The 57,671-nt window shown below is 54.1% G+C and carries 49 protein-coding genes and 4 tRNA genes (1 of these 53 running past the window's edge); 19 read left to right on the forward strand and 34 right to left on the reverse strand.

Translation table 11 applies throughout. The features are described 5' to 3' along the window. Positions 1-294 precede the first annotated feature (294 nt). The 4 genes from G364_RS0111650 to fabA all read left to right on the forward strand — a co-directional run bounded on the left by G364_RS0111650 (position 295) and on the right by fabA (position 4,101). Positions 295-597, forward strand: coding sequence for an MTH1187 family thiamine-binding protein (locus G364_RS0111650; RefSeq protein WP_019935326.1), 303 nt, complete (start codon positions 295-297; stop codon positions 595-597). Between the two features lie 164 nt (positions 598-761). Next, positions 762-1,499 (forward strand): PhnD/SsuA/transferrin family substrate-binding protein, encoded by a 738-nt coding sequence (locus G364_RS0111655; RefSeq protein WP_156816502.1) that lies wholly within the window; start codon positions 762-764, stop codon positions 1,497-1,499. A gap of 21 nt (positions 1,500-1,520) precedes the next feature. Further along, positions 1,521-3,476 (forward strand): AAA family ATPase, encoded by a 1,956-nt coding sequence (locus G364_RS0111660; protein WP_019935328.1) that lies wholly within the window; start codon positions 1,521-1,523, stop codon positions 3,474-3,476. A gap of 94 nt (positions 3,477-3,570) precedes the next feature. Beyond that, a complete protein-coding gene (gene fabA / locus G364_RS0111665; protein ID WP_211212448.1) occupies positions 3,571-4,101 on the forward strand; it encodes a 3-hydroxyacyl-[acyl-carrier-protein] dehydratase FabA in 531 nt (176 codons plus the stop codon). 67 nt (positions 4,102-4,168) lie between these two features. On the opposite strand, the gene rmf is transcribed toward fabA, so the two are convergent. From rmf to rlmKL, 4 genes are all read right to left on the reverse strand, one after another. Beyond that, complete coding sequence (gene rmf / locus G364_RS17060) at positions 4,169-4,345, reverse strand: ribosome modulation factor (RefSeq protein ID WP_014292547.1); 177 nt, start codon at positions 4,343-4,345, stop codon at positions 4,169-4,171. 234 nt (positions 4,346-4,579) lie between these two features. Continuing rightward, positions 4,580-6,481 (reverse strand): ATP-binding cassette ATPase Uup, encoded by a 1,902-nt coding sequence (gene uup, locus G364_RS0111670; protein ID WP_019935330.1) that lies wholly within the window; start codon positions 6,479-6,481, stop codon positions 4,580-4,582. Further along, entirely contained in the window at positions 6,478-6,711 is a 234-nt protein-coding gene (locus G364_RS0111675; RefSeq protein WP_019935331.1) for a glutaredoxin family protein, read from the reverse strand. Before G364_RS0111675 ends, uup begins: the two co-directional genes overlap by 4 nt. Next, positions 6,708-8,810: a bifunctional 23S rRNA (guanine(2069)-N(7))-methyltransferase RlmK/23S rRNA (guanine(2445)-N(2))-methyltransferase RlmL gene (gene rlmKL, locus G364_RS0111680; protein ID WP_019935332.1), complete on the reverse strand. Its 2,103-nt coding sequence runs from the start codon at positions 8,808-8,810 to the stop codon at positions 6,708-6,710. The genes G364_RS0111675 and rlmKL overlap by 4 nt, the downstream gene beginning before the upstream one ends. Positions 8,811-9,026: 216 nt before the next feature. On the opposite strand from rlmKL, the gene G364_RS0111690 reads away from it, so the two are divergent. From G364_RS0111690 to G364_RS0111705, 4 genes are all read left to right on the forward strand, one after another. Beyond that, positions 9,027-9,103 (forward strand) — tRNA-Met (locus G364_RS0111690). Between the two features lie 33 nt (positions 9,104-9,136). After that, positions 9,137-9,213, forward strand: a tRNA-Met gene (locus tag G364_RS0111695). Between the two features lie 40 nt (positions 9,214-9,253). Further along, positions 9,254-9,330, forward strand: a tRNA-Met gene (locus G364_RS0111700). Between the two features lie 29 nt (positions 9,331-9,359). Continuing rightward, positions 9,360-9,436, forward strand: a tRNA-Met gene (locus G364_RS0111705). Positions 9,437-9,500: 64 nt separating this feature from the next. Here the strand turns inward: G364_RS0111705 and G364_RS0111710 are convergent. The 8 genes from G364_RS0111710 to G364_RS0111745 all read right to left on the reverse strand — a co-directional run bounded on the left by G364_RS0111710 (position 9,501) and on the right by G364_RS0111745 (position 22,341). After that, positions 9,501-10,031, reverse strand: coding sequence for a cell division protein ZapC (locus G364_RS0111710; protein WP_019935333.1), 531 nt, complete (start codon positions 10,029-10,031; stop codon positions 9,501-9,503). Positions 10,032-10,120: 89 nt separating this feature from the next. Next, on the reverse strand, positions 10,121-11,128 hold the full coding sequence (gene pyrD, locus G364_RS0111715) for a quinone-dependent dihydroorotate dehydrogenase (RefSeq protein ID WP_026344873.1): 1,008 nt from the start codon (positions 11,126-11,128) through the stop codon (positions 10,121-10,123). 59 nt (positions 11,129-11,187) lie between these two features. After that, complete coding sequence (locus G364_RS0111720; RefSeq protein ID WP_019935335.1) at positions 11,188-16,020, reverse strand: NAD-glutamate dehydrogenase; 4,833 nt, start codon at positions 16,018-16,020, stop codon at positions 11,188-11,190. A gap of 297 nt (positions 16,021-16,317) precedes the next feature. Then, positions 16,318-16,536, reverse strand: a complete 219-nt coding sequence (locus G364_RS0111725) for a DUF2835 family protein (protein WP_019935336.1) — start codon at positions 16,534-16,536, stop codon at positions 16,318-16,320. Further along, the gene (pepN, locus tag G364_RS0111730) at positions 16,536-19,142 is read right to left on the reverse strand and encodes an aminopeptidase N (protein WP_019935337.1); all 2,607 of its coding nucleotides are present in this window, start codon (positions 19,140-19,142) and stop codon (positions 16,536-16,538) included. Before pepN ends, G364_RS0111725 begins: the two co-directional genes overlap by 1 nt. A gap of 83 nt (positions 19,143-19,225) precedes the next feature. Next, a complete protein-coding gene (prc, locus tag G364_RS0111735) occupies positions 19,226-21,232 on the reverse strand; it encodes a carboxy terminal-processing peptidase (protein ID WP_019935338.1) in 2,007 nt (668 codons plus the stop codon). 10 nt (positions 21,233-21,242) lie between these two features. Then, positions 21,243-21,788: an RNA chaperone ProQ gene (gene proQ, locus G364_RS0111740; protein ID WP_019935339.1), complete on the reverse strand. Its 546-nt coding sequence runs from the start codon at positions 21,786-21,788 to the stop codon at positions 21,243-21,245. A gap of 91 nt (positions 21,789-21,879) precedes the next feature. Continuing rightward, positions 21,880-22,341 (reverse strand): GAF domain-containing protein, encoded by a 462-nt coding sequence (locus G364_RS0111745; protein WP_019935340.1) that lies wholly within the window; start codon positions 22,339-22,341, stop codon positions 21,880-21,882. A gap of 73 nt (positions 22,342-22,414) precedes the next feature. On the opposite strand from G364_RS0111745, the gene G364_RS0111750 reads away from it, so the two are divergent. After that, entirely contained in the window at positions 22,415-24,202 is a 1,788-nt protein-coding gene (locus G364_RS0111750; RefSeq protein ID WP_019935341.1) for an ABC transporter ATP-binding protein, read from the forward strand. Here G364_RS0111750 and G364_RS0111755 read toward each other — a convergent pair whose 3' ends face one another. Further along, the gene (locus G364_RS0111755) at positions 24,203-24,499 is read right to left on the reverse strand and encodes a YebG family protein (protein ID WP_019935342.1); all 297 of its coding nucleotides are present in this window, start codon (positions 24,497-24,499) and stop codon (positions 24,203-24,205) included. It abuts the gene before it with no gap. Positions 24,500-24,762: 263 nt separating this feature from the next. Here G364_RS0111755 and G364_RS0111760 point away from each other — a divergent pair, with 263 nt between their 5' ends. The 3 genes from G364_RS0111760 (at position 24,763) to G364_RS0111770 (ending at position 28,212) form a co-directional block, all read left to right on the forward strand. Then, a complete protein-coding gene (locus G364_RS0111760; RefSeq protein WP_019935343.1) occupies positions 24,763-25,662 on the forward strand; it encodes a DNA replication terminus site-binding protein in 900 nt (299 codons plus the stop codon). A gap of 63 nt (positions 25,663-25,725) precedes the next feature. Beyond that, positions 25,726-26,916: a Bcr/CflA family multidrug efflux MFS transporter gene (locus G364_RS0111765; protein ID WP_019935344.1), complete on the forward strand. Its 1,191-nt coding sequence runs from the start codon at positions 25,726-25,728 to the stop codon at positions 26,914-26,916. A 105-nt stretch (positions 26,917-27,021) separates the two neighbouring features. Beyond that, entirely contained in the window at positions 27,022-28,212 is a 1,191-nt protein-coding gene (locus tag G364_RS0111770; RefSeq protein WP_019935345.1) for an amino acid aminotransferase, read from the forward strand. A gap of 67 nt (positions 28,213-28,279) precedes the next feature. Here G364_RS0111770 and G364_RS0111775 read toward each other — a convergent pair whose 3' ends face one another. Beyond that, on the reverse strand, positions 28,280-29,902 hold the full coding sequence (locus tag G364_RS0111775) for a methyl-accepting chemotaxis protein (protein WP_019935346.1): 1,623 nt from the start codon (positions 29,900-29,902) through the stop codon (positions 28,280-28,282). A 211-nt stretch (positions 29,903-30,113) separates the two neighbouring features. Here G364_RS0111775 and G364_RS16520 point away from each other — a divergent pair, with 211 nt between their 5' ends. The 4 genes from G364_RS16520 (at position 30,114) to G364_RS0111795 (ending at position 34,317) form a co-directional block, all read left to right on the forward strand. Next, a complete protein-coding gene (locus tag G364_RS16520; RefSeq protein WP_156816503.1) occupies positions 30,114-31,448 on the forward strand; it encodes a paraquat-inducible protein A in 1,335 nt (444 codons plus the stop codon). Next, positions 31,441-33,078: an intermembrane transport protein PqiB gene (pqiB, locus tag G364_RS0111785; RefSeq protein WP_019935348.1), complete on the forward strand. Its 1,638-nt coding sequence runs from the start codon at positions 31,441-31,443 to the stop codon at positions 33,076-33,078. Before G364_RS16520 ends, pqiB begins: the two co-directional genes overlap by 8 nt. Beyond that, a complete protein-coding gene (locus G364_RS0111790) occupies positions 33,078-33,671 on the forward strand; it encodes a PqiC family protein (RefSeq protein ID WP_019935349.1) in 594 nt (197 codons plus the stop codon). The genes pqiB and G364_RS0111790 overlap by 1 nt, the downstream gene beginning before the upstream one ends. A gap of 94 nt (positions 33,672-33,765) precedes the next feature. Beyond that, the gene (locus G364_RS0111795; protein WP_019935350.1) at positions 33,766-34,317 is read left to right on the forward strand and encodes a histidine phosphatase family protein; all 552 of its coding nucleotides are present in this window, start codon (positions 33,766-33,768) and stop codon (positions 34,315-34,317) included. 69 nt (positions 34,318-34,386) lie between these two features. Here G364_RS0111795 and G364_RS0111800 read toward each other — a convergent pair whose 3' ends face one another. Both G364_RS0111800 and G364_RS0111805 read right to left on the reverse strand, forming a co-directional pair. Beyond that, complete coding sequence (locus G364_RS0111800) at positions 34,387-34,899, reverse strand: lipocalin family protein (protein WP_019935351.1); 513 nt, start codon at positions 34,897-34,899, stop codon at positions 34,387-34,389. Between the two features lie 3 nt (positions 34,900-34,902). Then, positions 34,903-36,021 carry a mechanosensitive ion channel family protein gene (locus G364_RS0111805; RefSeq protein WP_019935352.1) on the reverse strand — a complete coding sequence of 373 codons (1,119 nt, stop codon included), beginning with the start codon at positions 36,019-36,021 and terminating at the stop codon, positions 34,903-34,905. A gap of 252 nt (positions 36,022-36,273) precedes the next feature. Here G364_RS0111805 and G364_RS0111810 point away from each other — a divergent pair, with 252 nt between their 5' ends. Beyond that, positions 36,274-36,822, forward strand: coding sequence for an OmpA family protein (locus G364_RS0111810; RefSeq protein ID WP_019935353.1), 549 nt, complete (start codon positions 36,274-36,276; stop codon positions 36,820-36,822). 51 nt (positions 36,823-36,873) lie between these two features. Here the strand turns inward: G364_RS0111810 and G364_RS16875 are convergent, their stop codons facing one another. The 3 genes from G364_RS16875 to G364_RS0111825 all read right to left on the reverse strand — a co-directional run bounded on the left by G364_RS16875 (position 36,874) and on the right by G364_RS0111825 (position 37,979). Continuing rightward, on the reverse strand, positions 36,874-37,338 hold the full coding sequence (locus G364_RS16875) for a hypothetical protein (RefSeq protein WP_019935354.1): 465 nt from the start codon (positions 37,336-37,338) through the stop codon (positions 36,874-36,876). Between the two features lie 108 nt (positions 37,339-37,446). Continuing rightward, complete coding sequence (locus tag G364_RS0111820; protein WP_019935355.1) at positions 37,447-37,623, reverse strand: DUF1289 domain-containing protein; 177 nt, start codon at positions 37,621-37,623, stop codon at positions 37,447-37,449. After that, positions 37,620-37,979: a hypothetical protein gene (locus G364_RS0111825; protein ID WP_026344876.1), complete on the reverse strand. Its 360-nt coding sequence runs from the start codon at positions 37,977-37,979 to the stop codon at positions 37,620-37,622. Before G364_RS0111825 ends, G364_RS0111820 begins: the two co-directional genes overlap by 4 nt. A gap of 140 nt (positions 37,980-38,119) precedes the next feature. On the opposite strand from G364_RS0111825, the gene G364_RS0111830 reads away from it, so the two are divergent. Next, positions 38,120-38,800, forward strand: a complete 681-nt coding sequence (locus G364_RS0111830; RefSeq protein WP_019935357.1) for a Dph6-related ATP pyrophosphatase — start codon at positions 38,120-38,122, stop codon at positions 38,798-38,800. Here the strand turns inward: G364_RS0111830 and G364_RS0111835 are convergent. After that, positions 38,785-40,719: a methyl-accepting chemotaxis protein gene (locus tag G364_RS0111835; protein ID WP_019935358.1), complete on the reverse strand. Its 1,935-nt coding sequence runs from the start codon at positions 40,717-40,719 to the stop codon at positions 38,785-38,787. The two genes, G364_RS0111830 and G364_RS0111835, sit on opposite strands and share 16 nt — an antisense overlap. Before the next feature lie 169 nt (positions 40,720-40,888). Beyond that, positions 40,889-41,947, reverse strand: a complete 1,059-nt coding sequence (locus G364_RS0111840) for a linear amide C-N hydrolase (RefSeq protein WP_019935359.1) — start codon at positions 41,945-41,947, stop codon at positions 40,889-40,891. Positions 41,948-42,029: 82 nt separating this feature from the next. On the opposite strand from G364_RS0111840, the gene G364_RS0111845 reads away from it, so the two are divergent. Continuing rightward, on the forward strand, positions 42,030-42,845 hold the full coding sequence (locus G364_RS0111845) for a hypothetical protein (RefSeq protein WP_019935360.1): 816 nt from the start codon (positions 42,030-42,032) through the stop codon (positions 42,843-42,845). A gap of 19 nt (positions 42,846-42,864) precedes the next feature. On the opposite strand, the gene G364_RS0111850 is transcribed toward G364_RS0111845, so the two are convergent. The 13 genes from G364_RS0111850 to mukB all read right to left on the reverse strand — a co-directional run. Further along, positions 42,865-43,323, reverse strand: a complete 459-nt coding sequence (locus tag G364_RS0111850) for a 2-thiouracil desulfurase family protein (RefSeq protein WP_026344877.1) — start codon at positions 43,321-43,323, stop codon at positions 42,865-42,867. A gap of 32 nt (positions 43,324-43,355) precedes the next feature. Further along, positions 43,356-43,694, reverse strand: coding sequence for a zinc ribbon domain-containing protein YjdM (locus G364_RS0111855; protein ID WP_019935362.1), 339 nt, complete (start codon positions 43,692-43,694; stop codon positions 43,356-43,358). A gap of 145 nt (positions 43,695-43,839) precedes the next feature. Then, positions 43,840-44,889 (reverse strand): lipoate-protein ligase LplAB, encoded by a 1,050-nt coding sequence (gene lplAB / locus G364_RS0111860; protein ID WP_019935363.1) that lies wholly within the window; start codon positions 44,887-44,889, stop codon positions 43,840-43,842. A gap of 47 nt (positions 44,890-44,936) precedes the next feature. Continuing rightward, positions 44,937-45,188, reverse strand: a complete 252-nt coding sequence (locus G364_RS0111865; RefSeq protein WP_019935364.1) for a TIGR03643 family protein — start codon at positions 45,186-45,188, stop codon at positions 44,937-44,939. A 52-nt stretch (positions 45,189-45,240) separates the two neighbouring features. Further along, positions 45,241-45,573, reverse strand: a complete 333-nt coding sequence (locus G364_RS0111870) for a hypothetical protein (RefSeq protein WP_019935365.1) — start codon at positions 45,571-45,573, stop codon at positions 45,241-45,243. Positions 45,574-45,725: 152 nt separating this feature from the next. After that, on the reverse strand, positions 45,726-46,202 hold the full coding sequence (locus tag G364_RS0111875; protein ID WP_245541425.1) for a TM2 domain-containing protein: 477 nt from the start codon (positions 46,200-46,202) through the stop codon (positions 45,726-45,728). 588 nt (positions 46,203-46,790) lie between these two features. Then, entirely contained in the window at positions 46,791-47,171 is a 381-nt protein-coding gene (locus G364_RS0111880) for a RidA family protein (protein ID WP_019935367.1), read from the reverse strand. A 101-nt stretch (positions 47,172-47,272) separates the two neighbouring features. Then, positions 47,273-47,680 carry a GFA family protein gene (locus G364_RS17065; protein WP_083928717.1) on the reverse strand — a complete coding sequence of 136 codons (408 nt, stop codon included), beginning with the start codon at positions 47,678-47,680 and terminating at the stop codon, positions 47,273-47,275. Positions 47,681-47,780: 100 nt separating this feature from the next. Next, complete coding sequence (locus G364_RS0111885; RefSeq protein ID WP_019935368.1) at positions 47,781-50,399, reverse strand: AAA family ATPase; 2,619 nt, start codon at positions 50,397-50,399, stop codon at positions 47,781-47,783. Positions 50,400-50,559: 160 nt separating this feature from the next. Continuing rightward, positions 50,560-51,360 carry a hypothetical protein gene (locus G364_RS0111890; RefSeq protein WP_019935369.1) on the reverse strand — a complete coding sequence of 267 codons (801 nt, stop codon included), beginning with the start codon at positions 51,358-51,360 and terminating at the stop codon, positions 50,560-50,562. Positions 51,361-51,754: 394 nt separating this feature from the next. Next, positions 51,755-52,171 carry a hypothetical protein gene (locus G364_RS17235; protein WP_156816504.1) on the reverse strand — a complete coding sequence of 139 codons (417 nt, stop codon included), beginning with the start codon at positions 52,169-52,171 and terminating at the stop codon, positions 51,755-51,757. Beyond that, on the reverse strand, positions 52,171-52,839 hold the full coding sequence (locus tag G364_RS0111900) for an HNH endonuclease signature motif containing protein (protein WP_026344878.1): 669 nt from the start codon (positions 52,837-52,839) through the stop codon (positions 52,171-52,173). The genes G364_RS17235 and G364_RS0111900 overlap by 1 nt, the downstream gene beginning before the upstream one ends. 663 nt (positions 52,840-53,502) lie before the next feature. Next, positions 53,503-57,671, reverse strand: the 3' portion of a protein-coding gene (mukB, locus tag G364_RS0111910; protein WP_019935373.1) for a chromosome partition protein MukB. Its footprint extends 247 nt past the window's final position; the window shows 4,169 of its 4,416 coding nt (coding positions 248-4,416); the start codon falls outside the window, past its right edge; it ends in the stop codon at positions 53,503-53,505.

Below are 57,671 nucleotides of genomic sequence, written 5' to 3' on the forward strand. Positions count from 1 at the left end.
TTGTGACCGTCATCACGCTTTTAAAACAAAGTTTTGCTGTTTCTTCGACTGTCAGCCCACATTCAAACCAACGAAAGATGTAATTTTTGTTATGTTTCGCATACTTCAACTTAAAAGCCTCGTTTTCTAGTGTTTTCAGGCGTTTAAGTCAATCTCTCAATTTAACAATCCCTTGCATTATGCGAAGTGTTATATCCGACACAATCTGGCCATATTGATACCGGCATCTGGTCCTTGTGACTGGTGCCGCTTCAGGCTCGAATAAGACTTCAGGCATTTACTCAAGGAGCAGTTATGTACGTACTGATGGATATCATGGTGTCACCCGGCGGTGTTGGCTTGTCGGTGTCGCCTTATGTGGCCCGCTGCCAGCAGATTTTTGAAGACGCCGGCCTCACTTACACCATGCACGGATTCGGCACCAATGTTGAAGGTGAATGGCAGCATGTAATGGCCGCCGTTCAGCGCTGTCATGAAGAACTGCATGCAGCCGGTGCCGTGCGCATTACCAGCCATATGAAGTTAAGCACCCGCAACGACCGGGATCAGACCATGGCCGACAAGGTAACCAGCGTGCAACAAAAGCTGAGCGACTGAACATCACTTTCAGCATGATATGCTGTGTAGTCTCAATATTTCCCGAGGCTGCATTCAGGCTTTCAGTGATTTATGCCGGCTAATACCATTTAGCCGGCATAAATATTTACTTGCCGGCACCGGCTGCATACACTGCAGCCTCACTGAATAGCCCGGAGATGTTTGTGCGCCTGATAGCCAGCTTACCCTGGTACGACTTGCCTGCGGCCAAGGCCGGTCTGGATGCCTTCTGGCTGCAGCTGCGCCATGAGCTTGCCTCGCACTGTGAGCAGGATTTGCCACTCAGGCTGGAACGCCAGCTACCACTACATGAACTTTGGGCCAGCCCCGGTTTGCTGATTAGCCAATGCTGCGGCCCGGATTTATTCACACCGGCGGCCCGTCACCTGGTGCCGGTGGCCAGGCCGGTGTTTGCTCATCTTAACTGTGAACCCGGCGAGTATTACAGCCATATTGTCAGCACCAAATCCCGGTTGCCTGCACGGCCGCGGCTGGTGATCAATGCCGCCAGTTCACGCTCTGGTTGTGGTGCTCTGTATCAATGGCTGCGTGCTCACCATATAGAGCCCGGCACGGTTGAGATCAGCGGTGGCCATGCTCAAAGTCTCGAATATCTGCGCTCTGGCCGTGCCGATGTGGCCGCCATTGATGCCCATAGCTGGACACTGCTCGATACTTGGCACCTGCATATTCTTGATAGCAGCGCGCCGGCCTTATCGCCGCCTTATGTAATGCACACAGGCTCGCCGGTCAGCCCGCAGATGTTGCAGGCGGCACTGAGCAACACTATCAGACATTGTGGTGAAGTTATCGGCATCAGTGCACTTTGTGCCGCAGAACGTCAGGATTATCAACGCTCAGGCTGTAACAAAAGCACGGCTGCAGTATACTGGCAGCCATAAACCAATAGAACGAGTGAACCAGTGCAACCACTGAGCCCGGCCGAGCTGGCCCCTGCATTTTCGTTACCCGAACTGACCACCCTGAAAGACGCGGATCCCCTTCCCTTTAGCGCGCTGCAGCAAAGGGCCGACTCGGCATTTGCCACCCTGTCGGGGCTGAACGCCGTCAATCCCATTTTGCTGATGAACGGCTTTTCCGGCCTGGATGTGGAAGAGCTGGTACAGGATCTGGTGAAACGTCATGCCAATCATGCCGACTTGTTTGATCTTTGCTATGCGGAAAACCTGCATCATCCGCAAAAGCCCATCTGGCTGCGGCTGAAAGCCGGCACCGGCATTGAATTTTGCGAACTGGTTGGCCAGCTGCTGGAGCTCAGCTCCCGCCATCTGGAAGCTGAGCATATTGTTGAGCGCATTCTGAAAAAACAGGGACAGGACGAAAAAGTCGCCGACTATCTCTCAGCTCTGGCACAGCATGTGGCTGCCGGCGGTGGCTTCAGCCATCCGGTGCTGATTAACCTGATGGTGCATCGCCACGACGAACGCATTCCCATTGTGCATGCCCGTCAGTTTACTCCCGAGCAGTTGTTTGGGGCTGTTCATTTTCAGACCGAGCAAGGCTCGGTATTCAGCCATCATCATCTGCTTGAGCCCGGCCTGATACATCAGGCTAACGGCGGCTATCTCATCGTGCCCATTGAAGAGCTGCTGATGCAGCCTTACCTGTGGTTCCGGCTGAAAAATGCCCTGGCCACACGGCAAATAGAATGGAGCCGGCCTCAGGAGATGGCTGCTTTTTACTTTCAGCCCGAGCCACCACCGCTGGATGTGCATCTGGTACTGGTGGGCGATCGCCTGGCGGTGGCCGAGCTGCATATGCTGGACAGAGAGCTGGATACCCTCGCCTTTTTGCGCGCCGATATTATTCCGGAATGGGATGCAGAAGCGGATTTGCCTTCTTATCTGGGTTATCTGGCGCATTTGCGGCAAAAGCATCAGTTGCGTGATATGGATGTGGCAGCAGTAACCCGGTTGTGCCGTTATGGCAGCCGCATTACCGAGCATCAGCAGCGGCTGTCGCTGGTAGAATCGCACCTGGTGGCCATGATGCAGCTGGCAGACGTGATTGCTGCCCGGGAAAACAGCGAACTTATCAACGAGCGTCATTTGATGCTGGCTCAGCAGGAGCAGGATCAGCGCCTTAACTTTCTGGTGGAGCAGTCTGATCTGGGCGTGCGCGACGGTCAGTTCCTGCTGCAGACTCATGGCCGTGAGATTGGCCAGATCAATGGCCTGTCGGTGATTCAGATTGCCGGTCATCCTTATGATTTTGGCGAGCCGGTACGGCTCACCGCCACTGTGCATCTGGGCGACGGTGATGTGGCCGACATTGAGCGCAAGGCCGATCTGGCCGGCCATATTCACGCCAAGGCCATGATGATTATTCATGGCTACCTGGCCAATCTGTTTGGTGCCGAGCACCCTTCGCCGCTGTCGGCCAATCTGGTGTTTGAACAGTCTTATCATGAAATTGACGGCGACAGTGCCGCCCTCGCCGGCCTGTGCGCCCTGCTCTCTGCTCTGGCCCGAGAGCCCATTTATCAGCACTTTGCCATTACCGGTGCGGTGGATCAGTTTGGTAATGTGCTGCCCGTGGGCGGCGTAAACGAAAAAATTGAAGGCTTTTACCGGCTATGCCGGCTGCAGGGACTGACCGGCGAGCAGGGCGTGTTAATTCCTGCCAGTAACCGGCTGCAGCTGAATTTGTCTGATGACGTCACTCAGGCCGTGACCGAGGGGCGTTTTCATATTTATCCGGTGGCCCGGGTAGAGGACGCCATTGCCCTGCTGATGGGCTGCGAAGCTGGCAAAGTCGATGATCCGCACACCTTGTTCGGGCGTATTCGCGAACGTCTTGATGAGTTAAACGGTCATACGGTAGAAAGCAGTTTCTGGCAAAGATTACTGCGCCGATAACAAATCGGACTTGTCGGGCGCACAGCTGTTCGCTAAAGTGACGCCAATTTTACACCCGGGCCATGAGTGCCCGATGAAAAAACGGAAGAGTGAAATGCCTTCACAAAAAGAACTGGGTAAACACAGCTTTACCAGAGAAGAACTGCTGGCCTGCAGCCAGGGTGAATTGTTCGGCCCCGGCAACAGTCAGCTGCCCGCCCCCAACATGCTGATGATGGATCGTATTCTGCACATCAGCGATGAAGGCGGTGAGCACGGCAAGGGCGAAATTATCGCCGAGCTGGATATCACCCCGGATCTGTGGTTCTTTGACTGCCACTTTCCCGGCGACCCCGTGATGCCGGGCTGCCTGGGTCTGGATGCCATGTGGCAGCTGGTGGGTTTTTTCCTGGGCTGGAAAGGCGGCCCCGGCAAGGGTCGTGCACTGGGCGTGGGTGAAGTGAAATTCACCGGTCAAATTCTGCCTACCGCTAAAAAGGTAACCTACAAAATTACCCTGAAGCGGGTGATCTGGCGCAAGCTGATCATGGGCATTGCCGATGGCGTGGTAGAAGTGGATGGTCGCCCCATCTATGAAGCCAAAGATCTGAAAGTGGGCCTGTTTACCGACACCTCTGCTTTCTGATCACCCTTTGCAAACGATAAGGCCCCGCAGTTGCGGGGCCTTTTTTGTTGATGAAGAAAATGTATGTTTACTTGATGAAGAGGCCGGAACCTTTGTCTTCCATGGCATCTCGCCACCCCCCCAGCCAATGGCCTTTGGCATCAAAATCATTGTAGGGGCACTGCTCTTTGGAACGTCCACTGACTCCAGCTTGGTAACCGCGGGTACGCGCTCTTTCCAAACGGTCACGTTTTTGTCTCTTCATAGGTATTACCCTCGTTTAATCAACAAAAAGTGTGCGGCGTTATCAAGCAGCCGCACTTAAAGTGATAGTTGAGTTTGTGGTTTTTAACAAGGGGTAATTTTTGAGCTTAGCCCAGTCCTGAGTTTTAGCGACTGATATTTATGACGTTTTTGTGAAAGGCAAAAGTGAAAAAGTGTGAGACAGATCACGGGTGGGAAATGCCGGCACCAGGGCCGGCATAAGGTCGTGTCCGGGTTAACCGGCGGCCAGCTCCTCAAGCTCTTCCCAGCGGGAAAACGCAGTGTCGAGTTCGTTTTCCACTGCGGCCAGTTGCTGCAGTTTGTCCTGAGTCACGGCTTCGGGCTGAGTAAAAAAGTCCGGCCCGTTAATTTCTGCCTGCAGGGCTTCAATCTGCTGCTCCAGCTGTTCAAGCCTGGCCGGCAGGCCGTTCAGCTCCTGCTGCTGTTTATAAGACAGCTTTTTGCCGGAAGACGGCTTGGGCTTTTGCGCCTTGACCGGTGCGGCTTTGTCTTCTTTTACCGCTGCCGGCGTGGACTGACGCACCCGCTGGGCCTGCATGTCCTGATATCCCCCCACATATTCATCAATGCGGCCATTGCCTTCAAAGGTCCAGCAATGAGTGGCGGTATTATCGATAAAGTCCCGGTCGTGACTGACCAGTAACAGGGTGCCCTGATAATCGGCGAGCAGCTCTTCCAGCAATTCCAGGGTTTCCACATCCAGATCGTTGGTGGGCTCATCGAGCACCAGCAGGTTGCTGGGTTTGAGGAACAGCCGTGCCAGTAGCAGACGGTTCTTCTCACCGCCCGACAGCGCTTTTACCGGAGTGCGGGCCCGTTTGGGCTCAAACAGAAAGTCCTGCAGATAGCCCAGCACATGGCGGCTTCGGCCCCCGACTTCCACTTCCTGTTTGCCGTCGGCCAGATTGTCCATCACGGAGCGTTCGGGGTCGAGTTGCTCCCGATACTGATCAAAGTAGGCCACATCCAGCTTGGTGCCGCATTTGAGGCTACCCTGCTGCGGCTCTATTTTGCCCAGCAGCAGCTTGATCAGGGTACTCTTGCCGCAGCCGTTAGGGCCCACCAGGGCAATTTTGTCGCCCCGCTGTACCATGGCAGAAAAGTTGCGAATAAGGGGCTTGCCTTCATATTCAAAGCCCAGGTTCTCGGCTTCAAACACAATTTTGCCCGAGCGGCGTACATCGTCCAGAGTAACCGACACCTTGCCCACACTTTCCCGGCGCTGGCTGCGCTCATTACGCAGGGCTTTCAGCGCCCTCACCCGGCCTTCATTACGGGTACGGCGGGCCTTGATGCCCTGACGGATCCAGGCTTCTTCCTGAGCCAGCCGCTTGTCGAACAGGGCGTTTTGCTCGGCTTCCACTCGCAGGGCTTCTTCTTTGTTAACCAGATAATCATCATAATTGCCTGGCCAGCTGGACAGCTTGCCCCGGTCAAGGTCGAGAATACGAGTGGCCATCTTGCGAATAAAGGCACGATCGTGGCTGATAAACACAATAGCACCCCGAAAGTCCATCAGGAAGGTTTCCAGCCAGGCAATGGCATCAATGTCCAGATGGTTGGTGGGCTCGTCCAGCAGCAGAATATCAGGGTCATTGGCCAGCGCCCGGGCCAGCGCCACCTTGCGCAGCCAGCCGCCGGACAGATCCTTCAGCCGGGTATCACCGTTCAGGCCCAGCAAGGTCAGGCTCTGGTTAATACGGGTATCAAACTGCCAGCCATTGGCATGCTCCACCTGCTCCTGCAGGCGCATCAGCTCATTCATGGCTTTTTCCGAGCTGTCGTGACTGACTTTTTCCAGCTGATGATGATAGCGGGCCAGCAGTTCGCCCAGCTCTGCCAGACCGGCAGACACATAATCAAATACGGTCTGATCGTCATCGGTCTTGGGCGGATCCTGCTCCAGCCGGGCAATCACCACGTCCTGCTGCACCTGACGGCGGCCGTCGTCCAGCTGAATATCACCGGCAATCACCTTCATCAGGGTGGATTTGCCGGCCCCGTTGCGGCCCACTATACAGAGCCGCTCACCAGCCTGAATATTCAGTTCAATGCCATCCAGCAAGGGCGCATCACCGTAGGCCAGCAGCGCATTTTGTAACGTTAACAGACTCATGAATGTTCCTGATTGAATGCAAGGAGTTCGTCGGCGGTAAAGGGCCAGTCCAGCTCGGCCCCATCGGTGCTGCGCACTACCGGAATGCGAATGCGATAAGCTTCAAGCCACTGTTCATCGTCAATAATGTCTTTTATTTCGGCCTGTGCCGCTAGCCCGGTCTGCTCCAGCAAGGCCCGGGCCTGTTCACACAAATGGCAGCCGTCGGTAGAAAACAGCGTCAGTGTCATTGGTCACTCCAGCGAATTTCCCAGCAGTTATGAATGTTGGGGTTGCGGGCAAAATCCTTGGGCAGAGTAGCGCGGGTAATGTCTTTGGCGGTCAGACCCATGGCAGCCAGACCATCGGTGTCCATTTTAAAATTGCGCTTGTTGTTGGAGAAAATCAGCAGGCCGCCCTTGCGCAGGTGTTTGCTCAGCAGGTGCAGCAGCTCCAGATGATCCCGCTGCACATCAAAGCTGTCTTCCATTCGCTTGGAGTTGGAAAAAGTGGGCGGATCGCAGAAGATCAGATCATAAACACCATCGGTATTGGCCAGCCAGCTCAGACAGTCAGCCTGCACATATTGGTGCCGGCGGCCGTTCATGCCATTCAGCTGCATATTGCGCTCGGCCCAGCCCAGATAGGTTCTGGACATATCCACCGTCGTGGTGGAACGGGCACCGCCCAGCGCCGCATGCACGGTGGCGGTACCGGTATAGGCAAACACGTTGAGCACATCTTTACCGTTGGCCAGCTCACCCAGGCGCTTGCGAATGGGTCTGTGATCCAGAAACAGGCCGGTATCCAGATAATCGTGCAGGTTTACCAGCAGCTGAGCATTATGCTCCTGTACCTGCATCCACTGGTCGCGCTTATCAAGCTTTTCATACTGCTCTTTGCCCTTCTGCCTGGCTCGTACCTTGAGCACCACCTTGCTGCCGGGCACACCGGTCACTGTCATGGTGGCCTGCACCAGATCAAAGAAACGGGCCTGAGCCTTATGCTCGGGCACACTCTTGGGGGCCGCATATTCCTGGATCACCAGATGATCCTGATAACGGTCAATGGCGGCATTGTATTCCGGCAGATCCGCATCATAAAGGCGATAGCAGTCTATGCCCTCGCCTTTTGCCCACTTGTCCAGCGCCTTGATGTTCTTGGCCAGCCGGTTGGCAAAGTCTTCCGCCAGCGGCCGGGCCGGTCTGGCATCAATGGCCACGGCATAGTTGCGCAGTTCACAGGCCAGGGCACCGTTAAACAGCTTGTAGGTTTTTTCCGGACGCAGCCGCAGGCAGCTGAGCAGCTCCGGCGAGCTGGAAATCAGACTGACCTGCCAGCCCTTGAACTGATCCCGCAAAATATCGCCCAGGCGCTGATGCAGGCCCAGCAGCGACGGAAACTCGCTCAGGCGTTCACCATAAGGCGGGTTGGAAATCAGCCAGCCGGGCTGCTCACTCGGGTTCTTCAGTTCACTCATGGCTCCCTGAGTGAAGTGGATCAGCCGCTCCACCCCAGCCGCCTCTGCGTTTTCCCGGGCAAAACCCAGCACTCGCTGATCCTGATCAAAGCCGTAAATAACGGCGTCTGTCTTGTTCAGGCCACGAGTCGCCCGCACCGTGGCTTCGGCGTGCAGGCTTTGCCACAGCTCCCGGTCGTGTCCGGACCAGGCCATAAAGCCAAAACGCGGACGCAGCAGACCCGGAGCCTGATCAGCCGCCATCAGCGCGGCTTCAATCAACAGAGTGCCGGAGCCGCACATGGGGTCGACCAGCGGACTTTTGGCGTCCCAGCCGCTGCGCAGCAAAATGGCGGCGGCCAGGTTTTCCTTCAGCGGTGCTTCACCGGCCTGCTGACGGTAACCGCGCTGATGCAGCGCCGGACCGGACAGGTCCAGGGTAATACTGACCCGTTCGCGTTTTAAGTGAGCCAGAATACGAATATCGGGAAACCGCTTGTCCACGCTGGGACGTTCGCCCCGGCGCTTGCTCAGGCGGTCGACAATGGCATCTTTTATTTTCAGGGCACCATATTGGGTGTTGGTAATGGCCCGGTTGCTGCCGGAAAAATCTACCGCAAAGGTCTGGCCTTCCTTTATATGGGTTTCCCAGTCGATGTTGCTGGCACCTAAATAGAGGTCCATGTCATCACGCATGGGAAATTCCGCCAGCTGCAACATAATGCGTGACGCCAGTCGTGACCATAAGCAGGCCCGGTACGCCACGTCCAGTTCACCTTTAAAGGCCACCCCGGCCACGGTTTCCTGTACCTGGCTGGCGCCCAGGGCTTGAAGTTCGTCAGAGAGTAAAGATTCCAGGCCCTTGGGGCAGGTAGCAAAAAACGGCAGCATAATCACGCATGGTCAGAAATAGGAAGACCCGCATTATACATGAGTGAGACAGTGATATCTGCGGATTAATGGAGGCCGGCCGGCACGAAGCGAATGAAAAGCCACCAAAGCGGGTGGCGAATGAACAGGTCGCTGCTTTGTTGAGCGAACAAAATAAAGTTTTAAACAAGGGCTTGCCTTTGGTGAGCCGGATCACTACTATGCACAGCCTGAGGACGCGGGATGGAGCAGTCTGGTAGCTCGTCGGGCTCATAACCCGAAGGTCGTCGGTTCAAATCCGGCTCCCGCAACCAGTTCTCAGAGTGTAAGTTGAAGTGTTTACCGGCCGCGGGATGGAGCAGCCTGGTAGCTCGTCGGGCTCATAACCCGAAGGTCGTCGGTTCAAATCCGGCTCCCGCAACCAACCGGTGCGCATCAACAAACACAGCATATTCAGTTATCGGCGCGGGATGGAGCAGTCTGGTAGCTCGTCGGGCTCATAACCCGAAGGTCGTCGGTTCAAATCCGGCTCCCGCAACCAACTGAATAAGCAAAACGTATCACACCGGCCGCGGGATGGAGCAGTCTGGTAGCTCGTCGGGCTCATAACCCGAAGGTCGTCGGTTCAAATCCGGCTCCCGCAACCAATCCGGTAATACAACTCCCCTCTTGTTGAAAATCCCCTTGTAAGTAATAAATAGCAGGCCGGCTTCAGCCGACCCGACGCATTTCTGCTTTGTTTTCTTCCAGACTGAACAGCCTGTCATTCATTACCTTGATGGCACCAAACACCGGCAAGGTTTTGGTCTCGTTCAATGCAACATCTGCCGACAGCGAAATACACAAAGATGTTGATGGTGACGTCTCCACTACCATCATGGTCAGGTGTCGCTCACCGCAATCCAGACCGATTAACTCACCCAGCTGGGGCTGATGGTAATCGGCTTGTGGCTCAAAAAACCAGCTCTGGGGCATCAGTGGCTTGTAGAAGCGGGCTACCGCCACGCCGTTCAGCGCCGCTTGCATCCGCCGCGACGGCGTTGCCACACAGCTGAGTTTGTCGAGAAAGGTATAATAGAGCCCGGTCTCTTCCACCGAAAAGCTCTGGCGCAGATCGTCAGCGCAAATCAGTCGTTTCTGCTGATAGGGAGTGGCAAACAGCATCTCCTCTCCCAGATCCAGCATCAGGTGCCGGTCTGCGCCGACAAACCAGCACCAATTATCGTTTGGTTGTAGCAGCATTCACACACCTTGTGAAAAATTACAAGTTCCCCCGATACTGTTAATATATAAGAAAATTTGGGACCGGGGGCAAATAATTATTCAGTTTATCAGAGATAACGCGCCAGATTTTGAACCAGCGCAGGCCCTTGATAAATAAATCCGGAATAAACCTGCACCAGACTGGCACCGGCATTCATTTTTTCCCGGGCGGCGGTCAGTGAGTCTATGCCCCCTACCCCGATAATGGGCAGCTTGCCGTCAAGGCGGCGTGACAGCTCGGCAATCACCTGCGTGCTTTTGCTTTGCACCGGCCGGCCGCTTAAACCACCGGCTTCCTGAGCATGGGGAAGCTCAAACACCAGTTCTCTGTCAAGAGTCGTGTTGGTGGCAATCACGCCGTCAATATTAAAGCGCACCAGGCTGTCAGCAATCTGCTCAATTTCACCCTCATCGAGATCCGGTGCAATTTTTACCACCAGCGGTACCTGCTTGTGGTATTTCTCAGCCAGCTCAGCCTGCTTTTGTTTTAATGAGCCCAGCAGATCGTCCAGGGCATCGCCATATTGCAGCGAACGCAGATCCGGCGTGTTGGGGGAAGAAATATTCACGGTAATGTAGCTGGCATGCTCATAAGATTTTTCCATGCAGATCAGGTAATCATCTTTACCATGCTCTATGGGAGTATCTTTGTTCTTGCCGATATTAATGCCAAGCATGCCGTTATAACGGGCATTTTTTACATTTTCGATAAGATAATCAATGCCGTTATTATTAAAACCCATGCGATTGATAATGCCCTCGGCAGGCTTGACCCGGAACAGCCGCGGCTTGGGGTTGCCGTCCTGCGGGCGCGGGGTCACTGTGCCCACCTCCACAAAACCAAAGCCCATGGCGGCAAAGGCATCGATGCATTCGCCGTTCTTATCCAGACCGGCAGCCAGCCCCACCGGATTGCTGAAGGTCAGGCCCATTACTTCAACAGGGTTGTTAATATGAGGGCGACGATACAGGGCTTCCAGCGGGGTGCGCTGAGTTTTGGCCAGCGCCTTGATGGTCAGTTCGTGAATATGTTCAGGATCACATTGAAAGAGAAAAGGTTTTACCAGGGAATACACGTGTTTGTTCCTTATAAAAAAGCCCCGGACCAGGCCGGGGCTTTTGTTGCGGCCGCTTATCAGACGGCGTTCACACAATTGAGATGCAGCAGGTTCAGCTCCCTTAATGCCACCGAGAACTGGGCGAATTCATGACTGCCGGAGGCTTTAAAGTCAGCCAGCAGATTTCGCCAACGGTTGAGCAGCTGCTCATGCTCATCAAGCCACTGGTCGAGCATGGTAGCGCATTCGCCGTTTTCTTTACAGGTTTTCAGTACCACAGAAGCAAGACTACGTTGCTGAAAATCCAGATCTTCCCGGAAAGATGCCCGGGCCAGTGCCTGCCAGTGGTTGCCCACCGCCTGCTGGTTGATCTGCTCCAGGAACCAGTGCAGCTCAAGCTCGGCCCCCAGATGGAAATACACCTTGGCGGCGACCTGAATGCCCTGCTGATGCTCGTTGCTGATCTGAGCCAGATCCAGCGCCGAGAACAGTGAGCTCATGTTCACGATGCGCGCCGCCAGCGACTCGGGCACACCCTGCTTGGTCAGCCCGGCTACTTCCGCTTTGTGCTCAGCCACTTCCTGCTCAACCATCACCTCATAGAGATGCTGACTCAGTGTATCAAAGGCCGGCTTGTACTGGCCGATGGTGTCTTCCAGGCTCAGATTGCGGTTGCGGTTACGCAGAAACCAGCGGGTGGCCCGGCGTACCATGCGCCGGCACTGGTAGAACATTTGCAACTGCAGCTGCGCCGGAATCTTGTTGTCCAGGGCCTCAATATCGCGCAGCAGCTGGTTCATACCAAAGACTTCCCGGGCAATCATAAAGCTGATGGCAATATCGCCGATGCCGGCACCGGTTTCATCCAGCATGCGGTTGGCAAAGTTGCAGCCCATATCGTTGACCATGATATTGGCCAGCCGGGTGGCAATAATTTCATGGCGCAGCGGGTGCTGCATCAGCGCCTCGCCAAAACGGGCCACCAGTTTTTCCGGCATGCTGGCGGGCAGCAAACGGGCAATATAGTCGTTGTTGGTGATCTCGGGAATATTGAGCATATCCTTGAGCACCATTTTGCCGTAGGCCACCAGCACCGCCAGCTCGGGCCGGGTCAGGCCACGGCTGGCGGCCATGCGCTCGGCCAGCTCTTCGTCATTGGGCAAATACTCCAGGCCCCGGTCCAGACTGCCTTCCCGCTCCAGCCAGTGCATAAAGCGCTGATGCTCTTTCAGTGCCTGAGCGCCTCTGTGTTGCGTGATGGAAATAGTCTGAGACTGACGATAAGCGTTAGTCAGTACTATGTCGGTGACCTTATCGGTCATGTCGAACAGCAGCTCGTCTCTGTGCTTTTTGGTCAGCTCGCCTTCCGCCACCAGTTTATTCAGCAGAATTTTGATATTAACTTCGTTATCGGAGCAGTCCACGCCGCCCACGTTGTCGGTAAAGTCGGTATTGATGCGTCCGCCCTTGCTGGCATATTCAATACGGCCCAGCTGAGTGCAGCCGAGGTTACCGCCCTCGCCCACAATACGGGCGCGCAAATCTTCCCCGTTTACCCGCACGGCGTCGTTGGCCCTGTCACCCACATCGGCGTCGGTTTCATTGCGAGACTTGATATAAGTGCCAATGCCGCCGTTCCAGATAAGATCCACCTGCGCCATCAGCAGATGGCGAATCACCTCATTGGGTGTCAGGCTGGCTTTTTGCGTGCCCAGCAGTTTTTTCATCTGCGGCGACAGTTTCACCGACTTGGCAGCCCGTGAAAAGATACCGCCGCCCTCAGAAATGAGCTCCTTGTTATAATCCTCCCAGCTGGTGCCCGGCGTGTTGAACAGGCGCTGGCGCTCGTCAAAGCTGGCCGCCGCATCGGGCTCGGGATCAATAAAAATATGCAGGTGGTTAAAGGCACCCACCAGCCGGGTGTGTCTGGAGCGCAGCATGCCGTTACCGAATACGTCGCCGCCCATGTCGCCAATACCCACACAGGTGAAGTCGGTATCCTGACAGTTAATGCCCAGCTCACGGAAATGGCGCTTCACCGACTCCCAGCCGCCCCTGGCGGTAATGCCCATTTTCTTGTGGTCGTAACCCACAGAGCCGCCGGAAGCAAAAGCATCTCCCAGCCAGTGGCCATATTCGGCACTGATGCCGTTGGCAATGTCCGAGAAGGTGGCTGTGCCCTTGTCAGCGGCGACCACCAGGTAATAGTCGTCTTCGTCGTGGCGCACCACGTTTTCCGGATGAGTGACTTCGCCGTTAACGATATTGTCGGTCACATCCAGCAGGCCGCGAATAAACAGCTTGTAGCAGTCTTTACCTTCCTGCAGAAAAGCGGCGCGATCCCCTTCCGGCAGTTGCTTGCAGACAAAACCGCCCTTGGCCCCCACGGGCACAATCACAGTGTTTTTCACCTGCTGGGCTTTTACCAGGCCCAGCACTTCGGTGCGGAAGTCTTCCCGGCGGTCCGACCAGCGCAGGCCGCCTCGGGCCACCTTGCCCCAGCGCAGGTGTACCCCTTCCACCCGGGGGGAATATACAAAGATTTCAAATTTCGGCAGCGGCAGCGGCATATCACTGATCGACTCCGGAGCCAGCTTGAAGGACACATATTCCTTGTCATTACCATTCGCCGCAGGCTGATAGAAGTTGGTGCGCAGGGTCGCTTCAATCATTTCCATATAACGGCGAATAATGCGGTCGTCATCCAGGTTGGCCACCTTGTCCAGCTCTTCCACCAGCTCCTGGTGCAGGGCCTGCAGTTTTTTCTCGCTGCGTTTGAATGACGGGCTGAAACGCTGCTCAAACAAAGTGAACAGCAAACAGGATAAATGCGGATAGCGATACAGGGTTTCTTCAATATAGGCCTGACTGAAGGTGACCCCGGTCTGGCGCATATAACGGGCATAGGCACGCAGCACGCTGACTTCCCGTCCGGTCAGACGGGTCGCCAGCACCAGGCGGTTAAAGCCGTCATTTTCCAGCCGGTTATTCCATACATCAGAGAAGGCATCCTGAAAGCGCTGCTGGCTGGCATCCAGATCCAGGGGGCCGCGCGGATGCAGCATGGAAAAATCCAGGATCCAGAAGGTTTCGTCACCGCAATCCACTTCATAGGGCGTTTCGCCAATCACTCTCAGCCCCAGATTTTCCAGCATGGGCAGCACATCGGACAGATGAATGGGCTCGGCCCTGTGATAGAGCTTTAGCCGCACCCGGTTGGAGTCTTTGGCCTGCTCCTGGGCACGATAGAACAACAGCCCCAGACGGTTATCATCACTCAGGGCTTCCAGTTGCTCAATATCAGCCACTGCCGTGCCCGGCATTACATCTTCGGTGTAAGCTCTGGGAAAGGCCTGCTGATACTTACTCTTGAGGCGATTGCCCTCAGCTTCGCCAAAGCTTGCCGACAGCGCCTGCTCCAGTTTGTCGTCCCAGCTGCGGGCAGCTTCTATCAGGTTGGACTGAATTTCGTTCACATTAATATCCATGGTGTTATTTTGCACGCGGATCAGATAGTGAGTGCGGGCCAGCACCCCTTCCGAGAAATAGGTAGTAAATTCCACTTCCTCTTCAGAGCCGAAGTAACGCTGAAAAATCCGCTGGGTTTTCTCCCGCAGGGCCGTGTTGTATCTGTCTTTGGTGACATACACCATGCAGGAAAAAAAGCGGCCGAACAGATCCCGGCGCACAAACAGCCGGGTCATGTCCCGCTCCTGCATGGCCAGCACCCCCATGCCAATGTCCAGCAGCTCGTCTTCATGGGCCTGAATAAGCTCGTCGCGAGGGTAGGTTTCCAGAATATTCAGCAGGGCTTTATAAGCATGGGATCCGGCTTCCAGGCCGGAGGCAGTGATGATGCGGGTCAGCTTTTCGCCAATCAACGGAATTTGCATGGCGCTGGTGTTATAAATGCTGGAGGCATACAGGCCAATAAAGCGATCTTCACCAATCACATTGCCCTTGTTATCAAACCGCTTCACGCCGATATAGTCGATATAAGCCGGTCTGTGTACGCGGGATTTATGATTGGTTTTGGTCAGCACCAGAATATTTTTGCTCAAGGCCTCTTTTTGCGCTGTGGGTGTCAGGCTGCTCAGGCGCAGGCCGTCACTGTGCTGCATATTACGCATCAGCCCCAGACTGGTATCGTGATCCGGCACCAGCTCATAATCTCCCTCAATGGCGGAAATATGATAGCGGCGATAACCCATGAGGGTGAAGTTGTGATTGGCCACCCAGCGCAGAAACGACAGGGTTTCTGTTACATCCTGCTGATCGTGCTGTTTCACCTGAGCCGGCAGGGCTTCAATCACCTCATTCAAGGTATTGACCATGGGCTGCCAGTCATCTACCGACAGCGCAACTTCTTCCACCACCGACAGCAGCTCGTCTCTTAACTGATCCCGCCTGGCTTTCTCGGGCTGGCGATCAATTTCAATCAAAAAGGCCGTTTCCGCCCTGTTTTGCTTACGCTTGTCTTTACTGGAAAGGATTTCGGTCAGACGGCCCTGCTTGTCGCGCACCAGGTGCATGGGCTGATGCAGCATCAGGTGAGCAGTAATGCCCAGCCGGCTCAGCGCCATGCGGATGGAGTCCACCTGAAAAGGTGCATCCCGCAGTACCAGCTCAACAATAGTGTGAGGTGATTGCCAGCCATGGCGGGTCAAGGTGGGGTTATATACCTGAACATGGGGTTTATCATCCGGGCGGGTTTCAAAATCGTTCCAGAGATTAATGGCGGCACCATAAAGATCACTGTCATTGCGATGGTTCAAATCATCATGGGTCATGCCACTGTAGAGCTTGCAGACAAATTGCTGTACCAGGGGAGCTATGTTCTCGGGAAACTTTTCACTAACCAGTTGTTCAACGTTTTCAAGTAATACAGAAGTGCTTGCATTAAGTGTCATGGTATTGGATTCCTCATGAGCAGGCTGACCATGGAGAAAAGAATGACCAATGAGTGTGACAACTCACCGGAATGACAATCAGTGTATGCCTGCTGAAACAGGAAAGCGAGGCATTCTCTGAGCAAGGATTTGAAAAATATCGCCACCGTCACTGATGCGCAGAATATATGCAAAGGCAAAGAGAAAATAAATGAATGAATATTCCGTGAGGTGGCATATTTAAATCATTTTTTACAATATACAAAATAAAACGGCGACACCGTCAGGGCATCGCCGTTAATTGTTATGAATAAATACTTAAATACGTTGCAAACGCTGCAGCGAATTGCGCTCACTCAGCTCCACTTCAAAGCGCCCGTGCAGTCCGCCATGGCCTACAAAAGCACGAAAGTGGTGCAGGGGCAGCTGCAACCTGAGCCCCTGCTCTGTCATGACCGTCAGCGCCGACACCCGGCCGGTATAATATCGCTGTAGTTCGGCCGCAGAAATTGCCAGCCGAAAGCGAAAACGCTGCATCAGTCCAGTGCCTTGCTGATCTTTTCATACAGATCACGAGACAGTGAGGGTAATGCCATCAGCTGCTGCAGCCGCTGCTTTATCAGGCTCTGACGGCCGTCATCGAGCCGGCGGAACTGAATAAAGGGCGTCAGCAAGCGGGAAGCTACCTGGGGGTTGCTGTCGTTCAGTGTGGTCAGTACTTCAGTAAGCAGATCATAGCCGGCACCGTCAATACGATGAAACTGCGCCGGATTACCCTGACAAAAAGCACCAATCAGCGCCCTCACCCGGTTGGGGTTGGTCAGGCTGAAGGTAGGGTGTGTCATCAGCTCACGCACTCGTGCCAGCGTATCGGCACCAGGTGCCGTGGCCTGCAGCCGGAACCAGTTGTCCAGCACCAGTCCGTCGTTGCGCCACTTTTGCTCGAACTGTGTCAGCATAGAGTGACGGCAATCCAGCTCACCACGCACCGCTGCGCGCAGGGCTCCCAGAGTGTCAGTCATGTTATCAGCGGCGGCAAACTGATCTGCCACTCTGGTCTGATCACCGGTTAACGCCAGATAACCCAGCGCGGTATTTTTCAGCGCCCGGCGAGCCATATCATCATGATCAATGCGATATTCCGGTGTCTGGTTCTCTTCATAAGCCTGCTGCCAGGCTGGCATCAGAGCCTCAGCCAGCTCTTTGGCCAGGTGCTGGCGCACTTCGCACAGCTGCTCGATATTCGCCTGTTCAAACAGCTCAAGCAGGCTGTTTACATCCGGCAAGGTCAGCATTTCTGCTTTTAGTGCTCTGTCTATGCCGCTGTCTTCCAGCGTACAGCGAAACACATCCAGCAGGCTGCGGGGCAATACCGGGGCCTGGCGGCGTTGCAGCAGTGCCATATTATGCCGCACCGTATTATTGATAAGCATCTGTACCGCATCCCAGCGTACAAACTCATCCAGACTGACCCGGGCCAGCAGGGTCAGCTGCTCATCGGTATAGGGATAATCCAGTTTTACCGGCGCCGAAAAACCCTGCAGCAGTGCCGGTACCGGACGGGATGGCACGCGCTCAAATACAAATTCCTGCTCGTTTTCCAGCACATCCAACACGGCATCGGCAGGCTGGCCGTTCAGGTACAGCGATATCGGTTCACCCTGTTCGCTGTAGAGCGCCACGCTCAGGGGAATGTGCAGCGGCAGCTTTTCGGGCTGATCTTTGGTGGGCGGCGTGTGCTGCTGCACCGTCAGGGTATAGCGCTGAGTGCCGGCATCGTAAGCATCACGCACCGTCAGCTCCGGCGTACCGGACTGACTGTACCAGCGTTTGAAACGTGTCAGATCCCGGCCACTGGCCTCGCTCATGGCCGCCACAAAGTCATCACTGGTGGCCGCCTGGCCGTCAAAACGCTGAAGATAAAGTGCCAGACCAGCCTGGAATGCCTGCTCACCCAGCAGAGTGTGCAACATACGGATCACTTCCGAGCCCTTTTCATACACCGTCAGGGTGTAGAAATTATTCATCTCGATCACCGCATCGGGGCGAATGGGATGGGCCATGGGGCCGGCGTCTTCGGCAAACTGGGGGCCACGCATAATACGCACATTACTGATGCGGTTAACCGTGCGCGAGCCCAGATCAGAAGAGAACTCCTGATCCCGGAACACCGTCAGCCCTTCTTTCAGCGACAGCTGAAACCAGTCCCGGCAGGTAACCCGGTTGCCGGTCCAGTTATGAAAATATTCATGGCCAATCACCCGCTCCACATCCAGATAATCATCATCGGTAGCGGTTTCGGCGTCTGCCAGCACGAACTTGGCGTTAAATACATTCAGGCCTTTGTTCTCCATGGCCCCCATATTGAAAAAGTCCACCGCTACTATCATGTAAATATCGAGATCATATTCCAGATTGCAGCGCTGCTCGTCCCAGCGCATGGACGCCTTGAGGCTGTCCATGGCATGTCCGGCGCGGTGAAGGTTGCCCTTGTCCACAAAAATTTCCAGCGACACTTCGCGGCCGCTGTGAGTGGTATAGCTGTCGCGCAGTACATCAAAGTCACCTGCCACCAGTGCAAACAGATAAGCAGGCTTGGGAAACGGATCCTGCCACTGCACCCAATGGCGGCCATCATCAAGCACGCCCTGCCCCACCCGGTTACCGTTGGACAGCAGGAAGGGGCAGGTGGTGGCATCGGCGGTAATGCGGGTGCTGAAGCGGGCCAGCACATCGGGCCGGTCAAGATAATAGGTAATACGGCGAAAGCCCTGCGCTTCACACTGGGTACAGAAAGCATCACCCGACTTGTACAGCCCTTCAAGGGCCGTGTTGGCCGACGGATTAATGCGGTTTCTGATGGTCAGCACAAATTCCTGGGGCACCTGAGGCAGCACCAGGGCGTTCTCTTCCTGTTCGAACTGAGTGGTTTCAATGCCGTTCACCGACACCGACAGTAACTCAAGTTGCTCGCCATTCAGCACAAGCGGCTCATTATGCTCACCATTGCGGCGCACACGGCTGATGGCCACCACCTCGGTGGCGGTGTCGTGCAGCTGAATATCCAGATCCAGGGTGTCAATCCAGTAATGAGGCGGCTGATAATCGTCGCGATATTGCACCTGAGGTTGGGTTTGGCTCATAGTGAATCTCGTTGAAAATGATGAATGGAAGTGATCAATAAAAAAACGGGGCCGCAAGCTGGCCCCGTATTAACCTGTTTTGCTCAGCCCAGCATGTCGGCCAGATCGGCGGTAATGCGCGCCGCTTCTTCCAGATAGCTGTCTTTAGGCTCAAAATCCTTGGGTGCCTCGTCCAGACTGGCTACCGGCTCCAGATTAGCACGACGCAGCCGGTCATTCAGCCGTGCCAGAGATTTGGCATCCTGCTCTTTCAGCTCGGCTTTACGTTCTGCCAGGTTGAGTGAAATGGACGTTTCGTCTTTTTTCTTCTGATATTCGCGAATATCTTCAAATACATAAGAAAATTCCGGATCCTGCTCAATTCGCGCCTGATGACGCTGGCGCAATTTAGCAAGATAAGGACTCAAATCCTGTACCTGGCTGAAATCAACGCTTTCAATCTGATCCCAGGGAAGTGCGTTTTTCTCCAGGCTTTCTCCGGTTTCATCGGCTTTTATCGGAGTGGGAAACGGAATATCCGGCCTCACACCACGGTTTTGAGTGCTGCCACCATTAATACGGTAGAACTTGGCAATGGTAAACTGAACAAAGCCCATGGGATGTTCATACAGGTCGTAAATGCGCGACAGGCTGCGGTGCTGTTGTACCGTGCCTTTGCCGAAGGTATTTTCACCCAGAATAATGGCCCGGCCATAATCTTTCATGGCGGCAGCGAAAATCTCTGAGGCCGACGCCGAATAGCGATCCACCAGCACGGCCATGGGGCCGTCGTAGCTGATACGATCGTCTTCGTCACCATTCACCGAGATGCGCCCCAAACCGTCGCGAATTTGTACCACAGGACCATTATCAATAAACAGGCCGGTCAGGGCCGAGGCTTCGGTCAGCGCGCCGCCGCCATTGGTGCGTAAATCAATGACCAGCCCTTCTATATTCTCCTGCTGCAGCTTCTCCACTTCCCGGGCCACATCAACACTCAGGTTGACGTAAAAGCTCGGAATTTCAATTACACCGATGCGATGCTCGTCTACCTCCAGTACCTTGCCACTGGCGGCCCTGTCTTCCAGGCGCACGGTATCACGTGTCAGTTCAATCACCCGGGGCGTGTTGGCCACCGCCTGACCACGCTGAATTTGCAGCCAGACTTTGGTGCCTTTTGGCCCCTTAATAAGATCCACAACTTCATCCAGCCGCCAGCCAATCACATCAGTAATTTTATCCTGCGACTGCCCCACCCCGATAATGCGGTCATCAGGCTGCAGCTCGCTGGACTTGGCCGCCGGACCACCAGGCACCAGGGAGCGAATGACAGTGTAATCGTCTTCGGCCTGCAGCACGGCACCAATACCTTCCAGCGACAGATTCATCTCAGTCTCAAAGCGCTCGGCATTGCGCGGGCTCAGATAGCTGGTATGAGGTTCAATGGCCCTGGCAAACGCATTGGCAAAGCTCTGGAAGGCATCTTCACTTTCACTTTGAGACAAACGTTTGATGGCATTGTTGTAACGCTTGGTCAGGGTGGTCTTGATTTCATCCCAGTCTTTGTCGGCCAGTGCCAGACTCAGAGCATCAAACTTCACCCGCTTGCGCCACAACTCATCCAGCTCCTGACGGCTGGCAGGCCAGTCGGCTTCGGTGCGGTCAAACTGGTAACGCTCGTTATCCTCAAACGTCATGGGCGTGTCGAGCAACGACAGTGCATAGGACAGGCGCTGATAGCGCAGTTTCAGGCTTTCGTTGTACATTTCAAAGGCAGAGTCGAGCCGCCCGGCCCGCAGCAGGTCATCAAAGCTGTTGCGAAAGCGCTCAAAGCGCTGAATATCCTGCTGGGTAAAAATGTTACGGCTGTAGTCCAGGCTTTCAATGTAACGATCAAAAATCGCCTGAGAAAACTGATCGTCCAGCCTGAACTGCTTGTAATGAGAACGGGTGAACAGCGCGGTAATCCGCTTGGCCGCTGCTGCGTGCTGACTTTCCGGTGCCAGCGCAGGAATAGCATCAGCATCGATGGCCGGTGCCACTGCCTGAGCAAGGCCAGTGGCCAGCACAGCGGCGGCCACCAGGGAATAACGAATTCCGTGACTGATCAAACCCTACTCCTCAGAGAACTATATGTTCAAATTTAACACGCACTGACATGCCGGTTTTCAGTTCAACCTGAACATCGTCCCGGGTCACTTCCTTAATGGTAGCGGGAACCGGCGACTTGCCCAGCAAAACTTTGACACTCTGCTCTACCGCGAGTTTCGCAGGATCCACTTTTTTTGCACGCGGACGGGGCTTTTTACCGGCCGGTTTTTCCTTGCGCGGGCCAAACACCTTTTCCTTGCTGTCTTTCAGCGCCTGTCTGGCGTGATCAATATGCTCCTGGGTCAGCTCACCGCAGGGGTTGCCGTCGAGGTCAACACGGCTCATGCCGGCCTTGAGGCCGTGCAGATAACGCCAGCTGGAGGTGTACTGGCGCAACGCGGTGCGCAGCAAAGTCTTGGATACCTTGGGATCATCCGTCATGCGTGCCGCCAGATCCTGAAAGATACCAATCTTGAGCGGTTTGGCTTCGCCTTCCGCTACAAAACACTGGGGAAAGCACTCGGCCAGATAAGCAATGACTTCTTTACTGTTTTTCAGTTTTTCAGAGTTTTCCATGAATTACCTTGGGGTTTGAAACCAGTGGGCGCACCGCCCGTTGAAACCGGCATATTATAAGGGCCACACCAACAAAAGCGACCCCGGCATATTACAGTATTGGCAGTACAGCCCGCACCAACGCAGACAAGCCCTGTTCATCGTGGGCATCAAAGCGATTTAAGTCAGGGCTGTCAATGTCCAGCACGCCCCAAACCTGCCCGTCAGCATCAGCCAGCGGCACCACAATTTCAGAATTGCTGGCGGCATCACAGGCAATATGACCGTCAAATGCATTGACATCGGCTACCCGCTGCACCTGATTGGTTGCGGCTGCTGTGCCACAGACCCCTTTACCAACAGGAATACGCACGCAGGCAGGCTTGCCCTGGAACGGGCCCAGCACCAGTTCATTGCCGTCATGCAGGTAAAAGCCGACCCAGTTAATGTTATCGAGGGACAGGTTCAGCAGTGCCGACAGGTTGGCCAGCTTGGCAATACGGTTGGGTTCGCCTTCGCACAAGGCCAGTGCCTGAGCGGTCAGGCTTTGATAAAATGTGTGTTTTTCGCTCATGGTGTCAGAGAGTTAACGGTTTTGGGTTAACTTACCTCCCCTTCGGGCAAATGAAAACCAAAGATGGTGATGAATGGATAAAAAAGATTCAAACAGCCGGGTTTTGCACTGGTCCGGCCTGATCAGCATGATGCGGCGACATAAAAAACAGCTGATCAGAGCCCACCTGCTGGCCATTGCCGGCACCCTGCTGGCGGTGCCTGTTCCCCTGCTGATGCCATTGCTGGTAGACGAAGTGCTGCTTGAGCAACCCGGCAGCCTGATTGCAGCCCTGAACCCCATATTGCCTGACAACTGGCAGACCGGAGTGGGGTATATTTTAGCGGTGCTGGTGGTGACACTGTTGCTGCGCGTTATGGCCCTGGTATTCAATATTTTGCAGGGCCGGCAGTTTGCCCGGGTAGCCAAACACATTACCTTTCAGATCCGCCAGCGTCTTACCCGCCAGCTGATGCGCACGCCCATGCGCACCTTTGAATCTGTGGGGGCAGGCAGTGTCAGCTCCCACTACATCACCGATGTGGAAACTCTTGACAAATTTCTGGGCGAAACCCTGAGCCGGCTGCTGATAAGCCTGCTGAGTGTGATAGGCACTGCCGTGGTGCTGTTGCTGCTGAACTGGCAGCTGGGGCTGTTTATTCTGCTGCTTAACCCTGTGGTAGTGTTTTTTTCGAGCCGGCTCGGCTCAAAGGTAAAGTATCTCAAACGCAATGAGAACAAGGCTTTTGAGCTGTTTCAGCAGGCGCTGGTAGAAACCCTGGACGGCATTCAGGAAATTCGTGCGGCCAACCGGGAGCGCCACTATCTGCGCCGGGTCATCGACAGGGCCCGTGGCGTACGGGATACCGCCATTGAATATCACTGGAAAAGCGAAGCAGCCGGAAAGGCCAGTTTTCTGCTGTTTCTGTCCGGGGTGGAGTTATTTCGGGCCGTTGGCATGATCATGGTGTTGTTTACCGATCTTACTGTAGGTCAGATCTTTGCGGTGTTCAGCTACCTCTGGTTTATGATGGGGCCGGTACAGGAGTTGCTCAATATGCAGTATTCCTTCTATGCCGCCGATGCCGCTCGTAAACGCATTAACAGCATGCTGGCACTGGGCGGCGAGCCTGAGAGTCAGGGCCGCGTTAATCCTTTTACCGGCACCACTACCCTGCCCATTGATGTCAATCATCTGAGCTTTTCGTACGATGGTGAACGAAAAGTGCTGGATGACGTAAGCCTGAGCATTGCCGCCGGTGAAAAGGTCGCTCTGGTGGGTGCCAGTGGTGGTGGCAAGTCCACTTTTATTCAGCTGTTGCTGGGGCTTTACCCTGCCGACAGCGGCGATATTCGTTTTGGCGGTGTCAGCTGCAAGGATATTGGCTTTTCCACCATTCGCGAGCATGTGGCCACCGTGCTGCAGCAGCCGGTGCTATTTAACGATACGGTGCGGGCCAACCTGAATCTGGGTGACGAACACCATGATGATGCCATCTGGCAGGCACTGAAGGTGGCACAGCTTGATGAGGTCGTAGCGGCCATGGACAAGGGCCTGGATACGGAAGTGGGCCGGCGGGGAGTACGGCTCTCGGGCGGGCAACAACAGCGGCTGGCAGTGGCCCGCATGATCCTGAAAGACCCCGCCATTGTGATTCTGGATGAGGCCACCTCGGCGCTGGATACCGATACCGAGCAGCGGCTGCATCAGGCCATGTCCGGTTTTCTTAAAGGCCGCACCACCCTGATAGTGGCGCACCGGTTAAGTTCAGTACGCCAGGCAGACAGGGTAATCGTATTTGAAGACGGAAAAATCAGTCAGTCGGGCACTCATCATGAGTTGCTCGACCAGCCGGGGTTATATCGCACCCTGTACAGCTGATCAGGCAACGGCCTTTACTGCCTTGTTATCTTCATTGCCGGCATCAGTGCTCTGCTTGCCGGCAGCTTTTACCGGCTTTTTCTTGGATCCCGCCAGCGCCTGCTGGTTTTCTGCCAGATACAGCGCCAGCGCTTCCCTGTCTTGCTCGTTAAGTGCGACCGGTGCCCCTTCCAGCACGGTTTCGATATGTTCAGCCTGATCGAGCAGCCGGTCATAGGCATCGGCTTCTTTTTTGTTGGTGAAGATCATCTTCTCAATCCCATTACGCACAACACGATATTGAACTTCTACAGCCATAGTGGACTCCTTATCTGTATAAACATACAGTAAACAAGCATCCCTGTTATTTCAAGGGTTAACTGGCAGCCCTGCTATTAAAGGCTAAAATTTGTAAAGGGAGCGCCTGTCTGGCGTTCTCTTAGCGCACGGCTCAGTCAATGAGCCATTCCCCTGAGCCAGGTACACGGATTTCGTACCTGGCTTTTTTTGTGCTGGCTTACTGGCAAACAACGCCGATCTGTATTAGATTAAAAGCTTATATTTGTATGTTGGCATAACTTATGTTTACTCTGGCCGCCGAATTACGTCACACCATGGATCAACTGGAGCTGGCTCTGGCAGAGCTTAACCAGCACCTGCGCCAGCAGGCAGGATCAGCGCCGGTAGCTGCCGCCTGGTTGCTGCCGCAAACACCCACGGGCAAAGAGCACGAGCCGGTAGAGATCATCACCATAGAAGAACACATGGCCGGCCTTCCTGCCCTTGATGCAGCCCTTGCCGCCTTTGGCCGCTGGCATATCTCGCCCGGTTGCTCCGCCAAAGCCAGCTTTCGGCTGCCGGGCTTTGTGCTGCTCCCTGCAGCCAGCCACTCAGTCATCGCTCCTCTGGTAGAAGAGGTGAATCACCTTAAGCAGACCTTTCGTGCTCTGGTACAGCGACTGGACGACAAAGACAAAAAGTTCACTCTGGTGCACGACACCTTTCCGGGTCTGATCACCCTGCAGGTATATCGTCAGCTCACGCTGCTGCCCCATACCGCTTCACGGCTAGGCTTTACCTGGGCCAACAAGCAAATTATTCAGAAGGTAGACAAGATAAAACTGGTGGAGCAACTTATGCAAAGCCGGCTCTCCCCTCCTCCGCTGGTGGATGAGCACACCTGGCTGCAATGTATCGACCGTGAAATTTACGATGTAAAACGTCTGCCCGCTCACATTGAACTGCGCCTGCGCCGGCCAGTCAAAACCCATCCCATGGTCAATGTGCGCTGGCATGAACAGCTCACACCCCGTCAGCAGCAATTCAAGGCGCACCTGCCGCTGATATTGTGCCAGGATGAACTGCCGGCAGTCACGCCGTTGGGAAACTATCCTCCCGCAAACACCCGCAAGCGACGCAGTGCGCGCATTGGCGGTGAGCCCTTGATTCCGCGGCTGCATATTTATCCGTATCAGCCCTGACATACTGCTGAGTGGCAGTGTTATCATGGCATAATGTTTCTTTTGTAACTGCTGGAGCCCGAAATGGCGCTGCCCCTTTCATTACTGTTGCTGCTGGCAAGCCTGGCCGGGCTGACGCCCCTTGCCATCGACATGTATCTCCCCAGCCTGCCCACCATTGCTGAAGATCTGGGTGTGCCCGTGTCACAGGCACAGCTGACCATCAGTGTTTATCTGGCCGGCTTTGCGCTGGGCCAGCTGTTTTACGGGCCGCTGGCCGATGCCACCGGGCGCAAGCCGGTGATGCTCGGCGGACTGGCGCTGTTTACCCTGGCAAGCCTGGGCTGTGCCTTTGCTAACAGCATTGAAACCCTGATGACCTTTCGGTTGCTGCAGGCACTGGGCGGGGCCGCCGGATCTGTGGTGCTCAACGCGCTGCTCAGAGACATGTTTGAGCGGGACATGTTCGCCAGAGTCATGTCCATGGTCATTCTGGTGATGACACTGGCACCGCTGGTGGCTCCCATTATTGGCGGCTATCTGTTGCTGGTGGGGCACTGGCACAGCATTTTTGTGCTGCTGGCAGTCATTGGTGCCCTGGTCTCGGTCGCGCTGGCGTTGCGCATTCCGGAAACCTTAAAGCCCGAGCACCGGCAATCGTTTCGTATCTGGCCGGTGCTGCAGAACTACAGCCGGGTGCTGCGCCATCGCGCCGCCCTGGGTTACATTGGCTGTGGCGGTCTCACTACCGCCGCCATGTTTGCGTTTATTTCCGGCTCGCCGCTGGTCTATATCGAGTTGTATGGTGTCCCTCCCGAGCGCTATGGTCTGCTGTTTGCCCTGAACATAGTGCTGATGATGGTGCTGACCTTTGCCAACAGCCGGCTGGTAAAACACCTGGGCAGTGATCGTCTGCTGAAAACCGGCCTGATACTGGCGGCGGTAGCGGCGATGGCGCTGCTGTTTTTTGGCATCACCGGCATCGGTGGTCTGTGGGGGCTGGTGCCCGCCATTATGCTGCTGATAGCGCAAATCAGTCTGGTGGGGGCCAATTCCATGGCCGGGCTGCTCAGTCATTTTCCCGAGTCGGCAGGCACTGCCTCGGCGCTGGCCGGCACAGTGCGCTTTGGTCTGGGTGCGCTGGCCACCTTTGCGGTCAATGCCAGCCATGCCCTTTCTGCCCTGCCCATGACCCTGGTGATGAGCCTGTGCGCCTGGCTGGCGCTGGCCAGCTATTGGTTACTGGTGCGGCCGGCGCTGACAGCACCAGCATAATTTATGCAACAGCAGCCCTTTTTTTACTACCGGTGCAAGTGATATAACTAAAAGGCATCGCTTTGCGATCACATTCGCTTTTATCAAGAAGGAATTGACAACACTATGTTTGAGAAGGTCACTGCTGCTCCGGCGGATCCTATTCTGGGTCTGACCGATGCGTTCCGCAAAGATGCCCGTACCGATAAAATCAATCTGGGCGTAGGTATCTACAAAGACGAAGCCGGTCAGACCCCGGTACTGCGCTGTGTCAAAAAGGCTGAAGCCCGCCTGGTGCAAGAGCAAACCACCAAAAACTATCTCAGCATAGAAGGCATTGAGGCCTATGGTCAGGTAGTACAGAAGCTGCTGTTTGGTGATGGTGCCGCCATTATTGCCGACAAACGTGCCCGCACCGCTCAGGCACCGGGCGGCACTGGTGCCCTGCGCATTGCCGGCGAGTTTATTGCCCGTCAGCTGGACACCAACACCATCTGGATCTCCAATCCTACCTGGGCCAACCACAGAGCCGTGTTTACCGCAGCCGGCCTTGAAGTAAAAGAATACGGCTACTATAACGCCGACACCAAGGATCTCGACTTTGACGCCATGCTCGCCAGCCTGGAAGATGCCAAAGCCGGTGATGTGGTGCTGTTCCACGGCTGCTGCCACAACCCTACCGGCATTGATCCCACTCAGGCGCAGTGGCAGCAACTGGCCAAACTGGCCGCCGACAAGGGCTGGCTGCCCATGTTCGACTTTGCCTACCAGGGCTTTGCTCAGGGTACGGAAGAAGACGCCTATGGCCTGCGTGAGTTTGCCAAACACAATGCCGAGTTGCTGATTGCCAGTTCTTTTTCCAAGAACTTCGGCCTCTACAACGAGCGTGTGGGTGCCTTTACCCTGGTTGCCGCTGATGAAGACACCGCCAATACCAGCTTCAGCCAGGTGAAAGCCATTATTCGCGCCAACTACTCCAACCCGCCGTCTCATGGTGCCAACGTGGTGGCCATGGTCGCCAACGATCCTGAGCTGTATGCCGACTGGCAGGCCGAGCTCAAGGAAATGCGCGACCGCATTCAGGAAATGCGCACCCTGTTTGTGGAGAAGCTGGCCGCCCGTGGTGTTAATCAGGACTTCAGCTTTATTGCCCGTCAAAATGGCATGTTCTCGTTCTCGGGTCTGTCCAAAGAGCAGGTAGCCCGCCTGAAAGACGAGTTTGGTATCTACATTGTTGGCTCCGGCCGTATCAGTGTGGCCGGTATTACCAAGGCCAATATCGACGCTCTGTGCGACGGCATTGCTGCCGTACTGTAAGCAGGTACGCCGCTGACAGCAAAAAGCCCCGCACAGCGGGGCTTTTTTATTGCGGTAAGAATTGTGCTTAAATCACAAAGCGGCTGACCAGACTGTTCAGCTCACCGGCAAGGCGCGCCAGCTCCTGGCTGGAAGCACTGGTCTGGTTGGCACCGGCCGCACTCTGTACCGACAGATCCCTGATATTCACCAGATTGCCATCCACTTCCCGCGACACATGCGCCTGCTCTTCCGCCGCACTGGCAATGGCGATATTGCGATCATTAATACCGGCAATGCTGGTGGCAATCTGCGCCAGCGCTTCACCGGCCTCACGGGCAATATTAAGAGTGCCGCTGGTACGCTCATTGCTGCTCTTCATGGCAATAACCGCATTCTGAGATCCTTGCTGCACCGCCTGGATCATCTGTTCAATTTCCTTGGTCGACTCCTGAGTGCGATATGCCAGCGCCCTGACTTCATCGGCTACCACCGCAAAACCGCGGCCCGACTCACCGGCCCGGGCAGCTTCAATGGCAGCGTTCAGTGCCAGCAGGTTGGTCTGATCGGCAATGGCCCGGATCACATCCAGCACTGTGGTGATGTCATTTACCCGCACCGCCAGACTCTCTATATTACCCATGGTTTCGCCAATTTCACCGGCCAGGCCTTCAATTGAAGTGACCGTCTGGCCCACCCGGTCCCGGCCGAACTGAGCACGCTCATCCGCCAGCTCCGACTCACGGGATGTACTGGACGCATTGCGCGCCACCTCTTCTACTGCTGTGGTCATTTCGGTAACCGCGGTAGCGGCCTGCTCCAGCTCCTGGCTTTGCTGATGCAGGCCTCTGGTCGACGCTTCTGTCACCGAGCTGAGCTGCTCGGAGGTAGAAGCAAGCTGATGAGAGGAGTCGCTGATAAGCCGCACTGTTTCTTTCAGGCTGTTCTGCATTTGCTGCAATGACTGCAGCAGGCGGGCAGGCTCATCATTCCCTTCCACGTTTACCGGCCAGGTCAAATCACCACCGGCAATGACTTTGGCTACTTTTACTGCATCGCTGATCGGGTGCACTATACTGCGGGTCAGCAGCAGAGCCAGCACGCTCATACCCGCCAGCGCCAGCAGCAGCAAGCCAACTATCGCATTACGCGACAGAGCATAAACCTCATCGGTTTCAGTATTGGTCTGGTCAATGCGCTGATGCTGTACCTGATTCAGCTCACGCAGCAGATCGGCCAGCTGCTCGGCCAGGGGAGCCAGCTCCAGCCGCGACGCCAGGTTGGCACCGGCCAGATCGCCTCGCTCGGCCTGACGCATAATGCGTTCGTTGGCCTGCCAGTAGCGCGCTTCCACGGTTTCAAAACGCTGCAGCAACTCACGCACTTCCGGCATTTGCGCCAAACCGTCATATTCACGTTTAAACTCAGCAAGCTTGCGTTTGGCCGCTTCCAGATTGGCCCGGGATTCGGCCCGTTTGTCCGGCTCGGCCGAATTTGCCAGCGCCAGGCTGTGCAGACGAATGCGAAGAAATTCCTTATCAATATTTTCTACGGCTGTCAGGCTGGGAACCCGATGCATCGACAGTATGGTTATTTGATCATTAAGCCTGTCCAGCTGCAGAATACTGAGCATGCCCAGAATCAACATCAGTGCGCCAATCACACCAAACGACAGGGCAGCCCTCAGGCCAATATTTATATTACGCAACACGCTTGCATGCTCTCCTTTTCAATTTATTACAACATTGTCATCAAACCGTCATGACACATTCATCTTATCGGCAGCGGTACCAAAACATGACTAAAAATGTGATCTGTGTTGCTAAGTGAAGATTATATGTACAGGGGTGTGATTCGACTTTATTACTGATAGGTAACTATCGTAGTATCAAGGCACTGATTTTATTTGCATTAGGTCATCTTTGAGCACGCATCGCCCTCAGCAGCAGCCAGTTTCATGTTCCGACCGCCGGCCATTGATTTCCCGCCGCCGGTTGCGGGTATGCCATGAGTGCGATCTGGTGGTGGCCCTGCCGTCATTATCGCCGGGGCAAAAAGCTGACTGTCCCCGCTGCGGACATACCCTGGTACGTCGTCATGCCAATCCGGCAGAGCGTTCTCTGGCTCTGGCGCTGGCAACTCTTATCACCCTGGCGCTGTCGGTGGCCTTTCCCTTTATCGGCTTTGAGTTCAGCGGCATCGGTAACCGCATTGAGCTGACCGAGAGTGCATCAACGCTTATTGGCCTGCATCAGCCACTGGTGGCCCTGTGTGTGCTGCTCACAGTCATTATTCTGCCGCTGGTTTATCTGCTCAGCGTGTGCTGGCTGTGCATTGGCATGCTGTTGGGACATCCGCTGCCCCGCAGCCCGCAAATTGCGCGTACCCTGCGTCATGTTTCTCCCTGGATGATGGCGGATGTATTTGTGATTGGCACCCTGGTCAGCCTGATCAAGGTGGTCGGCATGGCTGAAATAGAACTGGGGCTGTCATTCTGGACCTTCTGTGGTTTCGCTGTTCTGCTGCTTAAAACCACTCAGTCAGTGGACAAGGACTGGCTATGGTTTTCGTTAGATCGCACAGGCATGGCGCCGCCGGGCACCCGGGCCGGCCTCACCGCCAGTGAGCAAAACCTGTGCGGCTGTGACACCTGTGGCCTGGTCAATGATATTGCACAAACGCGTAAACCTCGCTGCCGCCGCTGCGACGAGCCCCTGCATCCCTGGCATGGCATTAACAATCAGGCCACCCTGGCACTGCTGGCCGCTGCTATTGTGATGTATCTGCCTGCCAACCTGTATCCCATTATGGTAACGACCTCCCTGGGCAGCAGCTCGCCTTCTACCATTATTGGCGGTGTGCTGTTGTTTATTCAGCACGGTGACTGGCCCATTGCCTTTATTATTTTCACTGCCAGTGTGCTGGTGCCGGTGAGTAAAATTCTGGCACTGCTGTGGCTGTGTTATGTGGTGAAGCAGGAAAAAGCGGGGCTTAACCGCATGAATCGCATTCGGCTCTATCGCATTACCGAGTTTGTGGGCCGCTGGTCCATGGTGGATGTATTCGTGGTGGCCATTCTGGTCGCCCTTATTCGCAACGGCAATCTGATGTCTATCGAGCCCGGCCCTGCCGCCCTTGCCTTTGCAGCTGTGGTAATCCTGACCATGCTGGCCGCCATGCTGTTTGATCAGCGCAGTATCTGGGTCGGTGCCAACCCGAAAAATAATGATAACTCCAAGGAATCCAATCATGCCTGAGTCTTCCCGCGCTGAGCGTAAAACCCAGCGCTCGCTGTCGCCCATCTGGATAGTCCCGCTGGTGGCCGTGCTCATCGGTGCCTGGATGATCTATGACAACCTCAGCAAACTGGGGCCGTCCATTACATTGGTGATGGATAACGCAGAAGGCATTGAAGCCGGCAAGACCCTGATAAAAACCCGCAATGTAGAAGTGGGCCGGGTTGAGAAGGTCAATCTGTCAGACGATCTGCAACACGCGGTAATCACCGCCCGCATGAGTCCCCAGGCTGAGGATATGCTTAATACCGAAACCCGGTTCTGGGTGGTCAAGCCGCGCATTGGCCGGGAAGGCATCAGCGGGCTGAATACCGTGCTTTCCGGTGCCTACATACAACTGCTGCCGGGCAACAGCAAAGAGTCTCTGCGCCGCTTTCAGGTGCTGGATCAGCCTCCGGTAGCCCCGCCCGACGCCGCCGGCATTCGCATTAACCTTGTCAGTCAGGTGGGCAATGCCATCAGCACGGGAGATCCGGTGACTTATCAGGGATATACAGTGGGCCGGGTTGAGCACAGCGAGTTTGATGCCGAAAAGCGGGAAATGCAGCTTCGCCTGTATATTCAGGCCCCCTATGACTCGCTGGTCACTACCACTACCCGTTTCTGGACCAGTGGTGGCATTGATATGCGGCTCGACTCTCAGGGCTTTCGCGTAAAAGTCGGCTCACTGGAATCACTGGTGGGTGGCGGTATTACCTTTGGCGTACCGGAAAATACCCCTATGGGAAAAAAGGCCAGAGCCAACGCCAGCTATACGCTGTTTGCCGATGAAGAAAGCGCCAATGAAGGCAGTTATGATCAATATCTGGAATATGTGCTGCTGGTAGACGATACGGTCAGAGGGCTGGAGCCCGGTGCACCGGTAGAGTATCGCGGTGTGCGCATTGGCTCTGTGGTCAGCGTACCCTGGCAGTTTACCGCGCCACAACCCGACTCTCTCAGCCGGTTTGCCATTCCGGTATTAATCCGTATTGAGCCCCAGCGTTTCGACAACGAACTGCAGACCATTGATGAGGACCAATGGTATGCCCGCTTTGAACGTATGTTCAGCCACGGTATGCGGGCCTCATTAAAAGCCGGCAACCTGCTGACCGGCGCCCTGTTTGTGGATCTTAATTTTCATAAGGAAGTGCCGGCATTTGAGAAAATGACCTTTGTGCAGCGCCGCGTGTTTCCCACCACCTCGGGCAGCTTTGCCCAGATTGAGCAAAAAGTGTCTAACCTGCTCGACAAATTCAACAACCTGAACATAGAGCCGGTAGTCGACAACCTGAACAAAACCCTGGCAAGCACTGAGCAGACCATGGAGAAAATAAACCGCATTGCCGCCTCGGTTGACCGGCTGCTGGCAGATCCGGCGACCACTGAGCTGCCCGCCAATGTTAACCAGACCCTGCGCCAGCTCAGTCATACGCTTGAGGGCTTTGCTCCCGACTCACAAGGCTATAACGAGCTGACCCGGACTCTGTCACGGCTGGAAAAACTGATGGCAGATATGCAGCCGGTGCTGCGCACGCTGAACGATCAGCCCAATGCCCTGATCTTTGACCGTAAACCCACTCAGGATCCTCAACCAAAGGCGGCCAGATAATGCTCAAAAAACACATGAAACATCTAGCCCCGGTACTGCTGGCACTCACCCTGGCTGGCTGTGCTGGCTCCGATAACAGCGCCGGCCAGGCCGACTACCTGCTGCCGGAAAGCCCGGCCGCCGAGCAGTATTCAGCCAGACTGTCGGTGATGGTTGCCCCGCTTGATACTGCTGCCTTTCTCGACAGTGACGGCGTTGTTATGCAGATCAGCAGCATTGAAGTTCACCAGGCACGCAATCACTTGTGGGCAGAGCCCCTGCCCGCTCAATTGCGCCAGTTGCTGATTCACCGGCTTCAGTCTGCGCTGCCCGAGTCTCAGATTATTCAGCGCGGTCAGCCGCAGCATGCCTTGCCTGTGCGTGAAGTAAGGCTGAGGCTGGATCGCTTTCAAGGGCACTATGACGGTGTAGCCCTGATCCGTGGCCACTGGCAGATCCTTGATCAAGAAAAAAAACTGCTGAAACAGCGCGCCTTCAGCATTGAATCTCCGCTCCGGGCAGACGGCTATCCCGAGCTGGTACGGGCACTGGCGGCGGGCTGGGAGCAGCTGGCAGACGAGCTGGCGTCCACGCTGAATGAAATTCCGGGCTGATACAGCCGCTGAGAAGCAACCCCGGAAATTCCGGTCATTTTTGTAATCGCAAGCACAATGGCCGTTATGCGGCCACCGGCAAAGAGGATACGGAATGTTTCTGAAAATATTACTGTTACTGCTGCTGTTACCACTTGCTGTTAACGCGGACGATGCCAGTGCCTGGCAGGCCCTGAAGGATGGCAACGCCATGTTACTTATGCGTCACACCCATGCCCCCGGAAACGGCGTGGCTACCGCCGTCATTCTGAACGACTGCAGCACTCAGCGTAATCTTGATGAGCAAGGCAAACGGGAAGCCGGAGACTGGGGAGAGCGGCTGCGCCGGCACGGCATTACCGAGGCAAGGGTATACAGCAGCCAGTTTTGCCGTGCACTTGAAACCGCCAGATTACTGAACGTGGGAGAGGTTGAGCCCGCTCCTGCGCTGAACTCATTTTTCCTGACCCGCGAACGTCGTTCGGCGCAAACCGAGCAACTCAAACAGTTTATTACCGGGCTGGAGCCCGGCCTGCCCATTGTGATGATCAGCCATCAGGTTAATATCTCGGCACTGACCAGCCGCTTTCCTGCCGCCGGTGAAGCACTGATCCTGGCTTTCCCGTTAACAGGCCGGCCTGAGGTACTTGCCAGTATTCGCCCCTGAACTTGTGACGTCAGCTCAGGAGGCGATTTGTTAGCCTATTTCAGGGCTGCAATTGTATGTTGGCATAAACTATTCCCGATGAGATACAAAGATCAGCTTATCGGTATCAAAACCGGCGTCAGCGGCCTTTTCCAGCAAGGCTTGCTGCACCGCGGGATCCAGTTCAGGGGTGCGCGCCAGCAACCATAAATAGTCCCGGTTCGGGCCCGACACCAGCGCATGCTGATAGTCGTCATCCAGCGCAAACACCACATAAGCACCATAAAAAGGCCCGAAAAAAGACACCTTAAGGTGTGCCGTATCAGGGCTGTCTACAAAATAGGCCTTGCCCTCTGCTTCCTTCCATTCATTGTTTGCGGCATCAAAACCACGGTTAATCACTTTTACACCGCCATCATCACGCAGGCTGTACTCGGCGGTTACTTGCTCCAGCCCCCGCTCAAAACTGTGATCCAGCCGGGCAATTTCATACCAGGTGCCCAGATAGCGGTTAAGCTCAAAACCCGATACCGGCGTAATGCCATCCGGTTTGCCGGCACAAGCCGTCAGCAGTAACAGCAATGCAAATAACCCCTTGCGCATCCTTTATTCCTCTTGGTGTTGGTTGGTATTGGTTCTGGCCTGTTGAAGTTGCAGGTGTGGCACCGGAATGTCAATGCCTGCCTCGGCCAGCGCCACGCGAATGGACTCCAGCAACTCACAGGAAATGCGACCTTTCACTTCCACGTCCTGAGCACTGACCCACACCTGGGCACTCAGGATCTGGGCAGAGTCTGCCAGCTCTCGCATCTGCACTCTGGACGATAACATCTCATTATTAATGGCCCTGGGATGCGCCTGTAAAATAGGCATAATCACACTGCGCACCCGTGCTATGGGCTCGTTCAGCCCTACTCTCAGCGGAATGCGAATGCGGGTTGCGCCCTCGGCGCTGAAGTTCACAATATCTGACGTGGCCACACTGTCGTTGGGGATCATGGTGAACACATTGTCACGGGTGCGCAGCCAGGTGGTTCTGAAGGCAATCCGTACCACTCTGCCTTCCTGGCCATGAATACAAACCCAGTCGCCAATACGAAAAGGCCGCTCTATCAGCAGCATAATACCGGCAATAAAATTGGACAGCGTAGACTGAGCCGCAAAGCCCACCGCTATGCCCACTATGCCCAGACCGGCAATAATAGACAGCACATCAAACCCGAACTGCGCCATCACCGTAATGGCCCCCAGCGCCATTAATGTGACCGACAGGGTATTTTTGCACAGCTGCACCAGTGAAGAGTCCAGATGACGGCGTGACAGGCGATTAATCAGGCCACGCGACAGCAGCGCCCACACCAGATAAAACGACAGCGCCATCAGGCCGGCACGGGCAGTGCCCTTTAACACGCCCTGCTCGGCACCAAACTGCGCCAGCACCGCCACCACCATGGCCAGCCCCAGCAAATAGCGCAACAACACAATACCGGTACGAAACGGTGCCTCACCATGGCCAAGTCGCCCCAGCACCCAGCGCAGCACAGTGCGGCCCAGCATATACAGAATGCCAAACAGCAGCACTATCATCAGGGTTACCAGCAGCTGGCCAACACCATAGATAAGCAGCTCCTGCCAGTTCAGCCCTTCCAGTCCCAGGGCTTCTCCAGTTTCATACAGGCTCTTCTCAAACTGTTGCCACAGCAGTGCTATGTCCTGTTCATTCATGTAGTTACCCTCAGGAAAGGCAATAAACGCCTGTCAAAAAATATAGCAGCCAGGGCCAAAAGCTGTGTCAAACGAATCGCCACCGACGAGTTTTGTCAGACTGAATATCAAAAAACCGACAAATTTTTATTACAGCTTCTACACTGAAGTGGCTGCAGGTTTGCTGGCTGCAGCATGTGGCAAGGATTAAATAACAAGGATCGACAGCAGCAAGTGCTTGATTGAAAACAGTGATTAATCCGAGGTGTGATAATGAAAATGCTGAAAAAAGCTCCCCTGGCCGTAGTAATTGGTGCCACGCTTCTGCCTGCTCTGGCCATGGCCAACATGCACGGCGGCCATTCCATTGGCCCAAGCGAAGGTGACCGTGAGTTCTCTCTCTCCGGTACTGGTAAAAGCAGCAAGGATTTCGATAACGGCAGCGCCGGTGTCATTGGTGATTACGGCTGGTATCTGTCCGACAGAACCCTGGTGGGTCTGCGTCAGTCCGTTAACTACGCCAGTGTAGAAAATGGTGATGATGTCTGGAACGGCAGCACCAGCGTGTTTGCCGACTACCACTTTGGTCAGGGTGCTGCCCGCCCGTTTGTGGGTGCGTCTCTGGGTGGTATTTATGGTGACGGCGTCAATGATACCGGCATTGCCGGTCTGGAAGCCGGTCTCAAGTATTATGTGCTGCCTTCTACCTTCGTACAGGCCCGCGCTGAATACCAGTTCCTGTTTGATGATGGCGACAGCGCCGAAAACAACTTTGACGACGGTGCCTGGGCCTACACCATTGGTATGGGTCTTAACTTCTAAAAACAGACGTTGTACATAAAAACAGCCCCGAAAGGGGCTGTTTTTTGATGCTCAGGATTGCGGGTTACTGTCGGTCTGGTTCGAAATTTCGTCCGAAGCCGATTCTTCATCTATCAGCTGTATATAAAGCTTGCCGTAATCAATAATCTTGATGTCCAACTGTTTCCCTGGCGGTATCTCTTCTTCCTGAATATTGGTCTTTTCATCTATCACAGCGAGCAGAGTTTCTGTCTGCGCCTTCAAATGTGATGATTTAAGATAGCTGCTCATGCTTAAAACCAACACACCTACAGAAGTAATGGGGCCCGGGTAGGCTTGTATAAACTGCCAGAACGTCATACCGGGAAGACGGTTATAATGGATGGTCTCAGGGCCAAACACCATGGTAGCAAAGCCAACAACGAATAAAATCCACCCTACAGCAGCAACAACTCCAGGAGCGTTGTTAGTGTCCAGGGGAATATCCAGCTCAATTTCTACCGGTAAATCATCAATGCCATAGCGTTTATCAGTCATTTTATCTCCGTGTTATTATTATCAACACGGAATAGTACTTTACTCAAATGGCTACTTCAGGTGACGAAAAATCAAGCGCGACAATAACTGACGCACCACGCCGGCACATCAGCCAAGTTTCACGAGCACACAACGCTCGGCACAGCGCTCAATAATGGTCTGTTTCTCAGTGTCAGGCTTTTCTTGCCAGCCGGCAATCTCATCCACATGACGAAAGCAACCGGCGCACACTCTGTCTTCATTCAGCTTGCAGTAACCAATGCAGGGGCTGGCTACCGCACTCATTCCGCCACCCGCTCCATCACCACATTCACCAGCCCATTGCCCTTCATCAAGGTAGTCTCGTTAACGATGGTCCAGACCTCTTCCTGACCGTCTTTTACAAACACCAGATATTGCTTGCCCGCCGACTCACGCACCAGAATGTCATCAAAATACGTGCGCTCACCATTGTGCTCCATATAGTCTTTGCCAATCACGATCTGCTCACTGCCCACCAGGCCGGAAAAGTCACTCATCAGCTGCGACATCATCTCGTTGGAGGAGTCGGCACGGGTTTCATACACCCCTTCATAGCCATGGTCACAGCCAGACAGCAGAACCAGCAGGGCTGCACAGGCCATATATTTTATTGGTTTCATTATCAAATCACCGGCGAGTTAAAAATGCCTATGATGCCCATGGCCGCCTGAAAAACAAGATCTGTGCATGGCAGACATGCTCATCTCCTTATAATTGATTACAGTATGGTGCATCGGCTCCACCAACAACACAAAACGCCATGAAACAAAAACTGCTTATGTCCTGGAGCAGCGGAAAGGACAGCGCCTGGGCCCTGCATCAGCTGCAGCAAAACGCAGACTATGAAGTAGCCGGACTCTTTACCACGGTCAACCAGGCATTTGAGCGGGTAGCCATGCACGGTGTGCGCACCACTCTGCTGCAACAACAGGCCGATGCCATGGGCCTGCCACTGGAGATCATTCCCCTGCCCTGGCCCTGCAGCAATGAAGATTATCAGCAACTGATGGGTAATTTTGTTGCCCGGGCCAAAGCACAGCATATTACCGCCTTTGGCTTTGGCGATTTATTGCTGGAAGACGTGCGCCAATACCGGGAAGACCGGCTGGCCAACACCGGCATTGAGGCGGTATTTCCCATCTGGCATATCCCAACCGACACCCTGCCTCACAACATGCTTCAAAACGGCATGCGCGCTGTGATCACCTGCCTGGATCCGAACAAGGTGCCAAGAGAGTTTGCCGGCCGTGAGCTAACGGCTGAGCTGCTGGCCCAGCTGCCAGAAGGCACCGATCTCAGTGGCGAAAACGGCGAGTTTCACACTTTTGTGTTTGACGGCCCCATGTTTAAAAAACAGGTTGCCATTACACCGGGAGACATAGTGGAGCGGGACGGCTTTGTTTTTGCCGATTTTTTGCCGGCGCGCTACACCTTAAACTGACTCACCAGAGCGCGCAGGTGCTCGGCACGCTGCTGCAGCTCACCAATGGCTGCCAGTTGCTGCTCGGCATTATGATGGATGCCGGAAGCACTGTCGGAAATAACATGAGCCGACTGGTTAATATGCTCGGCCACCGCGCCCTGCTCTTCCGTGGCGGCTGCCACCTGATGACTGCCGGAGCTGATGGCCTCAAAGCGCTGCTGAATGCTGGCCAGCGCCCGGGCCGACTGCTCGGTGCTTTCTGCCACTCGCTGGCTGCTTTCGGTGCCTTCCCGAATGGCTGCCGTAGACTGACGCGCCGTTTGCTGCAGCCGGCCAATTTGCTCGGAAATTTCCTGGGTGGAGGCTTGGGTGCGCTGCGCCAGACTGCGCACCTCATCGGCCACCACGGCAAAGCCACGGCCCTGCTCACCGGCGCGGGCCGCTTCAATGGCAGCATTCAGCGCCAGCAGGTTGGTCTGCTCGGAAATGGCGTTAATCACTTCCACCACAGAGTTAATGGCATCGGCCTGATCTGCAAAGTCGTTAATGGTGGCTTCAATGTCGGTCATCACCCGGTTGAGCTGGGCCATGGTCTGGGTGGTGAGCGCCATATTCGCATTGGTGCTGCCGGCTTCACCCACGGCAGCTTCGGTGTCGGTGGCAGTGCGCTGGGCAATGCCGGATACTTCCGTGACCGTTTGGCCCATTTCAGTAATGGCGGTGGCCACTTGTTCGGTTTGACCGCGCTGTACGTCGGTGGCTCTGAAGGTATCGTCCGCCAGGTCGGCCAGCTGCTCAATACCACTTTTCATGGCGGTTTCGGTGGCCTTGATTTCTGCCACCAGCTCACGAATTTTACCGATAATGGCATTAAAGCCATGAGCCAGGTGCCCCAGCTCATTGTCGTGACTGTCATCCAGCCGGGTGGTCAAGTCGCCGCCGTTACCGGACATATTCAGCAAGTCGTCACCCACACGACGAATGGCTTTGCCCAGCGCCCGGGCAAACAGCACCGTAATCACCACAAACACCGCCGCCAGCAATACGCTCACCAGCACGGAAGAAGAAATAGCCTCATTAATGGCACCACTTATTTCCGCCGAGGGCAGCACTGCCACCAGCTTAAGGCCGGTTTCCTCAATGGGCTGAGTAGCCAGATAAACCTCTTCCCCGTTAAACCTGGTTTGCTCAAACTCAAAGCTGGCGCTGGTGTTCTCAAGCAACTGCTTCACCGGCTCAAAGCCAGCTAATGCACTCACCTGCTTGCCCACCAGCTCAGATTTGGGGTGGGCGTTAATCACGCCATTGCCATCCACCAGAAACAGATAGCCGTTTTCACCCAAATGGTAACCGGAGATAAGCCCCACCACGGCAGACACATCCTGGCCCATGCCGGCGGCACCCACTCGCTTGCCGTCAATTTCCACCACAGAGTTTACAAACAGCGTCAGTTTGCCGGTGCGCTCGTCCGGATCCAGGTTCAGCACCCGTTGCTGATTGCTGTTTATAAAACGGTAATACCAGTTATCACGCGGATCAGTGGTTGAAATCTGTTTGAACACGCCCGCATCGGTGTAATAAGTGCTGGTTTCGCCTGAAACCCAAAACAGCGTAGAAGCACCGGTGTATTGCTGCTGCTCCCTGAAAAAGCTCATCACGCTGCCATGCATGGGAGAGGCACTTTCGCCCTCACGCATCCAGTCGTGCACCAGGCCGTTGGCAGCCAGATTATCAGACAGCAAAATAGTGGGCAGCAGCTCGGCGCGCACCTGCTCAGCCACCTTGCCCACACTGTTGGGCAGATATTCGCTTTCGGTTTTGCCGTAATACAGCCCGGAAAACCGCTCAACGTTAATAACGGTAGACACCAGCGTCAGTACTGCCAAAGACAGCGTAACAAAAGCAATAAGAATGGTGGTTAACTTGAACTTGTGCATGCCGGCTCCAGGCGGTGTAGTGCTTAGACTTTAGTCTTATCGGCAGTATGAGCATAAAACTGTAGGGCAAATACTGACCGGTTGGTCAGGAGCGGCATGCTAAAGGAATCAATTAAGGCGGGCAAGAACAAAATTCATACGGTCCGGCCGCCGCCGAACCGGATTAAGCTTATACCCCCAGAAAGGTAAAGGGCTTGGCTTCCTTAAGCTGATCATTGGCCATGCCTGAATAAATATTCTGTTGCTCAGCGCCTAAATCAAGCTTAAGTACCTTGCCGGCGTCGGCAGAAAAATCCAGCCGGTTAAGATCGAGCCAAAACACATTGGGAGTCAGAGCCGATTCAAAAAAGTAGAGTTTGCGTTTTTGATCCGACACGGTTTTCCAGCGGGTGGATGAAATATTGGGCTGATCCGGCGTGCTGATGCCATAAGGCACAGAGACGTTATTAATCACACTGAATACGCTGGCAATGGTTTTTTTGGCATCCGCTGTTTTAGGAATGGCGTTCACATAAAAGGCCGCGCGGGCAAACCTGTCGGCGGCGCGGTTGGTACCCGGCAGCATCACGGTTCCCCCCACTTCCTGCCAGTAGGAAGACAGCGCCAGCTGCTGATCATAAGCGGGTGAATTGGTCATTACCTGATAACGCTTGTCATGGTGAATAACCTGCCTGCCATCAATATATTCAATGATGGCGCTGTCTCCGCTGGCATCGGAAATAGACAAATGCAGCGTGGCCAGGCGGTTTTCTCCGGGCACAAAATCGGTGATCAGGGTAAACGGCTCCTGCTGCAACACCGCTACCGCTTCCTCTACACTGGCAAAGTTATCCAGCACATACTGCGCCCAGGCCGCTAACGACAAACCAGGCTTGCTGTTATCCCGCTCAGGATATTCAGACTCCACCAGCCACAGCACATTGGCGACCAGGCCGGCTTCGTTCATGCCGTCTGTGGTGGCAATATCATAGCCACTGGCAATCACACTGCCATATTTGGAGGTCCAGGTCAGAGAATCAGGGCCGGCTTCACCACTGCGGGACATGCCTCGCGGAAACACCCATAAATTAGTGCCAACATCGGTTTTCCAGTCCATGGAGCGTGCCGTAATAACCTGATCATCGGCACCGTGATACACAAAACGCGTGCAGGCATGAACACTGCCTGCCAGCACGGGTAACAAAATGGCGGCACTCACAGCAAGGATTTTGCGGGCTTTTAAAGACATGATTAACTCCGTTTAATTTTTACCCGGGAAACATTATCCGTTGTTACACTACTTTAATGTTATTTAGCAAGGGATAGAATTGATGAATAAAAATATATTACTGACCGCCGTTTCACTCTGCTGCAGCCATGGCATTAGCGCAGCGGCTGTTGCCGGGCCAACGGATGAAACCCACTGGCAACTCACTCCCTATCTCTGGGCTGCCGGGCTGAATGCCAATCTTTCTCCGTTTCGCCGGGCACCTGATCTGAGCACGCAACAATCATTTTCCGACATCATCGACAATCTTAATGCTGGCGGCTTTATCAACCTTTGGGTGCGTCACAACCGGCTGGTATTTTTTGGTGATGCCATGTTTACCGACACCAGTAACAGGGAAGCCGTGGGACCATTGCCGGCCATGCAATTACCGGGCTTCAGCGTGACCATTCCGGCAGGAGCCAGCACTTCTGCCCGCCTCGACAGCCAGCAATGGTCGGCAACCCTGCTGGGAGGCTACCGGCTGCTGGATGAGCAGCAGTTCTCCATGGATGTGCTGGCAGGCACACGCCTTTGGCATATTTCCAACAAAATATCTGTTCGGGCAAGCCACCCCCTGATTGGTACCTATCAGGCTTCTCATAAAGAAAGCTTCAGCTGGGCGGATCCCGTTGTTGCTGCCCGCGTTCAGGTGCGAGCCAGCGAGCAGCTTTCTTTACTGGTGCAGGGGGATATTGGCGGACATGCCGGCAAGGCCGACAGCACCTGGTCGTTACTGGCGGCAGTCCGCTATCAGTTGCCGTCGCAGTTATCCGTGCTTGCAGGCTATAAGGTGATCGACGTGGACTACCACCATGATGACTATATTTACAACGCCAGGCTGGGCGGCCCTGCCATTGGCCTGAGTTACCGTTTTTAACTGCGCAACAAATGCCTGGTTAAGGTGAACGCAGACATTGTTTGAGCTCGGCCACATTATGCTGACTGAACACCTGAATGCCATGCCGGCGCAACAGCGCCGTGGTAACGCCCTGCCCCGCTATTTTGGTGCCGGAAAAACGGCCGTCATAAATCACACTGCTGCCACAGGAGGGGCTGGCTTCAGCCAGAATGGCAACGCGAATATGGTGCGCCCGGCAAAACGCCAGGGCTTGTTCGGCACCGCGCACAAAGGCATCTGTGCAATCAACCCCGGTGTTATCCATTACCCGGGCATGAGCGGTTAACTCGGCCGGCGCTCTGGGCACCGGCAAACCGCCGGCCACTTCCGGGCACAGGGTTTTAATGCAAAAGTGCTGTTTAAGCAAGTCCAGATCCTGGGGCTGCAGCCCCAGGCTTTTGCCGTTATAGCGTACCGGCGCGCCCATCAAGCAGGCGCTGACAAGAATATTTTCCATAAAAAAGCCGCCTGTTACGGCGGCCTCATGCATCAGGCTTTTTTTACAAAGGCGGCGGTGACCATCATCTCACCCACGCCGTCTACCTTGCAGTCCAGCTCGTGATCCTTGGCATCCACAATGCGGCGGATTAACGCCTTGGTGCCAATTTTAATCACCATGGAGCTGCCCTTCACTTTCAGATCCTTGGCCACGGTAATGCGATCACCTTCCTGCAGCAGGGTGCCGTTGGCATCCTTGGCAGTAATGGGCGCATCTTCGGCGGCCACTTCCGCAGGGTTCCACTCATGACCACACTCGGGGCAGATCAGCTGCGCCTGATCCTGATAAACATATTCGGAATTGCACTGGGGGCAAGGAGGTAAAGACATAATTCGCTTCTTCTTTAACGTGATTTTGCCGGCTATTCTACCCGTTATTTCCCGACTTTTCGAGTGGGTTTAAACTTGCCCGACGTTCGCGTTATTTGGCAGCAATAATCACACCACTTCGAGCAAGATTTATACACTTGGCCGTTCAGCTCACCTTATATAACCACTCTTCAGTGAGAAATTTACTCGACACCAGAGCTTTGGCTGCTTCCAGCTCCTGCGGCAAATAACTGCCCGCCTGAGTCTGATACAGCTCGGCAAAATGGCTGATAAAGGATTCAATAATGGCCTGACGCTCCAGCCCGGTCTGGCTGCGCATGGGATCCACCCGCTTGTTGGCGCTGGTAATGCCCTTGTCCGACAGTTTCTCACGACCGGTGCGCAGCACCTGCAGCATTTTGCTGGCGTCTATGTCGTAGGCCAGAGTGGCATGGTGCACCAGCACGCCATTGGCAAAGCGCTTTTGCGCCGCGCCGCCAATCTTGCCCTTGTCGGAAGCAATATCATTCAGCGGCACATAACGGGCCCTGATGCCCACCTTGTTCAGCGCGCCCAGCACCCAGGCATCCAGCTGCTGATAAGACTGCTCAATGTTAACCCCGTCCACCAGCGACGTGGGCACGGTAAGCGAATAAGTAATACAGTTGCCCGGCTCCATAAACATGGCCCCGCCCCCGGTAACACGGCGCACCACCTGCACCCCGTGCTCGGCGGCGGCGTCCATATCCACCTCGTTCTTTACCGACTGAAACGAGCCGATCACCACCACCGAATCGCTCCAGTCCCAAAAGCGCAGCGTGGGTTTGCGCAGGCCGGTGCCCACGGAATGAGCCAGCACTTCGTCCAGCGCCACATGCTCCGCCGCCGGCAGGCTGACCGGGGCAATAACCTCAAACTCATGATCCAGCCAGCTGCTGGCCTTGCCCAGCGCCCGGCGCACCGCCGTGGCCACCGCCTCGGCAGAAAAGCCGAACATCATCACATCGTCATTCAGTGCCGCGTTAATGGCGGCCGCAAGCGTCTGGTGGCTGGCAGTCACCGGCATGCCGGTAAGTGCCTGGTTAATGCAGTCCAGCGCCGACTCCGGCTCCAGAAAAAAATCACCGGAAATGCTCACGTGCGCAAGGCAATCCTGCTCAACCTCAACGTCGGCCACCACCAGTTTGCCGCCCGGCACCTTGAATTCTCCGTGCATGACACCACCCTTCAAATAAAAAAATCAGTGTAACAAAACTCGATGCATTAACGGTGCTTGTATTGCGTGGGGCAATAGCCCCGGCTCACATCCGGGCTGCGCAGTTTGAGATGCTTGGTGGCACGCCCCGACACCCGCGCACGCCACACCCTGAAACTGCCGGGCTTAAGCTGCCGGCGCATAAACCGAATCACCTCCGCCTCACCAAGGCCAAACTGCAACTCAATGGCCTCAAAGGGAGTGCGGTCTTCCCAGGCCATTTCAATGATTCTGGATTCGTCTTCTTGGGTTAATGCCATAACAACACCTGATAAAAATATGTTGCCGTTCATGACCCAGCCAGCAGGGTTTCTATTTCATCACCCGTCGCTGTTTAACCTTGCGACGAAAGTCCTGCCAGATATCCATTAATGTGCTTAAAAAACCCCAGACGGCGAGCGAAACAAAGGTGCCTATAAAAAGTTTGACTGGCCAGCTGTCATCACGTCTGCCCAGGCTGACAACCATACCGCCATGGTAAAAAAAGTCGTAAGCCAACGCCCCTGCAATAAACAAAAGAAAAATGCTGATGCAAAGTGCATATTGATGTTCTGCAACAGCGGAATCCCAGGCTTCTGTTCTGGATAATGTTCTGATTTTTTTCCCTTTTGCATTCCTTTCAAACCGCTTTCTTTTGGTATTCATAACAGCATTGCTTACTAAATCAGAGATTTATCTTACCCAACGATGATCTGACGAACAGACTGTTGAAACACGTTTTTTACCGCGCTGAATTACAAGGTAAAAATAACAAGTTGGCTGCGACCTTAAAGCAGCTGCAGCCAATTTCGTTAACATCAGAACCAGGGTTTATAGCCTGTTACATACGTCTGCTCAAACTCTTCATCAGACTTAACCAGATAAAGTATGAACTCCACAAATGCGATAATCCCAATCACCAATGAAGGGAAGCCAAGCAGAATAAACCCAAACAGGAACACCAGCAGCATGATGGCACCCTGCTTGTTATATCCCAGATAAAACTTGTGAGCCCCAAATGCACCAAGGAAGAAGGCAAACAAGGCCGCAGCAATTTTCTTTGATGATGCACTATTGGTGGCCGGCTCGGCATAAATGGCCTCTGCAGCATCACCGTTAGCAAAAAAATCAACCCTGTTACCTGCTCTGGGAAGCTGACTGCCCTTCCATTCCTTTATCTCAAAGTTGTATCTGTTATCGTCGTCTCCCGAGATAATGCCTGAGCGGCTTTCTTCATTAAAATCAAGGATTTTACCTTTCATACAAGACTCCATTGTTAAAAAATATTTATTCATGAATACCGCAACTGGTAACCACAGAGCGGGAACAATCCAGCATCACTAATATATCGCGCACTAATTTTATCCGGATCATCGGGAAGCGACTTCATCGAGTTCAATATGAAGTTAGCGTGATCAAAGTCTTCAATCCTTTGCTCTTTTGCACCCAAAGGATCAAAAAACGCGCAACGTTACTATCTATAACATACTCATGCTTATCATCGATTTCACGTACAGTCGCAATAGCCGCATCCGCTCCAAGAGTATTGTAATGATATTCAGCCCTGCACAGCAATTCATTGATACGGTCATTACTATTACAAATAGATAGCAATATTAAAAGAGGGATAAAAATATAATTTACAGTAGTGTATGTAGTATGGTAACCCCTAAGTTTTGAGTAGTCGCTCATAGCTGAATAAATTGATAATGCCACGTTAAGGCGTGAGTGAATATGCGCCAAAATTAGAGCGAATCGACAATAAAAATCGTCTAGGAGTTCATAATTTTCCCGTAAGGTAATAACGCCAGCCAGTATGCGCGGCTGCGGAATGGAGGCGAAGCCGCAATGCAGTAGGCGTCGCGTGACTGGCCTTGTTATACCTAACCCAAGACACAATCGATCTCCGTTTCTACGAGCCATTCCGGATTGATGAAGCGGCTTACTTCAAAAAATGTACACGCGGGCCTTATTGCAGAAAATAGCTCACCATGTGCTTTGGCGGCTTCCTCCCAACGAGAAATGTCAGTGAGCATGATGCGAGTTCTGATTATATCTGTCGGTTTTCCTCCAGCCTCTTCAATAGCCCTAATAGACAGTTCCAGGCAATACTTGGTCTGCCCATAAACATCCCCAACGCAGGTAGTTTCACCATTCTCTATGGGTGCCGTGCCGGAGACGGAAATCATGCTTCCAACTCTGCATGCTCTGGAAAACCCAATCGGTTCTTCCAAAGGAGATCCTGAACTTACCAGCTTTCTCATGTGTTCCTCCTTGAGGTATAACGCCCGCCATAAACGGCCGAGTGAAACGAGGTCCGGCGACCGTAGGGAGCGAATTTAATGGCATTGTTAGCTGGCTTTCCCTATGGTTGCTTCTCAAACACTTTCACGTCAGGAGGTATTTGATACCAATCTTGTTTTTCGCTTACCCAGACGTGAATCGTAGGGTTAATAATGCTTGTATCTGATAGATTGCTAGGTTTTAGCTTCAGCTTATCTGGCTCATTTGGATCGAAGTGATATATCCTGTTTCCACAGGTTGGGCAAAACTTTGCTCCACTAGTATTGCCGCTGTCCGCAATCCGACTCCAGCTTTTCATTTCACCCTGAAATTTAACGCTGTCCGTTTTCACCATTGCAGTTATGCTAAATGCGCTAGTTGATAATTTTTGACACTCTTTGCAATGACAAGCAGCAACGAACAACGGAGGCTCAAGCAGCTCATACTGTACGTTTCCGCATTGGCACGACCCCGTAATTGGGTATTCCATTTTACTCAAAATATTCTCCTAATAATGATGACCAGCTAACGCCGCAAGCAGTGGTGAACTACAGTGTCCGACAGCAGCGCATTGTTATGCATTTCCACTCCTACGCGGTTGCCTTCGCGGTCTTTCTCCGATTCTGAATGGCTTCAACAATGGCTTTCAAGGCAACGATGTCATTGCCCAAATCAGCCGCAGAGGGAACTGCAGCAGCCTTTGCCGACGATGGGTCGTGGGCCGTTACAACGTCACAACTTCGCTTATGCAGTTTTTCAATAGCTTCGTATTCGGGACGGCTAAAGCCTACAACCTCTTCAAGTGAGTCCACGCGAATCCAGTCGCGATATCGCTTTACGACGCCATTAAAAACAACGTCTTGAATTACTCTTTCGAGCGTTGCCCTTAACCGGTCATACTGGTGTCGCATATCTCCAATCTCTTTTTCATTAGGATATGCCGGCCACGTCTTCGCAAGCTTGCTCTGCGCCTGCTCAAGAGCGTTGATTCTCGCTTTATAGCCTTGATGATCCCACGGGAGGCCATCATTAACACAGCCAGGGGCGCCTCCTCGCCACTCCAAAAAGAATGTTGAGTTAGGAATACCTGCCGTCTCGATCTCATCGGATAGTTGGCCAAGAAATGAAGTGTCATGAGTAAACACTACTACTTGCCGATTCTTAGCCTCCTCAACCAATCTCCGGGCAACATTTCGTCGCCGCCAATGATCCAACGACGAAACCGGATCATCGAGGATAATTCCACACGAATGATTGGCGAGCGCCAACTCAGCAAAGAACGAACCCAGCGCGATTGCACGTTGCTCACCTTCGCTGAGAATCTCATCAATTTTGTTCGTAACTGGAAGATCTAGTAGAAGTTGATGGTACATCTTCCCACGGGAACTACGCTCCTTTAGCTTTGTTTTGATGTGCCCAATGCCAAGTGCTTCAAACTCTTTGTCAAGAGCTTTCCTTAACTCATCTGTTACCGCGACAGTAGCAAATTCCTTTGACTTATCAGAAATCGAACGTGTTTTTAAGGCGGGGCGACATTTTTCAAGGGAAGACTTCTTTTTCATCCGACCCAACAACTCGACTACAGCATTCAAACTCTTGGCCAGGCTTTGTCTTGCAGTAAGTTCACTCAATTCTCTTTCAAGCTTCGTTCGCTTCGTTTCATCCGCCGCTCTTGTAAGCGTTCGGAAAATCCTTAATTGCTGAGCTGCAAGCTGGCGAATTCGCGCCCTTGGCGAAACATTCAAGGCAGGAACCTCTGCCCATTTTGATGTTTCGAGACACTGGAGCATAAACTCTCTACGCGCATCAATCGAAGCTTGAAAATCTGAAATTACTTGAAGGATTGAGCCGTCTAAGACCTTCAGTTCTTCACCAAGGGCATCATCGGCGGCAATCATAAGATCGGCTGCCTTGATCTTGGCCTTGGCTATTTCGACCTTGTTACGGGCTGCTTCGGCGGACTTTGCGACATCATTCTGGATGTACTCATCAAATCGCTTAAGACGGTTAGCCCCTGATTCGGGTAAATTTTCCTGGCACAAGGGGCACACTTTACCCTCAGCAGATTGAGGAAACTCCTCTCCCGGATATGCTACTTCAGTGGAGTAGCGCCGTGCGGCGTCAAAAAGAAGCTTCCAAACTTGCTCTCCAGTTCCTGGAAGTAGTTCTTCACCGGAGCACAACGCGTCGGCAGCTTTCTTCTCAGCGTCCTCTGCGGAGATCTTCTCATCATTTATTTTCTGAAGTTTTTCAACAGCGTCTGAGCTAACCCATACCAAAGGTTTGGCAAGCTTGTCGGCGAAAGCTTTCAGTCGCATCATGGAACGCTTCGACTCTTCCGCCTTAGCCAGAGGATTACCCTCCTTGAGAGCATTCTCAAGCTCGGCAATTCGCTTAATATCGCTTTCAGTGATGGTTCCAAGTGAAGTAATAGTTTCTGTGTTTGACTTGATGGAAAGGTTTCCGATGACTCTCCCGACCTCTGTATCGCCAAGAAGATGTTCGAACGGCAGTTTACTTACATCAATCCCATTGATCTCTGACTCGAGCATCTCTGAGAGCTTTGGGAGAACTCGGTTGGCAAGACTTTCAATAATGTCAAGGCCGTATGGTAAGTAAGCAACATCTTGCTCCGCCGTTATGTAGGAACGAGCACACTTGGAATCAAAGACTGAGATTGAGGAGAGTTGGTCCGGTGAAGTTGTGTCGCGCGCCCAATCAACTTCATGTGATACACCCATTACCTTTACATCGAATTTTGCGGTGGGCACCCTCTTAGAGGCCGTCGGATCATTTGCATCTGGGTGGACAGGCTCAGATTGATCTCTAGCCCGACAAGCTCTTTTCATAACACGAGCATAGCCCGACTTGCCCGAACCATTTCCTCCATAAATCACAGTAATGCCAGCTTCTGAGAAAGTTAGAATGCGATCACTCGGAATCTGATTGACGTTTTGCAGGTCTCTCAAAGCGACTAGAGTAACTTGCTCCCCTGGAGCAAGTTCGGCAGGAAGGTGCTCTTTAGCCAATGGAATCGGCAACAGTGCATCATCACTCTCTATACCGCAATCCTTCTTAAGAAGTGCGTATAACTCGGATAGGTCGGTCTCGTTCAGTGCTGATTCCTGCTGGAAGAGGCGGCGGCACGCATCTCGTTGCCATGACTGGAGAGATTCAGTCCACTTTAATATTTGATTAAGCAGTGTCATCCATTTCCTCTCTTGATTTCGTTATTGGGGAGCCAAATCTGCTTCTCTTGCATAACGCCGCAAGCAGCTGCGGCTTTGTAGTGGATTGTTTTGCGGTAGCGTAGCGTTAAACCGCAAAACAAGGAACGGAAAAGCCGTCAGACTGCCTTGCCTTGTTAGCTTATGCCTCCTTTTCTTGCAATTCTCTAAACTTTGCAAGAGATTTGTGCCACTCAAGAGCATTATTGAAGCTATCATCTGCATCATTTTTTCCAGACGCTATATCCTTAAGATGGATCGCCAACTTTTGCTCAATGTAATTAAATAATACAGTGGTCTGCCATTTCTCTGATTTGAAATCATCTAATTCAGTTGAAGATAATATTGGCTTGACGGATTCCAGGACACTCTCATCTTCGTACCATGGCATGTTCATTGGGCCTTGAATTGCAGTGAGATGTGCATATTGCGCCAAACCAAGCGTAAGTTGACGATACGCCCAAAAATATTTAAAACTTAGGTCATCAAGAAAAGGGCGCACAAGGTCTGCTTCACTATGTACCTTTTCGGATAGATCTTTTATGAAATCTTCTTTTCTTGCAAAGGCAAATTGGGGATTTTCATGAAGATGTTTCATGTTAGCGAAAGCCAACATGTCTAACCAAATTATCACCGATGGGCGCTCGTCTCTTAATCTAATCACTTCGCCCCAAAGTATTTTTATAGACGCTAAACGTTCACTATTAAATGCTTTTTTCGATTCTAAATAGGTTGAATTGGTGATACCCAAAACGTTTATATAATTTTGATTTTCAGCTTTCAAAGCTTCAAGCTCCGAAGCATACTTACTTCGGTCTGACTCTAAGATTCGACTTGCCCAAACTTTACCCAACCAAGAACTAAATGCAGCAAGCAGAAGTCCTGCTCCTCCGAGTGAACCCAGAATTGATAATCCAACTTGTATAATCTCTATTTTTGTCAAAATTAGTCCTTATAGTTAACGGTGGAGAGCTAACGCTCAAATAACCGGCAGCAAACCGGAGTAGATTTTGGGGCTACAGTGACGCGAAGCGGCAAGCCCCAAAAATCCGCGCAGCGTTTGATGTCCGAGTTAATTTTTTTGTTAGGTATTTGTGCCTCGTTAGCCAACGATTAACACCAACCGATCATGCTCTTTAAGTGGAGAAGACTTGTGCTCGCGCTCTGTAAGAACTGTCAAATCGAATTCAATTGACAGCTTTAAACCCAACTCTAAGAACTCTTTAGACAAATCCGAATGGAGTTTACCTAAGTTTGATGCGTCATTCTTCACTACGAGTAACAAGTCACAATCATTAGCGTGACCACTTCGAAAAAATGAGCCAAAACCATAAACGCTAAGCAGATTGCTGTTTTTTGTATGGATAGATTGGATTTCCTTCATCATCTTTTTGGTGATACAACCAAAACTCATTTTTCCACAAAGCTCCTGTTAGCTCACTTGCATTGAAGAGGCCAATACTGTTGGATAGACAAAGTTGTTTTGCCTCTCTCGTATATCCATTCCACTTGCCACCCACAGATATAAAATTGACCTCTGGAAATTCGCTCAAAACTCGGTGAACCATGGCTTCCCCTAGCGTATATTCGTCAAGGCATATTAATGTAATTGAACTGCCATCTTTTCTATCGAATTCCATAATTATATCGTCATGACGTGAATAACGAATGACATTACCATGAGATTTTATAGCCGATTCTAGCCACGCAATTCGACTGTAAGTCACACCCCATGAGTTTGAACCATTAGACATTATGAGAACACCTCTGAAAACTCTGTAGGAAATAGCTGATAGGAATCCAACCTTTGATATACGTGCTTTTCATATGACTCTACGTGCGCGCGAAACTTTTCGATAGCATTAATAGTAGGCATATCCTCGATAAGAACTTCGTTTGCGTCGATAAGGTTTAATATTTTTCTATTGTTAGGCAATATTTTGTCGATTCTTCGCAACTCCCATACCAAGTATGCATTAGAACTTGGGTCTGATTGAGCGGCTTCGCTCATTGGACCTAGTGCATCAAATGTAGCTTTATTATTAGCAAGTAGCCGAGCAACTGCGATGTGTAGCTTAGTAAAGCTATCAAATCTTGGTGCCTTTCCAGCACTATTTATTTCTGCTTCATGGTTTCGCTTCCATTCATGGAGCATTTCAATTGTATATGTTCCCTTTGGGGCTTTATCTATGTGGGTATGGTGAGTTGGGCAGAGCAAAATCAAATTGTCGTATGTATCAGCTCCACCCTCGGGAGTACCTCTAGCAGCAGTAGGTTTGCTACCAATAACGTGAGCCATTTCTCCTACTACGTAGTTACCCGATGCCACTAGAGCAGTTAAATCTTCATCACAACCTGGTTTCGAGCATCTTCCTCCCGCTCTCCCCCAAAGAATTTTTGTATCGACTGTTCCAATTGCCATTTAAATTATTCTCCGAGTCGCAATGAAAATACCTAACATTATAATAATGAGCATGCTCATATTTCTTCCGACACGCCCGTTCAGCTTTCACTTATAAGCTTTTGATAATATAAAGCTTTTCGCACATCAACCCTATCCAGCCGTGAGCAAAAACACGCATGCTCGTTATCAACATTTGCTTGCGCATTATCCACATTCCCCCGCCGTAACCTGCTCAGATCACAGGAGTGTTTTAGCCTTCTTTGTTGTACACGAGCATGGCCAAAGTAATAGTGAGCACGGTGCCGACAAGCCTGCAAATACACTGTATAAATCAGCAGGTTTTTAATTTTTCCACGCTACCGCCCGGGTCTTGCGGGCGACCGGGCCTCTGGGTGTGGGTGCAATATGAGCCGTTATTGTGCCTGTTGGGATGCAGAATTCAAATGGAACTTTTGCATAATGAGGAGCCAGCGTTGCTTTTTGGGCAGAATTGTTGGAACTCGTCCCAACCTTGCAGCACTGAAAGAACAGCTACAGGTGTGCATAATTTGGCGGAGTTCAGGTGAATAAAGGGGTGGTTTGTGAGGTGGGTTGCCCGACTGAAGTCGGGCCTACAGGTGCAAAATGCGGGTACGCAGTTGACGGAGTAGTTGCCGCGCGTAAAGCGCGGCCTTTATTTTGTTACGCCGCCTCCCCTGCAAAGCCGCGCAGGCCCACTACGTGCACATGTTCCTGGTTGCCGTGCACCTTGCGGATGAGCTTGTAGGTGGTGCCTTTTTCCGGGCTGATGTTCTCCGGGGCGGCAATCAGCAGCTGCATGTCCTGGCGCTCGCACAGCTCGAACAAAGTGGCGATGGAGCGGGCGTCAAGCCGCGCGGCTTCGTCCAGGAACAGCAACCGGCAGGGCAGCACGTCGCGGCCGCGCAGGTGGCGAGCTTCCTCTTCCCAGCTTTGCAGCACCATCAGCAGAATGGCCTGGCCGGTACCAATGGCCTCACCGGTAGAGAGCGCGCCGCTTTCGGCACGCAGCCAGCCGTCAGCGCCGCGCTGCACTTCAATGTCCAGCTCCAGGTAGTTGCGATAATCCAGCAAGGCCTGGCCCAGCACCTGCGGGCTGCGATCGCCCCGCTCCAGCTCGGGGTTCAGGCGCTGATACAGCTTGCCCATGGCCTCGGAGAAACTGAGCTCCTTGCTGCTGAACAAGTCCTGATGGCGGCCTTCGGGGTCGCTCAGGGCATCCAGCAGACGCTGATAGGTGTCACGAATGTTCACGTTCAGGCGCACGCCGGCCACCAGACCAAAGCGAATGTTCTGCAGGCCCTGGTTAAGCTGGCGAATGCGGGTCTGCTCCCGGCGAATAATGGTGTTGATCTTGGCCGCCACTTCCACGGAAGACAGCGACAGCTGGCCTTCACGCAGGGTGAGCTCGTCGGCCAGGCGCGCCAGCTCCACTTCCATTTCTTCCAGTGCTTCCACCGGATCGTCGGCACGAATAATGTCGTGGCGAATGCGCGCCTTGAGATGGCGGAACACCAGAATGTAGAACTGCACCTTTTGCAGGGTGTTGCGGTTGCCCTCGGAAAGGCGCAGGGCATCGCGCAGCTCTTCGTCGTGCTCCACCGCCACCCGCAGGGTGCCCAGCGCTTTGTCGGACATGGAGCGCAGCTCGTCGGCATCGAGATAGGCCAGCTCCGGCCGCTTGAGCCGGCGCTCCACATCGTGATCCCGCGCCAGCCGCTCTACCCTGGACCAGTTGGCCTTGTGGGCCACCAGCGCCTTGCGGGCGGCAAAGTAGCCCTGGCCGTCTTTCGACAGGCGCTGACTGAGGGAGTCAATTTCCCGCTTGGTGACCTGGCGCTGAGCCTCAGTCTGGCTGCGCTTGTTGCGGGTCTGCACCAGCTCGTTTTCCAGCTCGCGCTTGGCGTCCCGGGCTTTTTGCTCCATGTCGTCGGCAAGCACAATACCCAGTGCCGCCAGCTCTTCACGGAACTCGCCCAGCGTGCGGCTGCGGGCATCGCGTCCGGTCACCAGGGCGGTGCGCGCCTGCAGGGCGTCACTTACCCGGCCGGACAGCTGCTCGGCACGCAGGCCGGCCTTGCGGCGGGCTTCCTCGGCCTGGGCCAGCTTGGCCTTGAGGCTGTCGTTCATGGCGGAGCTTTGGCTCAGCAGCTGCTCGGCATCGGCATAAGCCAGGTGCGGCAGTCGCGCCACCAGCTGGTTCAGGGCATAGGTGCGGGCACGGGCCTCGGTCAACTCGCTTTCCGCCTGCTCGGTGGCGGCCTTCAAAGCATCAAAGCCGGCCGGGTCCTGTCGCAGCACCTGCACCTGCTCGGCCAGCCGGCCCAGGCGCTGGCCGTGGGCGGCCATAACGTTGCGGGCATCATTCAGTTTATCGGCCTCGGCCCTGGCGGCTTGCAACCGCTCGGCCACACCGTCGTCGGCCAGAAGGGATGCCAACGGCAGCAGCTTGTGCAGCAGGCCCTGCTGCTCGCGCAGGCTCTCTACCTTGCTGGCCCACTGAGTGCGCTGCTCGGCAAGCAGCATACGCTCCTGCTCCAGTTCGTTTTGCTGTTCGGCCAGCTCCGCCAGCAGTTCTTCCGGGCTGGGGGCAAAGGCCTGTTGCAGGCCGTCACTGACAAACTCGCTCAGCTGGTGGTACAGCCGGCTGTGTTTTTGCTGGGCAAAGGCGGCCTCGGCATAGCGGGCGCTTTCAGTCTCAAGCTCCTCGCGCAGTTTTTCCACCTGGGCTTCCCGGGCGGCACGGCCAAACAGCGGCACGGCGGGAAAACGGGAATAGCGCAGCTGGCGCTCGCCGTTTTGCACATACACGGCCCCTTCCAGCTCGGTGGCCTGCAGCAGGTCTTCGTCAAAGGCGTCAGGGTTGCCCTGAATCAGGTACACATCGGGCGGGCAGCTTTCCAGCGCCTGCAGTTTTTCCAGTGCGGCTTGTGGATCCGCCACCACAATGGCGTTGCGGGCCGGGCCGTACAGCGCCTCGTAGTAAGGGGCGTCTTCTACCGCAATGTCGTCGTACACCTCGCACAGCAAAGTGCCGCCCAGGTGCTCGCACAGCGACACCAGCTCGGGCGAGGCATCGCTGCCGCCGCTCAGCACGCGAATATGCTGCTCCAGGCGCTGCTTGGCGGCCAACGCATTTTGCTTGGTCTGCTCGGCCTGGTGCTCGTCGCGCAGGGCCTGCTGCATGGCGGCGGTAATTTCGCTGCTGTCGGTGAGCGGCTTGTCTGCCAGCTCACGCAGCCGCTCCAGCGCCTGCTGGGCCTTGTGCCAGGCCGGTGCCTGAGCCTTCAATTCCTTGATGCGCGGGGCCAGCTGCCCTTCGGCGGACTGCAGCTGACGCTGAGCCTCGGTGCACTCGGCCAGCTGCTCTTCGGCTTCGGCCTTTTGCTCGTCGAGCTCGGCCAGTTGCAGCTCAAGCTCCTCTTCGCTTTGTACTCGGCGGTTGTGACGAGCAAGCTCGGTTTGCAGCTCGCGCACCTTTTGCAGCCGGGCCTCGGCCTGCTCGGCGTCTTTCAGGGTGCGGCGAATGCTCTCTTCCCGGCTCAGCAGGCTCTGGTGCTCACGGCCCTGCTCAATCAATTGCGTGGCGCGGCCAAAGGCGGCAGCGCGGTCCACCGGGCCGGCCACGGCTTCCAGCAATGCCAGCGCCTGGTCATACTGAGCGCGGGCGGCCTCGGCCAGACTGAGCTGCTGGCGTTGCTCCAGCACGGTTTGGGTGAGTTGCTGCTCTTTGGCCTGATGGCGCTGCTCTTCTTCCTTGGCCTGCTCGGGCTCAAGTGCCGGCAGCTCGCAACGGGCGCGCACGTTTTCCAGCGCCTGACGGGCCTGGCGATACTGAATGGCGCGGGTCTGCTGGGTGTCGAGCGCTTGCTGATAGTCGGCCAGCTGGCTCTTCAGGCTGTCTACCTCGGCGTCGGCCTCGGTGCGGGCGTCTTGTGCTTCCTGATGTTCGTCCTGCAGCTCGGCCAGCATGTCTTCCTGAATGGCGAGCTTTTCTTCCAGCTCGTCCAGCTCCAGCTGGTAAGCCTGAATTTTCTCATTGAGCTTGACCCCGCTCATCACCTTGGCGAGATGCTCGGAGGCAATATCCAGCTCGTCGGTCAGCATGCGCTCCTTGGCCTGCAGATGCTCATATTCATCGGCCAGATAAATCAGCCGGGCCTTTTCTTCGGCCAGAATGCGGCGCTCTTCCGCCAGGGCCTTGCGGGCCGAGAGGGCGAGATCCGACAGCCGCTGCTTTTCGGCGCTGTTGCGCACATAGTCGGCGGCAGCGTAATGGGTGGTTTCGGTGATCAGCTGGCGGAACAGATCCCGCTGGCGCTGGGTTTCGCGAATGGATTCCAGGGTGCGGCGGTTTTCAAAGATCGCCGCTTCCATGTCGGTAAAAGCCTTGCGAATGCCGGCGTTCTCCGGCAGCAGGTAGTCTTTCAGGCTGCGGCTGATGGTGCTGGAAATACCACCGTAGAGCGAGGCTTCAATCAGACGATAGAACTTCACCCGATCCCGCTGATCTTTCAGCTTGCGCGGGGTCACGCCCATGTCGAACAGAAAATTGTGATACTCGCTCACCGTATTGAAACGGGTAAAGCGCAGGCCGGCCTCGGTGGCAGCAGCTTTCAGCTCATTCAGGGAACGCACCTGGCCGCGGCCGTCGTCCAGGCGGCTTAACAGCAGCTCGGTGGGGGCCGCGCCCTCATTCACATCCTGCAAGGCAAAGGGCACCAGGTTCACCTTGTTGTCGCGGTTGGCCACCTGCTCCAGGTGCACGCCAAACCACACCCGCTCCTGCTGTGACGTGGTCACCTCAATCAGCGAGTAGCAATGGCCCCGCT

Source organism: Oceanimonas smirnovii ATCC BAA-899, from assembly GCF_000381965.1.
Classification (GTDB): domain Bacteria; phylum Pseudomonadota; class Gammaproteobacteria; order Enterobacterales; family Aeromonadaceae; genus Oceanimonas; species Oceanimonas smirnovii.

Coding starts and splice junctions, on each gene's coding strand:
- G364_RS0111650 (WP_019935326.1), top strand. CDS start 295: ATGTACGTACTGATGGATATCATGGTGTCACCCGGCGGTGTTGGCTTG.
- fabA (WP_211212448.1), top strand. CDS start 3,571: ATGCCTTCACAAAAAGAACTGGGTAAACACAGCTTTACCAGAGAAGAA.
- rmf (WP_014292547.1), bottom strand. CDS start 4,345: ATGAAGAGACAAAAACGTGACCGTTTGGAAAGAGCGCGTACCCGCGGT.
- uup (WP_019935330.1), bottom strand. CDS start 6,481: ATGAGTCTGTTAACGTTACAAAATGCGCTGCTGGCCTACGGTGATGCG.
- G364_RS0111675 (WP_019935331.1), bottom strand. CDS start 6,711: ATGACACTGACGCTGTTTTCTACCGACGGCTGCCATTTGTGTGAACAG.
- rlmKL (WP_019935332.1), bottom strand. CDS start 8,810: ATGCTGCCGTTTTTTGCTACCTGCCCCAAGGGCCTGGAATCTTTACTC.
- G364_RS0111710 (WP_019935333.1), bottom strand. CDS start 10,031: ATGCTGCTACAACCAAACGATAATTGGTGCTGGTTTGTCGGCGCAGAC.
- G364_RS0111720 (WP_019935335.1), bottom strand. CDS start 16,020: ATGACACTTAATGCAAGCACTTCTGTATTACTTGAAAACGTTGAACAA.
- G364_RS0111725 (WP_019935336.1), bottom strand. CDS start 16,536: ATGCAGCGTTTTCGCTTTCGGCTGGCAATTTCTGCGGCCGAACTACAG.
- pepN (WP_019935337.1), bottom strand. CDS start 19,142: ATGAGCCAAACCCAACCTCAGGTGCAATATCGCGACGATTATCAGCCG.
- proQ (WP_019935339.1), bottom strand. CDS start 21,788: ATGGAAAACTCTGAAAAACTGAAAAACAGTAAAGAAGTCATTGCTTAT.
- G364_RS0111745 (WP_019935340.1), bottom strand. CDS start 22,341: ATGAGCGAAAAACACACATTTTATCAAAGCCTGACCGCTCAGGCACTG.
- G364_RS0111750 (WP_019935341.1), top strand. CDS start 22,415: ATGGATAAAAAAGATTCAAACAGCCGGGTTTTGCACTGGTCCGGCCTG.
- G364_RS0111755 (WP_019935342.1), bottom strand. CDS start 24,499: ATGGCTGTAGAAGTTCAATATCGTGTTGTGCGTAATGGGATTGAGAAG.
- G364_RS0111760 (WP_019935343.1), top strand. CDS start 24,763: ATGTTTACTCTGGCCGCCGAATTACGTCACACCATGGATCAACTGGAG.
- G364_RS0111765 (WP_019935344.1), top strand. CDS start 25,726: ATGGCGCTGCCCCTTTCATTACTGTTGCTGCTGGCAAGCCTGGCCGGG.
- G364_RS0111770 (WP_019935345.1), top strand. CDS start 27,022: ATGTTTGAGAAGGTCACTGCTGCTCCGGCGGATCCTATTCTGGGTCTG.
- pqiB (WP_019935348.1), top strand. CDS start 31,441: ATGCCTGAGTCTTCCCGCGCTGAGCGTAAAACCCAGCGCTCGCTGTCG.
- G364_RS0111790 (WP_019935349.1), top strand. CDS start 33,078: ATGCTCAAAAAACACATGAAACATCTAGCCCCGGTACTGCTGGCACTC.
- G364_RS0111795 (WP_019935350.1), top strand. CDS start 33,766: ATGTTTCTGAAAATATTACTGTTACTGCTGCTGTTACCACTTGCTGTT.
- G364_RS0111800 (WP_019935351.1), bottom strand. CDS start 34,899: ATGCGCAAGGGGTTATTTGCATTGCTGTTACTGCTGACGGCTTGTGCC.
- G364_RS0111805 (WP_019935352.1), bottom strand. CDS start 36,021: ATGAATGAACAGGACATAGCACTGCTGTGGCAACAGTTTGAGAAGAGC.
- G364_RS0111810 (WP_019935353.1), top strand. CDS start 36,274: ATGAAAATGCTGAAAAAAGCTCCCCTGGCCGTAGTAATTGGTGCCACG.
- G364_RS16875 (WP_019935354.1), bottom strand. CDS start 37,338: ATGACTGATAAACGCTATGGCATTGATGATTTACCGGTAGAAATTGAG.
- G364_RS0111820 (WP_019935355.1), bottom strand. CDS start 37,623: ATGAGTGCGGTAGCCAGCCCCTGCATTGGTTACTGCAAGCTGAATGAA.
- G364_RS0111825 (WP_026344876.1), bottom strand. CDS start 37,979: ATGAAACCAATAAAATATATGGCCTGTGCAGCCCTGCTGGTTCTGCTG.
- G364_RS0111830 (WP_019935357.1), top strand. CDS start 38,120: ATGAAACAAAAACTGCTTATGTCCTGGAGCAGCGGAAAGGACAGCGCC.
- G364_RS0111835 (WP_019935358.1), bottom strand. CDS start 40,719: ATGCACAAGTTCAAGTTAACCACCATTCTTATTGCTTTTGTTACGCTG.
- G364_RS0111840 (WP_019935359.1), bottom strand. CDS start 41,947: ATGTCTTTAAAAGCCCGCAAAATCCTTGCTGTGAGTGCCGCCATTTTG.
- G364_RS0111845 (WP_019935360.1), top strand. CDS start 42,030: ATGAATAAAAATATATTACTGACCGCCGTTTCACTCTGCTGCAGCCAT.
- G364_RS0111850 (WP_026344877.1), bottom strand. CDS start 43,323: ATGGAAAATATTCTTGTCAGCGCCTGCTTGATGGGCGCGCCGGTACGC.
- G364_RS0111855 (WP_019935362.1), bottom strand. CDS start 43,694: ATGTCTTTACCTCCTTGCCCCCAGTGCAATTCCGAATATGTTTATCAG.
- lplAB (WP_019935363.1), bottom strand. CDS start 44,889: ATGCACGGAGAATTCAAGGTGCCGGGCGGCAAACTGGTGGTGGCCGAC.
- G364_RS0111865 (WP_019935364.1), bottom strand. CDS start 45,188: ATGGCATTAACCCAAGAAGACGAATCCAGAATCATTGAAATGGCCTGG.
- G364_RS0111870 (WP_019935365.1), bottom strand. CDS start 45,573: ATGAATACCAAAAGAAAGCGGTTTGAAAGGAATGCAAAAGGGAAAAAA.
- G364_RS0111875 (WP_245541425.1), bottom strand. CDS start 46,202: ATGAATAAATATTTTTTAACAATGGAGTCTTGTATGAAAGGTAAAATC.
- G364_RS0111880 (WP_019935367.1), bottom strand. CDS start 47,171: ATGAGAAAGCTGGTAAGTTCAGGATCTCCTTTGGAAGAACCGATTGGG.
- G364_RS17065 (WP_083928717.1), bottom strand. CDS start 47,680: ATGGAATACCCAATTACGGGGTCGTGCCAATGCGGAAACGTACAGTAT.
- G364_RS0111885 (WP_019935368.1), bottom strand. CDS start 50,399: ATGACACTGCTTAATCAAATATTAAAGTGGACTGAATCTCTCCAGTCA.
- G364_RS17235 (WP_156816504.1), bottom strand. CDS start 52,171: ATGTCTAATGGTTCAAACTCATGGGGTGTGACTTACAGTCGAATTGCG.
- G364_RS0111900 (WP_026344878.1), bottom strand. CDS start 52,839: ATGGCAATTGGAACAGTCGATACAAAAATTCTTTGGGGGAGAGCGGGA.